This window comes from Bacillus sp. FSL R5-0593 (assembly GCF_038603755.1).
Classification (GTDB): domain Bacteria; phylum Bacillota; class Bacilli; order Bacillales; family Bacillaceae; genus Bacillus; species Bacillus velezensis.
In genome coordinates this window covers 3,082,696-3,140,366 of sequence record NZ_CP152011.1, presented here as the reverse complement: position 1 = coordinate 3,140,366, position 57,671 = coordinate 3,082,696, and the positions used below count along the sequence as shown (strand labels likewise).

General features: G+C 46.1%; 59 protein-coding genes and 1 other annotated feature (2 of these 60 only partly in view). Of the genes, 40 read left to right on the top strand and 19 right to left on the bottom strand.

Annotation, left to right across the window (positions count from 1 at the left end):
* Window positions 1-485 carry the 5' portion of a gamma carbonic anhydrase family protein gene (locus NYE36_RS15490; protein WP_025285156.1) on the bottom strand. It extends 31 nt beyond the left edge of the window, so only the first 485 of its 516 coding nucleotides appear in the window; the start codon lies at window positions 483-485; its stop codon lies beyond the left edge, outside the window.
* A gap of 46 nt (window positions 486-531) precedes the next feature.
* On the opposite strand from NYE36_RS15490, the gene NYE36_RS15485 reads away from it, so the two are divergent.
* From NYE36_RS15485 to NYE36_RS15475, 3 genes are all read left to right on the top strand, one after another.
* On the top strand, window positions 532-1,311 hold the full coding sequence (locus tag NYE36_RS15485; protein WP_052827754.1) for an alpha/beta hydrolase: 780 nt from the start codon (window positions 532-534) through the stop codon (window positions 1,309-1,311).
* Between the two features lie 20 nt (window positions 1,312-1,331).
* Window positions 1,332-2,411, top strand: a complete 1,080-nt coding sequence (locus tag NYE36_RS15480) for a tetraprenyl-beta-curcumene synthase family protein (RefSeq protein WP_025285155.1) — start codon at window positions 1,332-1,334, stop codon at window positions 2,409-2,411.
* A gap of 108 nt (window positions 2,412-2,519) precedes the next feature.
* On the top strand, window positions 2,520-3,329 hold the full coding sequence (locus NYE36_RS15475) for a glycerophosphodiester phosphodiesterase family protein (protein ID WP_007408824.1): 810 nt from the start codon (window positions 2,520-2,522) through the stop codon (window positions 3,327-3,329).
* A 17-nt stretch (window positions 3,330-3,346) separates the two neighbouring features.
* On the opposite strand, the gene NYE36_RS15470 is transcribed toward NYE36_RS15475, so the two are convergent.
* The 4 genes from NYE36_RS15470 to NYE36_RS15455 form a co-directional block, all read right to left on the bottom strand.
* Window positions 3,347-3,541, bottom strand: coding sequence for a hypothetical protein (locus NYE36_RS15470; protein ID WP_003152265.1), 195 nt, complete (start codon window positions 3,539-3,541; stop codon window positions 3,347-3,349).
* A 122-nt stretch (window positions 3,542-3,663) separates the two neighbouring features.
* A complete protein-coding gene (locus tag NYE36_RS15465) occupies window positions 3,664-4,245 on the bottom strand; it encodes a class I SAM-dependent methyltransferase (protein ID WP_031378719.1) in 582 nt (193 codons plus the stop codon).
* Window positions 4,242-5,210, bottom strand: coding sequence for a TIGR01212 family radical SAM protein (locus tag NYE36_RS15460; protein ID WP_007408822.1), 969 nt, complete (start codon window positions 5,208-5,210; stop codon window positions 4,242-4,244). Before NYE36_RS15460 ends, NYE36_RS15465 begins: the two co-directional genes overlap by 4 nt.
* An 86-nt stretch (window positions 5,211-5,296) precedes the next feature.
* On the bottom strand, window positions 5,297-6,964 hold the full coding sequence (locus NYE36_RS15455; protein ID WP_094032149.1) for an MFS transporter: 1,668 nt from the start codon (window positions 6,962-6,964) through the stop codon (window positions 5,297-5,299).
* A 440-nt stretch (window positions 6,965-7,404) separates the two neighbouring features.
* Here NYE36_RS15455 and NYE36_RS15450 point away from each other — a divergent pair, with 440 nt between their 5' ends.
* The 17 genes from NYE36_RS15450 to NYE36_RS15370 all read left to right on the top strand — a co-directional run bounded on the left by NYE36_RS15450 (window position 7,405) and on the right by NYE36_RS15370 (window position 23,833).
* Complete coding sequence (locus tag NYE36_RS15450) at window positions 7,405-8,517, top strand: metalloregulator ArsR/SmtB family transcription factor (protein ID WP_094032150.1); 1,113 nt, start codon at window positions 7,405-7,407, stop codon at window positions 8,515-8,517.
* A 394-nt stretch (window positions 8,518-8,911) separates the two neighbouring features.
* Window positions 8,912-9,184 carry a YtzC family protein gene (locus NYE36_RS15445; protein WP_003152272.1) on the top strand — a complete coding sequence of 91 codons (273 nt, stop codon included), beginning with the start codon at window positions 8,912-8,914 and terminating at the stop codon, window positions 9,182-9,184.
* Window positions 9,185-9,377: 193 nt separating this feature from the next.
* A complete protein-coding gene (locus NYE36_RS15440) occupies window positions 9,378-9,494 on the top strand; it encodes a hypothetical protein (protein ID WP_003152273.1) in 117 nt (38 codons plus the stop codon).
* Window positions 9,495-9,532: 38 nt separating this feature from the next.
* Window positions 9,533-9,925 carry a GntR family transcriptional regulator YtrA gene (gene ytrA, locus NYE36_RS15435; RefSeq protein WP_003152275.1) on the top strand — a complete coding sequence of 131 codons (393 nt, stop codon included), beginning with the start codon at window positions 9,533-9,535 and terminating at the stop codon, window positions 9,923-9,925.
* Window positions 9,918-10,796, top strand: coding sequence for an ABC transporter ATP-binding protein (locus tag NYE36_RS15430; RefSeq protein ID WP_020956239.1), 879 nt, complete (start codon window positions 9,918-9,920; stop codon window positions 10,794-10,796). The genes ytrA and NYE36_RS15430 overlap by 8 nt, the downstream gene beginning before the upstream one ends.
* Window positions 10,790-11,776 carry an ABC transporter permease subunit gene (locus tag NYE36_RS15425; RefSeq protein ID WP_020956238.1) on the top strand — a complete coding sequence of 329 codons (987 nt, stop codon included), beginning with the start codon at window positions 10,790-10,792 and terminating at the stop codon, window positions 11,774-11,776. Before NYE36_RS15430 ends, NYE36_RS15425 begins: the two co-directional genes overlap by 7 nt.
* A 15-nt stretch (window positions 11,777-11,791) precedes the next feature.
* Complete coding sequence (locus NYE36_RS15420; protein WP_265451423.1) at window positions 11,792-12,778, top strand: ABC transporter permease; 987 nt, start codon at window positions 11,792-11,794, stop codon at window positions 12,776-12,778.
* Between the two features lie 36 nt (window positions 12,779-12,814).
* A complete protein-coding gene (locus NYE36_RS15415; protein ID WP_265451424.1) occupies window positions 12,815-13,795 on the top strand; it encodes an ABC transporter permease in 981 nt (326 codons plus the stop codon).
* 15 nt (window positions 13,796-13,810) lie between these two features.
* Window positions 13,811-14,506, top strand: coding sequence for an ABC transporter ATP-binding protein (locus tag NYE36_RS15410; protein WP_007408816.1), 696 nt, complete (start codon window positions 13,811-13,813; stop codon window positions 14,504-14,506).
* Window positions 14,496-15,806, top strand: coding sequence for an FtsX-like permease family protein (locus NYE36_RS15405; RefSeq protein WP_265451425.1), 1,311 nt, complete (start codon window positions 14,496-14,498; stop codon window positions 15,804-15,806). The genes NYE36_RS15410 and NYE36_RS15405 overlap by 11 nt, the downstream gene beginning before the upstream one ends.
* Window positions 15,807-15,869: 63 nt before the next feature.
* Complete coding sequence (locus NYE36_RS15400) at window positions 15,870-16,565, top strand: response regulator transcription factor (RefSeq protein WP_014418686.1); 696 nt, start codon at window positions 15,870-15,872, stop codon at window positions 16,563-16,565.
* Window positions 16,558-17,562, top strand: coding sequence for a sensor histidine kinase (locus NYE36_RS15395; RefSeq protein WP_094032153.1), 1,005 nt, complete (start codon window positions 16,558-16,560; stop codon window positions 17,560-17,562). Before NYE36_RS15400 ends, NYE36_RS15395 begins: the two co-directional genes overlap by 8 nt.
* Window positions 17,563-17,664: 102 nt before the next feature.
* On the top strand, window positions 17,665-18,420 hold the full coding sequence (locus tag NYE36_RS15390; protein WP_015240420.1) for an ABC transporter ATP-binding protein: 756 nt from the start codon (window positions 17,665-17,667) through the stop codon (window positions 18,418-18,420).
* On the top strand, window positions 18,417-20,357 hold the full coding sequence (locus tag NYE36_RS15385; protein ID WP_043021696.1) for an ABC transporter permease: 1,941 nt from the start codon (window positions 18,417-18,419) through the stop codon (window positions 20,355-20,357). Before NYE36_RS15390 ends, NYE36_RS15385 begins: the two co-directional genes overlap by 4 nt.
* A 107-nt stretch (window positions 20,358-20,464) precedes the next feature.
* Window positions 20,465-21,184 (top strand): TIGR02206 family membrane protein, encoded by a 720-nt coding sequence (locus tag NYE36_RS15380; RefSeq protein WP_094032154.1) that lies wholly within the window; start codon window positions 20,465-20,467, stop codon window positions 21,182-21,184.
* A gap of 195 nt (window positions 21,185-21,379) precedes the next feature.
* Complete coding sequence (locus tag NYE36_RS15375) at window positions 21,380-22,564, top strand: MFS transporter (RefSeq protein WP_265451427.1); 1,185 nt, start codon at window positions 21,380-21,382, stop codon at window positions 22,562-22,564.
* Window positions 22,565-22,682: 118 nt separating this feature from the next.
* Window positions 22,683-23,833 (top strand): IS3 family transposase gene (locus NYE36_RS15370; RefSeq protein ID WP_222835235.1). Its coding sequence is split into 2 segments (ribosomal slippage): window positions 22,683-22,956 and window positions 22,956-23,833, totalling 1,152 coding nucleotides; the frame shifts between segments, so codons are not numbered across the junction.
* Window positions 23,834-23,894: 61 nt separating this feature from the next.
* On the opposite strand, the gene NYE36_RS15365 is transcribed toward NYE36_RS15370, so the two are convergent.
* Window positions 23,895-24,680, bottom strand: a complete 786-nt coding sequence (locus tag NYE36_RS15365; protein ID WP_022553638.1) for an STAS domain-containing protein — start codon at window positions 24,678-24,680, stop codon at window positions 23,895-23,897.
* A 388-nt stretch (window positions 24,681-25,068) separates the two neighbouring features.
* Here NYE36_RS15365 and NYE36_RS15360 point away from each other — a divergent pair, with 388 nt between their 5' ends.
* The 4 genes from NYE36_RS15360 to NYE36_RS15345 all read left to right on the top strand — a co-directional run bounded on the left by NYE36_RS15360 (window position 25,069) and on the right by NYE36_RS15345 (window position 29,231).
* Window positions 25,069-25,404, top strand: a complete 336-nt coding sequence (locus NYE36_RS15360) for a DUF4257 domain-containing protein (RefSeq protein WP_015418038.1) — start codon at window positions 25,069-25,071, stop codon at window positions 25,402-25,404.
* A gap of 102 nt (window positions 25,405-25,506) precedes the next feature.
* Window positions 25,507-25,720 (top strand) — a binding site (T-box leader).
* 108 nt (window positions 25,721-25,828) lie between these two features.
* Window positions 25,829-28,243, top strand: a complete 2,415-nt coding sequence (gene leuS / locus NYE36_RS15355) for a leucine--tRNA ligase (RefSeq protein ID WP_015240416.1) — start codon at window positions 25,829-25,831, stop codon at window positions 28,241-28,243.
* A 115-nt stretch (window positions 28,244-28,358) separates the two neighbouring features.
* A complete protein-coding gene (locus tag NYE36_RS15350) occupies window positions 28,359-28,670 on the top strand; it encodes a rhodanese-like domain-containing protein (protein ID WP_003152299.1) in 312 nt (103 codons plus the stop codon).
* An 84-nt stretch (window positions 28,671-28,754) separates the two neighbouring features.
* A complete protein-coding gene (locus NYE36_RS15345) occupies window positions 28,755-29,231 on the top strand; it encodes a GNAT family N-acetyltransferase (RefSeq protein WP_079891821.1) in 477 nt (158 codons plus the stop codon).
* A 36-nt stretch (window positions 29,232-29,267) separates the two neighbouring features.
* Here the strand turns inward: NYE36_RS15345 and melA are convergent, their stop codons facing one another.
* The 5 genes from melA to NYE36_RS15320 are packed head-to-tail and all read right to left on the bottom strand — an operon-like array spanning window position 29,268 to window position 34,662.
* The gene (gene melA / locus NYE36_RS15340; RefSeq protein ID WP_060674854.1) at window positions 29,268-30,566 is read right to left on the bottom strand and encodes an alpha-galactosidase MelA; all 1,299 of its coding nucleotides are present in this window, start codon (window positions 30,564-30,566) and stop codon (window positions 29,268-29,270) included.
* Between the two features lie 22 nt (window positions 30,567-30,588).
* The gene (locus tag NYE36_RS15335; protein ID WP_031378734.1) at window positions 30,589-31,410 is read right to left on the bottom strand and encodes a carbohydrate ABC transporter permease; all 822 of its coding nucleotides are present in this window, start codon (window positions 31,408-31,410) and stop codon (window positions 30,589-30,591) included.
* A complete protein-coding gene (locus NYE36_RS15330) occupies window positions 31,407-32,321 on the bottom strand; it encodes a sugar ABC transporter permease (protein WP_265451108.1) in 915 nt (304 codons plus the stop codon). The genes NYE36_RS15335 and NYE36_RS15330 overlap by 4 nt, the downstream gene beginning before the upstream one ends.
* Entirely contained in the window at window positions 32,318-33,595 is a 1,278-nt protein-coding gene (locus tag NYE36_RS15325; protein ID WP_094032170.1) for an extracellular solute-binding protein, read from the bottom strand. The genes NYE36_RS15330 and NYE36_RS15325 overlap by 4 nt, the downstream gene beginning before the upstream one ends.
* 41 nt (window positions 33,596-33,636) lie before the next feature.
* Window positions 33,637-34,662 (bottom strand): LacI family DNA-binding transcriptional regulator, encoded by a 1,026-nt coding sequence (locus NYE36_RS15320; RefSeq protein ID WP_007408800.1) that lies wholly within the window; start codon window positions 34,660-34,662, stop codon window positions 33,637-33,639.
* A gap of 200 nt (window positions 34,663-34,862) precedes the next feature.
* Here NYE36_RS15320 and NYE36_RS15315 point away from each other — a divergent pair, with 200 nt between their 5' ends.
* Window positions 34,863-35,045, top strand: a complete 183-nt coding sequence (locus NYE36_RS15315; RefSeq protein ID WP_003152309.1) for a sporulation protein Cse60 — start codon at window positions 34,863-34,865, stop codon at window positions 35,043-35,045.
* 35 nt (window positions 35,046-35,080) lie between these two features.
* On the opposite strand, the gene NYE36_RS15310 is transcribed toward NYE36_RS15315, so the two are convergent.
* Together NYE36_RS15310 and NYE36_RS15305 are read right to left on the bottom strand one after the other, a co-directional pair.
* Window positions 35,081-36,616, bottom strand: a complete 1,536-nt coding sequence (locus NYE36_RS15310; protein ID WP_033574229.1) for a BCCT family transporter — start codon at window positions 36,614-36,616, stop codon at window positions 35,081-35,083.
* A gap of 179 nt (window positions 36,617-36,795) precedes the next feature.
* On the bottom strand, window positions 36,796-38,061 hold the full coding sequence (locus NYE36_RS15305) for an NAD(P)/FAD-dependent oxidoreductase (RefSeq protein WP_007408798.1): 1,266 nt from the start codon (window positions 38,059-38,061) through the stop codon (window positions 36,796-36,798).
* Window positions 38,062-38,268: 207 nt separating this feature from the next.
* On the opposite strand from NYE36_RS15305, the gene NYE36_RS15300 reads away from it, so the two are divergent.
* Window positions 38,269-39,906: a polysaccharide biosynthesis protein gene (locus tag NYE36_RS15300; RefSeq protein ID WP_003152313.1), complete on the top strand. Its 1,638-nt coding sequence runs from the start codon at window positions 38,269-38,271 to the stop codon at window positions 39,904-39,906.
* 56 nt (window positions 39,907-39,962) lie between these two features.
* Window positions 39,963-40,682 carry a pseudouridine synthase gene (locus NYE36_RS15295; RefSeq protein ID WP_007408795.1) on the top strand — a complete coding sequence of 240 codons (720 nt, stop codon included), beginning with the start codon at window positions 39,963-39,965 and terminating at the stop codon, window positions 40,680-40,682.
* A 127-nt stretch (window positions 40,683-40,809) separates the two neighbouring features.
* Here the strand turns inward: NYE36_RS15295 and NYE36_RS15290 are convergent, their stop codons facing one another.
* Window positions 40,810-41,031: a DeoR family transcriptional regulator gene (locus NYE36_RS15290; protein ID WP_003152337.1), complete on the bottom strand. Its 222-nt coding sequence runs from the start codon at window positions 41,029-41,031 to the stop codon at window positions 40,810-40,812.
* A gap of 280 nt (window positions 41,032-41,311) precedes the next feature.
* Between NYE36_RS15290 and NYE36_RS15285 the strand changes: the two genes are divergently transcribed.
* Complete coding sequence (locus NYE36_RS15285) at window positions 41,312-42,016, top strand: ABC transporter ATP-binding protein (protein ID WP_007408794.1); 705 nt, start codon at window positions 41,312-41,314, stop codon at window positions 42,014-42,016.
* Window positions 42,013-43,173, top strand: coding sequence for an ABC transporter permease (locus NYE36_RS15280; RefSeq protein WP_265451109.1), 1,161 nt, complete (start codon window positions 42,013-42,015; stop codon window positions 43,171-43,173). Before NYE36_RS15285 ends, NYE36_RS15280 begins: the two co-directional genes overlap by 4 nt.
* A gap of 33 nt (window positions 43,174-43,206) precedes the next feature.
* Here the strand turns inward: NYE36_RS15280 and NYE36_RS15275 are convergent, their stop codons facing one another.
* Window positions 43,207-44,511, bottom strand: a complete 1,305-nt coding sequence (locus NYE36_RS15275; RefSeq protein ID WP_043021703.1) for an NCS2 family permease — start codon at window positions 44,509-44,511, stop codon at window positions 43,207-43,209.
* A 95-nt stretch (window positions 44,512-44,606) separates the two neighbouring features.
* Between NYE36_RS15275 and pepV the strand changes: the two genes are divergently transcribed.
* Window positions 44,607-45,998: a dipeptidase PepV gene (gene pepV / locus NYE36_RS15270; protein ID WP_039063470.1), complete on the top strand. Its 1,392-nt coding sequence runs from the start codon at window positions 44,607-44,609 to the stop codon at window positions 45,996-45,998.
* Window positions 45,999-46,035: 37 nt separating this feature from the next.
* Here pepV and cysK read toward each other — a convergent pair whose 3' ends face one another.
* Window positions 46,036-47,007 carry a cysteine synthase A gene (cysK, locus tag NYE36_RS15265; protein WP_094032173.1) on the bottom strand — a complete coding sequence of 324 codons (972 nt, stop codon included), beginning with the start codon at window positions 47,005-47,007 and terminating at the stop codon, window positions 46,036-46,038.
* 89 nt (window positions 47,008-47,096) lie between these two features.
* Here cysK and thpR point away from each other — a divergent pair, with 89 nt between their 5' ends.
* The 4 genes from thpR to NYE36_RS15245 all read left to right on the top strand — a co-directional run bounded on the left by thpR (window position 47,097) and on the right by NYE36_RS15245 (window position 50,657).
* Entirely contained in the window at window positions 47,097-47,648 is a 552-nt protein-coding gene (gene thpR / locus NYE36_RS15260) for an RNA 2',3'-cyclic phosphodiesterase (protein ID WP_020956227.1), read from the top strand.
* Between the two features lie 26 nt (window positions 47,649-47,674).
* Window positions 47,675-48,607, top strand: coding sequence for a hypothetical protein (locus NYE36_RS15255; protein ID WP_265451111.1), 933 nt, complete (start codon window positions 47,675-47,677; stop codon window positions 48,605-48,607).
* 52 nt (window positions 48,608-48,659) lie between these two features.
* Window positions 48,660-49,589: a YegS/Rv2252/BmrU family lipid kinase gene (locus NYE36_RS15250; RefSeq protein WP_094032175.1), complete on the top strand. Its 930-nt coding sequence runs from the start codon at window positions 48,660-48,662 to the stop codon at window positions 49,587-49,589.
* A 270-nt stretch (window positions 49,590-49,859) separates the two neighbouring features.
* The gene (locus NYE36_RS15245; RefSeq protein ID WP_003152355.1) at window positions 49,860-50,657 is read left to right on the top strand and encodes a phosphotransferase family protein; all 798 of its coding nucleotides are present in this window, start codon (window positions 49,860-49,862) and stop codon (window positions 50,655-50,657) included.
* Here the strand turns inward: NYE36_RS15245 and NYE36_RS15240 are convergent, their stop codons facing one another.
* Complete coding sequence (locus NYE36_RS15240; protein ID WP_003152357.1) at window positions 50,658-50,936, bottom strand: YtzH-like family protein; 279 nt, start codon at window positions 50,934-50,936, stop codon at window positions 50,658-50,660.
* Between the two features lie 185 nt (window positions 50,937-51,121).
* Here NYE36_RS15240 and trmB point away from each other — a divergent pair, with 185 nt between their 5' ends.
* The 3 genes from trmB to NYE36_RS15225 all read left to right on the top strand — a co-directional run bounded on the left by trmB (window position 51,122) and on the right by NYE36_RS15225 (window position 54,455).
* The gene (trmB, locus tag NYE36_RS15235) at window positions 51,122-51,775 is read left to right on the top strand and encodes a tRNA (guanosine(46)-N7)-methyltransferase TrmB (RefSeq protein WP_003152359.1); all 654 of its coding nucleotides are present in this window, start codon (window positions 51,122-51,124) and stop codon (window positions 51,773-51,775) included.
* A 58-nt stretch (window positions 51,776-51,833) separates the two neighbouring features.
* Window positions 51,834-52,679 (top strand): MBL fold metallo-hydrolase, encoded by an 846-nt coding sequence (locus NYE36_RS15230; RefSeq protein ID WP_033574222.1) that lies wholly within the window; start codon window positions 51,834-51,836, stop codon window positions 52,677-52,679.
* 78 nt (window positions 52,680-52,757) lie between these two features.
* The gene (locus tag NYE36_RS15225) at window positions 52,758-54,455 is read left to right on the top strand and encodes an NAD-dependent malic enzyme (protein WP_031379297.1); all 1,698 of its coding nucleotides are present in this window, start codon (window positions 52,758-52,760) and stop codon (window positions 54,453-54,455) included.
* A 55-nt stretch (window positions 54,456-54,510) separates the two neighbouring features.
* Here NYE36_RS15225 and NYE36_RS15220 read toward each other — a convergent pair whose 3' ends face one another.
* Window positions 54,511-54,828 carry a PepSY domain-containing protein gene (locus tag NYE36_RS15220; RefSeq protein ID WP_003152366.1) on the bottom strand — a complete coding sequence of 106 codons (318 nt, stop codon included), beginning with the start codon at window positions 54,826-54,828 and terminating at the stop codon, window positions 54,511-54,513.
* 158 nt (window positions 54,829-54,986) lie between these two features.
* On the opposite strand from NYE36_RS15220, the gene NYE36_RS15215 reads away from it, so the two are divergent.
* Window positions 54,987-56,060: a M42 family metallopeptidase gene (locus NYE36_RS15215; RefSeq protein ID WP_003152370.1), complete on the top strand. Its 1,074-nt coding sequence runs from the start codon at window positions 54,987-54,989 to the stop codon at window positions 56,058-56,060.
* A 33-nt stretch (window positions 56,061-56,093) separates the two neighbouring features.
* Here the strand turns inward: NYE36_RS15215 and NYE36_RS15210 are convergent, their stop codons facing one another.
* Complete coding sequence (locus tag NYE36_RS15210; protein WP_265451112.1) at window positions 56,094-56,540, bottom strand: YtoQ family protein; 447 nt, start codon at window positions 56,538-56,540, stop codon at window positions 56,094-56,096.
* Between the two features lie 197 nt (window positions 56,541-56,737).
* Between NYE36_RS15210 and NYE36_RS15205 the strand changes: the two genes are divergently transcribed.
* Together NYE36_RS15205 and NYE36_RS15200 are read left to right on the top strand one after the other, a co-directional pair.
* Entirely contained in the window at window positions 56,738-57,061 is a 324-nt protein-coding gene (locus NYE36_RS15205) for a thioredoxin family protein (RefSeq protein WP_003152373.1), read from the top strand.
* Window positions 57,062-57,076: 15 nt separating this feature from the next.
* On the top strand, window positions 57,077-57,671 hold the 5' portion of the coding sequence (locus NYE36_RS15200; RefSeq protein ID WP_012118213.1) for a DUF1444 domain-containing protein. The gene runs 215 nt beyond the window's last position; 595 of the gene's 810 nt are visible here — the first part of the coding sequence; its start codon is at window positions 57,077-57,079; its stop codon lies beyond the right edge, outside the window.

Sequence of the window (57,671 nt, the reverse complement as noted above, 5' to 3'; positions counted from 1 at the left end):
CCTTTTTCAACATATTCCGTTCTGATTCTTTCCATGTCCCGTATGTCTTCTTCTGTCAGCCGGCGGATAACCTTTGCGGGCCGGCCGAACGCAAGACAGCCGGGAGGAATGGTTTTGCCCGGAGGAACGAGACTTCCGGCGCCGATAAACGCGCCTTCTCCGATTTCCGCCCCGTCAAGAATGACGGAGCCCATACCGATTAAAGCATTCTTTTTGATGATTGCGCTGTGCAGTGTAACCTGATGGCCGATCGTGACGTCATCTTCAATAAGAAGCGGGCGGTTCGGACTTTGATGCAGACAGCTCAAGTCTTGTATGCTGACTCTTTTTCCGATCCTTGTCGGCGCAACATCCCCCCGGATGACGGCTGAGAACCAAATGCTTGATTGTTCTCCGATCACGACGTCGCCCGTAATGACGGCGTTATCCGCAATGAACGCTTCAGGATGTATGTCAGGCGTAAATTGTTTATAAGGGTAGATTATCATGTCTCATCCTTCTTTCTCTAAATTTATGTAAGAGGTGAACTGCATGTGGACTTGGAAAGCAGACAGGCCCGTCGGTACCATTGTCATTATCCACGGGGCAAGCGAATACCACGGACGTTATAAATGGCTCGTTGAAATGTGGAGATCTTCCGGATATAACGTGGTGATGGGCGATTTGCCCGGTCAGGGAACGTCGACCCGCGCCAGAGGGCATATTCGCTCTTTCCAAGAATACATTGATGAAGTAGATATATGGATTGATAAAGCGAGAACGCTTGAAGCGCCCGTTTTCCTTTTGGGCCACAGCATGGGCGGACTGATTTCGATAGAATGGTTTAAGCAGCAGAGAAATCCCCGCATTACGGCACTCATTTTATCATCACCTTGTCTGGGTCTGCAAATAAAAGTCAATAAAGTCCTTGATTTTGCGTCTAAAGGACTGAACGTCCTCGCTCCGTCCCTCAGAGTGGATTCCGGCTTATCACCTGATATGGCAACGAGGAATGCGGATATGATTGAAGCGGATCAAAACGATTCTTTATATGTCACGAAGGTATCCGTAAGATGGTACAGAGAGCTTTTAAAAACCATTGATGCCGCTATGGTGCCGACTGATGCGTTTTTAAAGGTGCCGCTTTTGCTTATGCAGGGCGGTGATGACAAAATCGTCGATAAAATGAAGGTCCGCAAATGGTTTTCCGGTGTGGCTTCCCATAATAAATCGTACCGGGAATGGGAAGGGCTTTATCATGAAATTTTTAATGAACCGGAAAGAGAAACTGTGTTTAAGGCGGCAAAAGCCTTTACAGATCAGTATATTTGAATTCGCTGGGGGTGCATATGTTGACAGTACCGGAACATCCTTTTAACCTTATGGCAAAAGTGTATCGGGAAATTTTTCCGCTCGTTCATCAGGAATTGAACATGTGGCGGGAAAAATCAGATTCCATTAAAAATACCGAACTGCGGCAGCAGGCGGCCGCAAGTATCCGCGATAAATCGTTTCATTGTGAAGGCGGCGGCATTTTAGCCCTGCTTTCGGGAGAGCAGAAACAGAAATGCGTGCAATTTATCATCGCGTATCAGACAATCAGTGATTATCTGGACAATCTGTGCGACCGCAGCACCTCGCTTGATCCCGAGGACTTCCGCATGCTTCATCTCTCCATGCGTGACGCGCTGACGGTCGGTGCCGAGGTGCGGCCGTACTATCAGTACAGAGACGAGCGGGATGACGGCGGTTATCTTCATGAGCTGGTCAGAACATGCCAGCGGGTGCTCGGGTCAATAGAACATTACGGTATCATTAAACCTTATTTGCTTGAGCTGTGTGATTATTATTGCGATCTTCAGGTTCATAAGCATGTCGTTGAGCATGAACGCGTTCCGAGGCTTAAAGGCTGGTTTGAGCAGTACCGGTCACAGCTTCCGGAAATGGAGTGGTTTGAGTTCTCGGCCTGCGCCGGATCGACGTTAGGTATTTTCTGTCTCGTTGCTTACTCATTCCAGCCTGATTTTAACGAACATACCGCTGAGAAAATCCGCAGCAGTTATTTTCCGTACATACAAGGGCTGCATATACTGCTTGATTATTTAATTGACCAGGAAGAGGATCTGCTTGAAGGCGATCTGAATTTCTGTACGTATTATCAGTCTCATGAAGAAATGATGCAGAGACTGCAGCATTTTATTGAAAAAGCGGATGAACATTTGCAAGGCATTCCGCATGAAAATTTTCATCGGCTGATCAACAGGGGGCTGCTCGGCGTCTATTTATCCGATGACAAAGTCGCCGGCCAAAAAGAAATGGGCCGCCTTGCGCGAAAGCTGATCAGGGCAAGCGGGAAAACGTCATTTTTCTTTTATATCAACGGAAGAGCCTACCGCAAATTTCAGAAGATGGCTTGGACGAAAAGTTCGTAATGGGTGAACTGCGCCTCTCGTGTAAATCATGACGGCGCAGTTTTATTTATGACGTGAAGTATGAAATGAAACATTGTTTGCGCCTGCAGAATATGATACTTTAATTTTATGAAAAAATTAAAGTATTTAGCGGTCATAGCATTACTTTCCATTTCCGGAGGCTGCTCCGTCATCCATGCTTCCGCCGGCTATCATCCTGTCTTGATAGCGCACAGGGGCTCTTCTGCGATTGAGCCGGAACATACAGCTTTGTCTTATGCGCGTGCCATTAAAGACAAAGCAGATTATATTGAGATAGACTTACGGGAGACGAAGGACGGCCATCTGATTGCAATTCACGATAAAACGGTAGATCGGACAACAGATGGTAAAGGGATGACAGATGATCTGTCTTTGGCTCAGATTAAGAAACTGAATGCGGGAAAAGGAGAAAAGATTTTAACATTAGAAGAAATCATACAGAAATTCGGACAAACTGCCAATTACTATATTGAGACGAGAGAAAGCAACGGCAGCCTGGTGATGGAAAAGAAACTGATTGACATATTACAAAAACATAAGCTGATTTCCAGCCATAAAGCAGTCATTGAGTCTTTTAGCGGGAAGAGCTTAAAGAAAGTTCGATCTATGGATAAAAAAGTTCCTCTTGTTCGATTATTAAAAGATAACGAGGCTGAGGAGATAAATGATAAGCAGCTGCAAACCATCAGAACGTATGCTGATACAGTCGGGCTCAACGCCAAATTGGCAAATGAAGCAGTCGTGAAGCGCATTCATCACAATAAGATGAAAGTGCACGTGTTTTTTGATAAGGAAGACGAGCATACGCTGACGCCTATTATGCTGAAACAAAAAGCAGATGGTGTCTTTACGAACAATCCCGCTTATACACGCGGCGTGCTGCAAAACAGTAAATAAAAAGAGACATGCGCATTTTACGCTGTCTCTTTTTTTAACGGTTTCTTTTTTGCCGCAAGGTGCATTGCGAATTTGCCGATCAGCCCGATGACAAAAAATGCAGCAAACCACCAGTAATAGGTTTTTGCGAACTCAAATCCTAAATGTCTTGATAATATGATGACGAACATCACATAGGGAACACTTGAAAATATGATGCGAAGAATATTCAAACTGCCGCTCCTCCCAGATGTTACACTTAAAAGATGAACTTTTTTCCATTACTTCATAGTAATTGATTTTTCAGAAATAGTAAACACAAAAAGAATCGGCCCGCTTATGACAGGCCGATTCTTTATTTGCCGGCAGATTTCTTTTCAATCGCTATAATAAACGGCGGGTCGTTTCGCTGGTTGAGAAAGCCGTAGCTCAGCACGCGCGCTTTTTCCTGATCAAGATTGCTGCAGTAGTCCAGTAATGCACTTTTTTCCGTCTTGCCTTCAGGATGCCCGTGGTACACAACGAGAACGATCAGCCCGTTCTCCTTCAGCAGTTCAAGGAGCTGTTCGATCGCGGAAATGGTTGAGTGGCCGTTTGTCGTAATGCTTTTATCGCCGCCGGGCAGATAGCCGAGATTAAACACGGCGCAAGCCACACGACCGTGCGCATCCTCAGGCAGCGATGCCTTTATTTGATCATGGCTCTTATGGTGAAGCGTGACGCGCGGACTGAAGTCGGCACCGAGCCGCTCCTTCGTTTTAGCGAGTGCGTCCGCTTGAATATCAAAGGCATGGACATGTCCTGTCTCACCGACAAGGCCGGCCAGGAAATATGTATCATGTCCGTTGCCCATCGTCGCGTCAACCGTGATATCACCTTCCTGTGCGGCGGACTTCAGCAATTCTTTACTGAAAGGGAGGATGTGCATCAAGGTCATAGGGCGGTCTCCTCCCCGATTTTTCTGAAGAGCTTTCCTTGATAGCTTCCCCGTGTTTCCAGCTCTTTTTGAATGGCGCCCAGTACTTCCCACTTATTGACGCTCCACATCGGTCCGACCATTAATTCGATCGGCCCGTCTCCCGTAATGCGGTGAACGATCATTTCCGGGGGAATGATTTCGAGCTGATCACATACAAGACTTACATATTCTTCTTGAGAAAGGAACTCCAGCTTTCCTTTTTCATATTGCTTCACCATCGGTGTGCCTTTTAATAAGTGAAGCAGGTGAATTTTAATGCCTTGCACATCCAAATCAGCGACGGCTTTGGCCGTCTCCATCATCATGTCCCTGTTTTCAAGCGGAAGCCCGTTAATGATATGGGAACAAACGCGGATGCCGTGTTTTCTCAGTTTATTGACACCCTCAACATAGCAGTCAAAATCATGGGCGCGGTTGATCAGAAGGGCAGTCCGCTCATGCACGGTCTGCAGCCCGAGTTCAACCCACAAATAGGTCCGCTCATTCAGTTCGGCCAAATATTCCACGACATCGTCCGGTAGGCAGTCCGGACGGGTCGCGATCGACATGCCGACAACGCCGTCAAGCTTGAGGACGGATTCGAATTTTTCACGCAGCTCCTCTACCGGAGCATGCGTATTCGTGAACGCTTGGAAATATGCGATATATTTGCCGTCTTTCCACTTTTCGTGCATGCGGTTTTTGATATCGTGAAATTGCGTGAGTAAGTCATCGGCCCGATTGCCGGCAAAATCGCCGGAGCCCGCCGCGCTGCAGAATGTACAGCCTCCGTGTGCAACCGTGCCGTCCCGATTCGGGCAGTCAAAACCGCCGTCAAGCGCGACTTTAAACACTTTATGCCCGAAATGCTCCCGCAGATGATAATTTAATGTATGGTACCGTTTTTCCGTATTTGAATAAGGAAAAGGGTTATTCTCGTTCAATGTTCAAAAAGCCTCCCTCACATCAGATGCATCCTAAAATTGTAGCATGAATGATGGAGCGGAACAATGAAACAATTATGGAACGGTCAGGACGTAATATCTACCTGGTTTTTCTGTTGTTGTTTTAAACGTTTTGGAGAAATATCACTGAACAATGCAAAAATAATTCCTAAAATAAGAATTACACTGCCTACTTTGAATGTATTATTAAAACTGTCACTTATTTTTTCATTATATAAATTTGAAATTTTTTTCTGGATAGCCATAACTTCCTTCTTTTGAATATTGAAGCTTTTTTGTACTTTTTCTTTATACGGATCCGGGGTTATAGAGAGAATTTCTTCCTCTTTTTTGTTTAATTCAGCAATACTTTTGCTTCGATCGAAACCTTTACTGTCTGAATGCTTTAAGTGAGTTATTATCTCGTTCTTTGCATTTTTATCAAAAACCTGATTGCTTTCCACAATTTTAATGGCTTCTTTTTTCGCAGTAGCTGTGTGATCATTTATATTCATTGTAAGCACAGATGTAAGTATGGCAATTCCTAGCGCTTGTCCAACTGTCCGCATCATATTAAGAATACCTGAGGCAATTCCTACTTTCTCAGGAGGAATAAGCCGTATCCCTGAACTCATTGCTGGTCCTATTACAAGCCCTAAAGCTAAGCCGGTCAAACATAACAGAATAATTACTGACGTTATAGAACTGTCGTATCGTATGTATCCATATAAATATGTTGTGATTGTTAAACCGAGCATACCTAGACCCGAAAGCCAAATGCCCCCGAGTTTATCAGATAGCTTTCCAGAAAGTACAGAGGTAAACATAGATGATAGAGCTAATGTAGAAACAATTAACCCCGCTTCTAATTCAGTTTTTCCCATTAAATTCGTGAGGAGTAAAGTAATAATAAGGGTACCGCTTGTTAATCCAAGGCCCTGCATAAAGAGGGTGAAAGAACTGAAACTAAATGTACGTATCTTCAGCATGGATAAGGGAATCATCGGGTTTTTAATTTTAGATTCAATAAAGAAAAACAAACAGAATAATAATACAGAGATTACAAAAAGAGAGATAATTAATTGTGATGACCAGCCTAAGTCAGATACTTTTGCAAAACCAAAGGTTAAACAGAAGAGAGCTCCGGATAAAATAAGAATCCCCATGTAATCAATTTTTTTACTCACTGTTTCATCATAACTCTCAGTAATAAAAAATGCTGCTAAAAAAAGAGAAATCAGACCTAAAGGAATATTTATGAAGAAGATAGCTTGCCAATTAAAATTTTCAGTTAATAATCCTCCAAGTACAGGTCCTAATGTAGCTGCTAATCCTGAGAAAGCACCCCAGATTCCAATGATCATTCCTTTTTTATTTTGAGGTACGATAGCTAAAGCTATAGGTATTGTAACAGGTACAATGAAAGCAGCAGATAATCCCTGAATCACTCTAATTGTGACAAGCATTTCAATTGAAATGCTCAAACATGCAATAACTGATGTCAAAATAAAAAGTGCTAATCCAAACATAAAAGCTTTTTTTCTTCCAAAATGGTCTGCCAGCTTTGATGCACCTACTAATAAAACCGCAAAAGCTAAAGTATAACCTGTAGCCACCCATGCTACTTGAGAAAGGTTACTCGAAAAATAATCCAGCATCTTAGGTAAGGCGATATTTACTATAGTGGTGTCCATTACTGAAATGAATGTACCTAATAATAATGCAGATAGCATAATTAATTTTTGAAAATTCAAACCTATAACCTCCATTAGATATTAATCTAAATTTAAATTCGATATATATCTCAAAACATGATAAATGTAATCTTAAGAGGTGTCAATATTATTCATAAATTGTTTTTTCATCCACTTTTCTCGAAATCATATTTTTATAATTCAACAATTTTGTAACTTGAAATAACTCAATAAGAGCTAAAATTGACCTGTAAACTAGCTGAGATGATGAAGGATTTCTGAAGAGTGTGACATGAGGAAAACACTCAGCAAGAGGTGAGGCAAGTCTAATAAATCTAGGACTGCTCATGATAATGCTCAGTCAGGTATGTGCTTAAAGGAAAATTCTTTAAAATTAGAAATGAATATTCTTTGAAAGTTCCCTTTTGATTGATAATATTAAAAATGTAAAATGTCTGACATGAAGATAGTACAACGTTTTCCTTGTGGAAAAAGACTTTATGGGGTGTGAAAAAGTGCGGTTAATAATTAATGACAGTGTTTCAGAATTCTTTGACAAGATATCCTCTATTCTATTCTTGAAACACGAGGAATTCTTCAAAGATTATACAACCAAATTGGGTATAAAATTAGATAATGAATATTTTGTATTACTAGATGATCTTAAAAGAATAAAAGAGTTAGATAGTGAGTTTTTAAATTTTTATTTTGGCAGCTTTTGCGACTACAAAGATGTTAGGAATGCAAATATTTTTTGTTTAGCCACAACCTTTTTTAAAATCCCACAAATTTATACGAAAGATTTTTTTGAAATTATTGATTATTTATCTGCAGTTACAGAAGAAGAGATAAGAAAAAATATTTTAGAGTCTCTAATTTATTTACAAGGAGATCTTAAAACTGAAACATCTACCGAACAGTATTTAAATGATAGGGAAAGTTTATTTGAGCTACTTAATAATCTAAATATAAAGCCCGAATACAAGTGGATCATATTTAAGGTAATGAAATCTCCTAAAACTTATGTAGATCAATTTTGCAATAAATTAATGTTGGTGAATGGTTATCTTAACGAGGCGATTTATAATTTAATTAAATTTAGAGATGAGTGGATGAATCAATTAAAAAACATAAATATGGATTTTCCAAAAAAGATAATCAGTACGTTAAAAGGTAAGGAATACTTATCTTGTAATTATATTAATATATATCCAACACTTTTACCTTACACTGCAACTATTACGAAAAGTGAAGATAACATTTATGTTGGACTTGGTTATAAAGTTGATAAAATTTTCGAAAATACATTAGGGAAAGCTGAGATTAATCATATTATTGATTTTTTGAAGCTTTTATCGGATAAAAGTAAGTTCAAGATATTAATCTTACTTAGTCATAAAAAAATGTATGCTAATGAGATTGCTGAACAGCTAAATTTAACCAATGCAACGATTTCACACCATATGAGAATTTTGACATTGCAAGGTTTAGTTGAGAGTACGAGAAATCAAAATAAAACATACTATTATCTTAATTCTTCAAAATTCGATTCTCTTTTGAACGGTTTGTTGAAAAAATTTAAAGCTGTTCCAGGCTTAGATGGGGATGAGTAAAAAAGGTTTTGGTTTTATAGTTGGTGTTAGTTTCGGGATGATAATTAAAGCTAATAAAAACAGATCGTCTAATGAATTGGATACCCAAAAAATATGATGAATCCTGGGTGTTTTACACAAAAAAGATAATTTGATGGTGAACAATTTAAAGCGAACCGAAGATCTTGTGAGTGATGTGGGAAAATTTTAATGTTTTTAATAAAAGAAGAATTAAGTTATCGTTCTAAAATGGCGGATTTTTATAAAGATTTCATTCTGTCTTGATTAAATTATACATGTAATCGTATTTTATACCGTTTCTGTCTTGTGAATGAATTACCTGATATTTCTTGTGAGAATTTATTTGGAATAAGAAATACTATTGATATGACATTATCAATAGGAGGACTGTTTAATGGCAACAAGACAATCAGTAGATGAACATCTCCAAAGAAGCGAACAGGCGTATGAATTTGCGAATGAGCAATTTATGACCGCTTCAAAACAAGAGCATTATAATGATAATGAGTACAGTGAAGCGCAAATGATGCTTGAAAACGCGGTGAATGAATTAAACAAGCTGTCATTATCTGCGAATGATCAGCAAAGAGAGCAGCTTTACCGAATGAGATTGCAGCTGCAGACCTTGCAAAACAATATGATTTTGCAGCGTAATTTTGATTACTGACCGCGCCGTTTCAAATGGTTCAGCAAACCTGCCGGAATCCCGGCGGGTTTTTTTGTATTTCTTTTAAAAAAAGAATTGACAATAGGGCGGAGTGTGTTTATTGTATTACGTGTACTACTTGATGTAATACACATAAAACACTCAAAAAATGAAATCGACATATAAATGTTAAGCATAGGGAAGGGGAACTTTCATGAAAAACAAAAGATCCGTAAAACAAGATGTGCCTCTTATTATCGCCGCCTCGGTTTTGGCAAGCAGTCTGTTTGTCGTTCTTGTCGTCATCGGTTTTCAATGGCAGAACATTTAAAGAAAGAGAGCAGCTCGTAAAAGAAAGAAGGGAAGTAAATGATTCAAATCGATCCGAGAAGCTCAACTCCGATTTATGAGCAGATCATACAGCAACTGAAAGAGCTTTGTTTAAAAGGGATCATGAAGCCGGGGGATAAACTTCCTTCTGTCAGGGAATTGGCAACGATCATTATCGCCAATCCGAACACAGTCAGCAAAGCGTACAAGGAGCTCGAACGCGATGGTGTCATTGAAACGCTGAGGGGAAGAGGAACGTATATATCGGAGAATGCAAAAACGACATTGGTTGAAGGGAAGATGACGATGATAAAAGAGCAATTGAAACAGCTCATCATCGATGCCCATTACGCGGGAGTTGAGCTGGAGAAGCTGCAGGAATGGATAAAGGAAATCAGCGCTGATGTGAAAGGAGGCAAGGATCATGATTGAATTGCGGAATCTCTCAAAAACGATAGACGGTAAAGAAGTGCTCAAGGATATTTCGCTCACCATCGGAAAAGGGGAAATTTTCGGGCTGCTCGGGCGAAACGGATCAGGGAAAACAACACTGCTCCGGCTCATTCAGCAGATTCTGCTGCCGGATCAAGGGACGGTTTTATTTAATCAGGTGGAAATAAAGCGGCATCCGAAAGTAAAACAGAACATCATTTATATGCCTGTTGAAAATCCTTTTTATGACAAGTATACATATAAACAGCTTGTTGCAATTGTAAGCAGAATCTATCCGAATTTTGATGTGACTTACGCCAATGAGCTGATGAACAGGTACGGCATTCCGGAAACGAAGAAATACCGTGAATTATCGACAGGCCTGAAAAAACAGCTTGCGCTCGTCCTTGCCTTTGCTTCACGCCCGGCTCTTATCCTTTTGGATGAACCGACGGACGGAATTGACGCCGTAACGCGTCATGACGTGCTGCAGCTTATGGTGGATGAAGTGGCTGAACGGGAAACGAGCATTCTGATTACCTCACACCGTTTAGAAGATATTGAGCGAATGTGCAACCGGATCGGGTTTTTGGAAGGAAATCAGCTGACGAATGTGATGGACTTGGATGATATGAAGGAAGAGTACATGAAAATCCAAATGGCATTTGAAGAGGACGTCGCCTTGAAGATCAGAGAACAAAACATACCGATTCTCGACCATGCCGGTGTGTTTTATACGGTGCTGATTCAAAAGAACGATGAGAAGAAAAAGAACTTTCTGCAAGAGCTGCGGCCGAAAGTATGGAATGAACTTCCTGTGAACTTAGAAGAGGTCTTCATCGCGAAGTTTGGAGGGAACCGGAGATGGTAGACAGGGGATTGCTGTACAGGGAATGGGTGCAGAATCGAACTGTTCTTGTGATGGTCGGCATTTTTTTAGCGGCGGTCAATCCATTTGAAGTGTTAAATACCTATCTGGTTTATCAAGGCTGTCTGGACACCCACGGAGCATATTGTAAGTTTTATGTGAATTCTTTGGATAGCGGAATGCTGAACTTGAACTGGGCGCCCGCTGTCATCTTAGCGGTTTGCTTATTCGGACTGGAACGTACGAAAGGAACGATTGATGCGCTTTTCAGTCTGCCTTATTCCCGCGCTCAGGTGTTTCACACTAAATTTTGGCTCGGGGCGGCGGTCATTACCGGCGCTCAGGTGATCGGCTACGGGCTGGCTGAGCTGCTCATTCTTCTGTTAAAGCCTGAGCGCGTATATTTCTTCCACCATTACAGCGTCGGAGAGATTATTGTGAGTATTTTGGCTTTTGCATTGGTCGCGAGTGCAGGCTGCTTAACGGGCAATACGTTCGCCCAGCTGTTAACGGCGTTTACTGTGTCGATAGCGCCTTACCTGATTATTACGCTGCCGCTGTCCAATGTAGAAGTCATCTTCGGAGTCAGCATGTATGAGCTGATGCCGTCAGTCGAGGCTTATCTCAAAGTAAACAATCTTTTTCAATACTTGATTCCGATCATGTACATAGATACAGATTGGGTATCTGCCAGCAAGTATATATTAATCATCCCGGCAGTGATGAGCATTGTATTTTATGCCATCGGGTACTTTTGCTATGTCAGACAGCCGGCGGAACGGAACGGCCGTTTTTTTCTCTGGAGACAGCTTGACCGGCCCATTCAGATTGTGGTGATTATAATCGCCGTTCTCGGTTTTGGCCTGGCGGGGTACTCGACGGGACAGACGATGACAGGGTATGTGGCCGGGATGCTGGTCGGAGGAGCGATCGGATTTTTGGTCAGTTATTTTGCCATATATAAAAAAACGAAGCATGTGTAAGAGAGGAGGACCGGAATGATACCGCGGGGATTGTTGTACACAGAATGGAAGAAAAATCAGTGGTTGTTTTTATGCAGCGGCATTCTTTTAATGGCGGCAAACCCTTTTTTGGTTTATAACAACTACTCAACATATCAAGAATGTATGAATAACCAAGCTCTTCAAGATTGTGAATTCGTTGTCAATTATACGAATGGGTCGCCTCTTTCCTTCAGCTGGATTGTAAGTGTCATCATTGCCGTCTTCTTATTAGGCTTGGAACGGACAAAGGGAACGATGGATGCTTTGTTAAGCATGCCTTACAGCAGAGGCCAAATCTTTCAGACGAAATTCTGGCTTGGCGCAGCAGTCATTGTTGTTCCCCAGGTGATAGGCTATGGAGCGGCGTCATTGCTGATATCTTTGCTGAAACCGAGCCATACGTACGATTTTGATCATTTTTCAATCGGAATGATTGTCATCAGTTTTATGGCTTACGCCTTGTTAATGGCATCCGGCGCATTAACGGGACAGATATTCGCCCAGCTGTTAACGGCGTTTACCGTCACGGTACTGCCCTTTTTACTCATCGGTCTGCCGGCCGCGAATTTGGAGGTTGTTTTCGATTTTAGTGTGGGAGATCAATTTTCTTTTATCAGCAGTTATATCGAATCCCGTCTTTTTATATTTGTAACCCCTATTGGATATGTGTTTAACGACTGGATCAGAGAAAGGGATTTGGTTTTAATCATTCCGATTGTGATGAGCCTTGTCTTTTATCTGATCGGTTATGTCAGCTTTCTGAAACACCCGAATGAACGGAACGGCAGATTCTTTCTTTGGAGAAAATTGGACCGTCCGGTGCAAATCTTGGTGATTGCCTTTGCTGTTATGGGTTTCGGCGTTTTCGGATATGGGGTCACAGACACGATGTTCGGCTATTTAGCCGGCATTATCTTCGGTGCGGTTATCGGGTTTTTCATCAGTTATTTTACGGTTTACAGGAAGTCAAAGCATATGTAGATCTGTTTGAAAATGAACAGTTTGGAGGAAGGCAAGGTGCCGATTAGCGGTTTGCTTTATAAAGAATGGAAGCAGCGGCAGACGCTGCTGCTCCTTACAGCGGGGTTCTTAGCTATTTTAGGCCCTTTGGCAATTATAAATGAGTATTTTCACTATAAGGATTGTTTGAGTGCGCTTCATCAATATTCAGGTTCAGTTTGTACGTTCAGCATTGATTACAGCAATCGGAATTTGATTGGGCTTCATTTCATTCCTCCGGTTATGATGGGGCTTTTTCTGATAAGAGGAGGCCGGGCTGAAAGGATGTTTACACTGAGTCTTCCGTATTCAAGAAGCCGGATATTTCATACGAAGTTTTTCTTGGGAGCAGCCGTGTTAGCCGGCTCGCAATTTGTTTCTTACGGAGTATCTGACATATTGTTTCTAGCGCTTAAACCTGACGCTGTCCATCATTTTCAATCATTCAGCGCAGGGATGCTGGTCATCAGCTTGATGATTTATGCATTAGTGACAGCTGCCGGCACGATAACGGGCAATTTAGCGGCCCAACTGATCACGGCGTTCACGGTTTCCGTCTTTCCGATCGTGGTTATGACGATTTACCTGTTAAACGCTGAGTTCCTTTTTGGCAGGCAGGCTGTGCCGGATATTGATTTCCCTTGGAGCGGATTTCTGATCTATTTCATGCCTGCCGCTTACATCCATACATCATGGATGTATTATTTGAAACACGCATTGTTAATCTCCGCATTAATGGGATTTTGTTTCTATCTATTCGGCTATGTGAATTTCCTGAAAATGCCGAGTGAACGAAGCGGACATTTTATCCTAAGCAAACACATTGAACGCACCATTCAAGTGCTCGTCATGGTGCTCAGTATGCTGGGAAGTGCGGGGGTGTGCGGATATGCTTATAACGGTTCGTATACCGGTTACATATTCGGCATGCTTATCGGCGCGGTTATCGGGTTTTTCATCAGTTATTACTTCATCTATAAAAAAACGAAACAGATATAAGGGGGAGTGGTGTACGTGATAGAAGTACAGCATATTGATCATTCATTTAAAATCGGCAGGAAAGGCAGAGAGAGTGAGGTTCCGGTGCTGAAGGATGTCTCTTTGACCGTTGAAAAAGGGGAAATTGCCTGTATCGTCGGTCGGAGCGGTTCCGGAAAATCAACGCTTCTGAATTTAATATCCGGATACATAGCGCCGACGAAGGGCCGTATCGTCATTAACGGCACTGATGTGACGGGCTTCAGTGAAAAAGAGTGGGCGCAGTTCCGCCTCGGGCACTTCGGTTTTATTTTTCAAAGTTTTCAGCTCATTCCGAGTCTGACAACCTATGAAAATGTTGAAATGCCGCTTGCCTTAAAAGGCGTCAAACCGTCTGAACGCAAGCAGAAAGTCGCGGACATGCTGAAACGGGTCGGACTTGAGAATCATGCGAATCATTATCCGAATGAGCTGTCAGGCGGCCAGCAGCAGCGTGTCAGTATCGCAAGAGCCCTGATTTTAAATCCGTCGATTATTTTAGCTGATGAGCCGACGGGAAGCCTTGATTCAGAAACGGAACTTGAGGTGCTTGCATTAATTCAGCAGCTGAACCGGGAGCGCGGGATTACATTTGTCATCATTACGCATGACGATGAAGTCGCTTCGATCGCGCATTCAAAATTCCAGCTGCATGACGGTGTATTAAAAGGGGGCGTTACTGTTGAGATTTAAGGATCAGATTCACTTTATCAGAAGAAATATGAAGAAAAACCGGCTGCGTGTTTTCATGACGGTGCTGGCGACGACAATGGCGTGCGCGTTTTTAGTGGTGCTGGCTTCCGTCGGATTCGGCATCCAAAAAACGATTACAGACATAACCATGAGCCAGCAGATTGTTACGGAAATCAATGTGCTCGGCCAAGAGAACGGAAAAGCCGTGAAGAAGTCAGACTTGGAAAAGTATAAAAATGTCAAGTCTGTCGTTGAAAGAACACAAGTGTATGAACCGAACAAAGCGTCATTGGGAAACCGAACAAATGAAGATTCAGCCATTGTGCTGACAAACATGAACGATGAAGTCAAAGCCAATATGGAGCTTGATCAGGGAAGAGTCGCCCGCACAGAGAATGAAATCGTGGTCGGCTATGATTTTGCGAAGAACCTATTGACGAAAAAAGAGGCTGACGCTTACGACAAAGAGTTAAATGATCACCAAGGCGACATGTCGGAGGTGAAAAAACCAAAAGGCTATACGAAAGACCTGCTTAATAAAACGATACAGCTGAGCATCTCCAAAACTAACAAAGACGGAGACGTTGAGAAAACGAAAACGTACGACTTTAAAGTAGTCGGAATTACAAAAAAACCGTCCCAAGATTGGATGGAGGATACAAATATTTTTGTGAGTGATCAATTCAAGAAGGACTTCTCAACATTCTTGGATCTGAAGAATGGAAATGCGGAAAAAAGCATCAATGTGTATGCAGACAAATTCGATCATGTCGATCAGCTTACCCATGACCTCACCGATGACGGCTTTTATGTCAGATCTGTCACAACCGAGCTGAAGGGCGGCAACACCTTTTTCCTCGTCTTTAAAATCGGCCTGATCTTTGTCGGCTTTATCGCCGTCGTGATTTCTGCCATCGGTATTTTCAATACGATGACGATGGCGGTGACGGAACGAACGCAGGAAATCGGGATTATGAAAGCGATCGGCGCAAGTCCGTCCATCATCCGCAGAATGTTCCTGATGGAAAGCGCCTATATCGGGATATTAGGTTCTGTCATCGGGATTATCATTTCTTACGGAGTGAGTTTTGCCGTCAATCTGGCTGTGCCGGTTATCTTGAAAGCGGTAGGGGGAAATACCGGAGCCGAAGATCTTCATTATACCTTCTCCTATATCCCGCTCAGCCTCGTTGTGATTGCAGTTGTCATTTGTGCGGGGGTCGCGGTGATTTCCGGTATGAATCCGGCCCGCAAAGCGACAAAAACCAACGTTCTGACTGCATTAAGAAGAGAACTGTAAAGGAAAAAAGCCGGCTGGACATCAGCCGGTTTTTCCTCTATCTATCAGAAAAGGGCGGATACCATGTTTCACATTTTGTTAATAGAAGATGATAACACTTTGTTTCATGAGATGAAAGAGAGATTAACGGGCTGGTCATTTGCGGTGCACGGAATAAAAGATTTCAGCCGGGTCATCCGGGAGTTTTCCGAAATTAAGCCTGATTTGGTGATCATTGATGTACAGCTGCCGAAATTTGACGGCTTTCATTGGTGCAGAATGATACGCTCCCAATCAAACGTGCCGATTCTCTTTTTGTCCTCGCGCGATCATCCCGCGGATATGGTCATGTCGATGCAGCTCGGGGCAGATGATTTTATTCAGAAGCCTTTTCACTTTGATGTGTTAATCGCGAAAATACAGGCGGTGTTCCGCCGTGTGCATCAATACGGCACAGAACCGGCGCTGATGAAAAGATGGTGCGGGGCGGTCATTGACACAGAAACCAACACGGTCAGCCGTAAAAACGGTTCGGTCGAGCTGACCAAAAACGAAATGCTGATCTTAAAACTGCTGGCTGAGCAGAAAAATAAAATCGTCAGCAGGGAAGAACTCATCAGAAGCCTATGGAATGATGAGCGTTTCGTCAGTGATAATACGCTGACGGTGAATGTCAACCGGCTGCGGAAAAAACTCGATCAATTAGGCATCGGGAAAATGATTGAAACCAAGGTGGGGCAGGGATACATCGCAAAGGAAGAAGACGGTCTTTATGATTAAATCATTTCTGCTCGAAAGAAAGAGCTGGATCGCGATGTTTCTTTTGCAGCAGGCTGTGCTCCTTTTTGCGGCATATATTGATCCGTCTATTCCGTTTCTTTCAGTGCTGTATTTTGTTTACCTGTCGCTTCTTGTGTTTCTTGTATTTCTCTTGTTCCGCTATCGTAAAGAGACCGCCTATTATAAAAGCTTAAGAGAGTGGGACGCCAATTTAGACATGTCTTATCTTAAAGCGCCTGAAAGTCCGTTTGAGTCTATCGTTGAAGAAAGCATTGAAGGGCAGACAGAGCAGTTAAGAAAAAGCTCACTTCACCTTCAGGCGGCGTCAGAGCATGAAAAGGACGATCTGATGTCTTGGATTCACGAGGTCAAAACACCGCTGACAGCGATGCATCTCATGATTGAGCGCCTTGATGAACAGCCGCTGAAAGCCCCTTTGCTGTATGAATGGCTGCGGATTCACCATCTTCTGGACCAGCAGCTTCATCAGAAACGATTGTCCTTTATTGAAAATGATTTATCATTCCAGCGAATTCAGCTCAGGCCGCTCGTTTTCAAAGAAATTAAAAATCTGCAATCATGGTGTATACAAAAAGGGATCGGGTTTGACATTCAGCTTGATTCACCAGACGTTCACAGTGACGGAAAATGGCTTTCCTTCATCATCAGGCAGCTGTTAAGCAATGCCGTCAAATACAGTGAGGCGGATGACATTACCGTAAAAAGCTATGAACAAAACGGCCGGGTGCATGTGGATATCGAAGACCGCGGCATCGGCATCGAGCCCAAAGATCTTCCGCGCATTTTTGAAAAGGGATTTACCTCGACGCGAATGAGACGTGATCACGCATCAACGGGGATGGGCCTGTATTTGGCTCGAAAAGCCGCGGCTCCGCTTCTTATCCAGATCAGCGTGCGCTCTGAGCCGGAAAGCGGCACGGTTTTTACCTTGGTGTTTCCGAAACAGAACGATGCCGTCAGCATGTTCAGCGTGTGACAAAAGTGTCACATGCTTTTCTCTTTTGTTCGCTTAATCAAACGAAAAAAACGGCTTCTGTTTTTAAAATAAAGATAACCAATGTAAAAGGAGAATCAGAACGTGATGATTTTAGAAGCAGGCAATATCCAAAAAAGCTACGGAAACAAGCTGAATAAACAAGAGGTGCTGAAAGGAATTGATCTTCAGATTCACAAAGGGGAATTCGTCAGCATTATGGGCCCGTCGGGATCAGGGAAAACGACCCTTTTGAATGTGCTTTCCTCCATTGATAAAGTGAGCGCGGGCACCATTAAACTGAATGAGACGGAGATTACATCCATGAAAGAAAAACAGCTTGCCGAATTCAGAAAACGGCATCTCGGCTTTATTTTTCAGGATTATAATTTATTGGACACCCTGACCGTGAAGGAAAACATACTCCTGCCGTTATCCATTACGAAAATGTCTAAGAAAGAGGCGGACCTGCGATTTGCCGAGACGGCAGAGGAGCTTGGGATCTATGATTTGCGACATAAGTATCCGAGTGAAATTTCCGGCGGGCAAAAACAGCGGACGTCTGCCGCAAGAGCTGTTATTCACGAGCCGGGCATTATTTTTGCTGATGAGCCGACCGGAGCGCTCGATTCAAAGGCTGCCATGGATTTACTGAATAAACTCAGCCGTCTGAATCAAAAACGCCGCGCCACCATTGTGATGGTGACGCATGATCCGGTTGCCGCCAGCTATTCCGGACGTGTGGTTTTCATTAAAGACGGCCGTGTGTATACACAGCTGAATAAGGGCGGCCAGGACAGACCCGACTTTTTTCAGGATATTATGAAAACGCAAAGTGTATTGGGCGGGATTCAGGCATGAGTATTCATCATTTGATCTTCCAGAACCTGAAAAAGAATATGAAAAACTATTACCTTTACGTTTTTGCGCTGGTGTTCAGCGCCGCCCTTTATTTCGCGTTTGTCACGATGCAATACGATCCGGCGCTTGATGAAATGAAAAGCTCCATAAAAGGAGCGGCGGCAATCCGGGCCGCCTCTGTACTGCTTGTGGCGATCGTGTCGGTATTTCTTTTATACGCCAACACCATTTTTATTAAACGGCGCGGCCGGGAAATCGGCTTATTCCGATTAATCGGCATGACGAAAATGCACATTTTCCGCATACTCAGCACAGAAAATTTCATTTTGTATTTCGGATCGATTTGGATCGGTATTTTTGCCGGCTTTTCTCTCTCGAAATTATGTATGATGATGCTGTTTCATACAGTCGGTGTGAAAGCCTCTGTCTCACTGTTTTTTTCAAGCAAGGCGCTCGTTCAGACGTTAATTGTGTTCGGGGCGATTTACGTGCTGATTATGATGATGAATTACTTATTTATTAAACGGCAAAGCATTTTGTCTTTATTTAAAACCGCGTCATCGTCAGAAAGCGGCATAAGACGGCTTTCTTGGGTGCAGATGTCGATCGGCGTTGTCGGTATTGCGGCCATTATCGCCGGCTATGCCGTGTCCGCGGATTTATTCGGAGGCAGTTTTACGAGCATGAATGAACTGTTTTCGGCCATGGTGTTTATTCTCGGCTCGGTCATTATCGGAACCTATCTGTTTTATAAAGGTTCGGTCAGCTTTCTGGCAAATCTCATCCGGAAATCAAAAGGCGGGTATCTGAATGTCAGTGAAGTGCTGTCTTTGTCATCCATCATGTTCCGGATGAAGTCAAACGCCGTCCTGCTGACGATTATTACGACTCTTTCGGCGCTGGCAATCGGTTTGCTGTCTTTAAGCTATATCTCGTACTATTCCGCGGAAAAATCGGCTGAGCAAAATACAGCCGCGGACTTTGCGTTTGATAACCAAAAGGAGACTGACTCATTTATCGCTTTATTGAAGAAAAACGGAATTGAACACAAAGTGAAAACAATCAAGACCATTCAAGCCGGTGTCAATATGAAGAACATCATAAACGGCGACATGAAAAGCTTTCAACAAGACCCGTCCAGCTTGGCGCTGCCGATTATAAGCGAGAAAGACGCAGAAGGGACGGAGCTTTCTGACGGAGAAGCCGTGTTTACCGGATATAATGATATGATGAAAAGATTTCTCGACCTGAAAACGTCAGGATCCATTGATATAAACGGCAAAACGGATAAAATACCGCTGGCGTATAAGGGCTTGAAGAACGACTTCCTTCTGTCATATACATTTACAAGCGGAGGGCTGCCGACCGTTATCGTCACGCAGCAGGTATTTGACCGGATCGAGAAAGATATCGACCCGTCCATCCAGGGAAAATCAAATCGGTTTTTCGGCATTACACTCAAACGTGAAGAGGACATCCAAAAAGCTGATGGTCTGTTTCAAGCGCAGCACTATTCTGACGGCGCGCTTTCACAATTTGAAACGGCTGACACCCAAAAGAAAAATATGGGGCTGATCATGTTTATTGTCGGCTTTTTGGGGTTAACCTTTCTGATCACCTCAGGCTGTATCCTTTATTTTAAACAAATGGGCGAGTGTGAGGATGAGAAGGCTGATTACACGATATTGCGGAAGCTCGGCTTTACAACGGGAGATCTGCTGAAAGGCATCCGCCGGAAGCAGGCGTATCATTTCGGGATTCCGCTCGTTCTCGGGCTGTTCCACAGCTATTTTGCCGTTCAGTCAGGATGGTTTTTATTCGGAACGGAAGTGTGGACGCCGATGATCATCGTCATGGCGCTGTATACGCTGCTGTACTCCATCTTCGGCATGCTGTCGGTGCTATACTATAAAAAGGTCATTCAATCCGCCTTGTAAAACAAGTTGAGGAGCCTCCGCATAAGCGGAGGCTTTTTTTGTATGAATAGAAGAAAGCGATTTTTAAAAGAATAGACATACGTCATTTTTTCGCGCGGGGGAGCCTTATGCAGAGATATTTTCAATTGAAATCTGAAACAGGGGCCTTTCATCTATTTTCCAAGGAACACATTTTCACGCTGTTGATCATCGGATTGCTGGGGGCGGGCGTGATCGTATTCCGGAAACAGCTCAACTACGGCCGGCCGAATCGCGTTTTCCGCTATGTACTGTTCATTCTTCTTGCCGTGTCGCAGATCAGCTATCATATATGGCTGCTTTGTCATCATGCCTGGTCGCTGAAAACAGCTCTGCCGCTGCAGCTGAGCGACCTTTCCGTCTATTTGGCAATGCTGATGGTCATGACAAAAAGCAAAAAACTGTTCGCCTTCCTCTATTTTGCCGGTTTGGGCAGCGCCGTACAGGCGATGGCAACACCTGATTTAGGGGCGTATTCTTTCCCGCATTTTCGGTACATCGTGTTTTTCATCTCCCACGGCTGTGTTTTTCTTACCTGTCTATTCATGGCCGCTGCAGAAAGGTACAGGCCGTCGGCGCGCGGACTGTGGGTGTCTGTGCTGATCGTAAATCTGTACGGGGCGTGTGTCTTTTTTATTGATCGTGTGCTGAATGCGAATTACTTATATTTAATGAAAAAACCGAAGACCGCTTCGCTTCTGAATGTTTTCGGACCTTGGCCGTGGTATCTTCTATCAATGGAAGCGGCGGTGATATTGAGCTTTTTCATTCTGTATATTCCGTTTTGGCTGCTGAGGAAAAGAGCATGAGGCCGGCCTGTTTTTGTGAATCCAATCATTTGTAATTTTTTCAACATTCCGGCATTATTTTTTTCAGATTCTGATGTTGAAAAAAGACGTCCGCGGCGATAGAATGAATGTGCTATGATAACGTGTTCGATACGGAGCCGCGGCTTGCGGTTTCCGTTTTTTCATGGGGTTTTTTATAGAGAGAGGGGGATCGGTATGCCGCGCGCTTTGAAGATATTAATCATCGGAATGTTTATCAATGTGACGGGCGCATCTTTTTTTTGGCCGCTGAATACGATCTATATTCATAATCATTTAGGGAAATCGCTGACTGTTGCGGGGGTTGTTCTGATGCTGAATTCCGGGGCCAGTGTGGCGGGGAATTTATGCGGCGGATTTTTGTTTGATAAAATCGGCGGATTCAAATCCATTATGCTGGGCATTATGATCACATTGGCAAGTCTTCTCGGACTCGTTCTGTTTCATCAATGGCCCGTTTATATTTGGCTGCTCATCATTGTCGGCTTCGGTTCCGGTATCGTGTTTCCGGCCAGTTACGCCATGGCGGGAGCGGTATGGAAAGAAGGCGGGCGGAGAGCTTTTAATGCGATTTATGTAGCTCAGAACGCAGGTGTCGCCGTGGGCTCGGCACTCGGCGGGATGGTTGCGGCGTACTCGTTTACGTACGTGTTTTTAGCCAATGCTATGCTGTATGTGCTGTTTTTCCTTATCGTATTTTTCGGGTTTCGAAATATCAAAACTCAGCATGCGAGCCAGGTTTCTGTTCTGGACTACGAGCCTGTCAGCAGCAGAACGAAATTTACGGCGCTTCTCATATTGAGCGGCGGGTATGTTCTCGGGTGGATCGCCTATTCGCAGTGGTCCACAACCGTTGCGTCACATACTCAAAGCATCGGTATGCCGCTTTCATTATACAGTGTGCTCTGGACCGTAAACGGAATATTAATTGTCGCCGGACAGCCTCTCATGGGAGCTGTTCTGAAAAAATGGTCCGGTGCGTTAAAAACGCAGATGGTCATCGGCTTTTGTATTTTTATCGTCTCGTTCGGCGTGCTTCTCAGCGCCAAGCAATTTCCGATGTACCTCACCGCAATGGTGATTTTAACCGTCGGAGAAATGCTTGTCTGGCCTGCCGTGCCTACCATTGCCAATCAGCTTGCGCCTAAGGGGAAAGAAGGATTTTACCAAGGATTCGTCAACAGTGCGGCGACGGGCGGCAGAATGATCGGGCCGCTCCTTGGCGGCGTGCTGGTTGATCAGTACGGAATGAGCGTGCTGCTGTGGATCCTGATGGTGCTTCTTGTTGTCAGCATCGCAGCGACGGTGCTGTACGACAAACGCCTGAAAACCGTTAATAAACAAAACGTCCAAGTACGATGACGACATAAAAAAATCCCGCTGTTTGGAACTGACCCCATAATATGAGACAAACAAAAAACACCTTCAAGTTTGAAAACGGACCGTTGTTATCCGAAATAAAACTTGGAGGTGTTTTTCTATGGGGACAAGAGTGAGTTATCCGGTTGAAGTCAAACAGAAGGCTGTAGGAATGAGATTGGCGGGCGTGCCTATGAAAGAGATCATGCAGGAATTGAATATCAAAAATAAGACTCAGGTTCAGACATGGGTTAGATGGCATAAGGCTGGGGATACCCACCGATTCGAACAGCCTGTTGGAAAGCAATATACTTATGGAAAGGGTCCGGAGTATTCTTCTGAATTAGAGAAACTCCAGGCAGAGAATCGTTATCTGAGACAACAGAATGAAGTGTTAAAAAAGTACAACGAATTGGAAAGGAAGCTGATAGGGAAACGACAATCAAACTGGTAGAAGAATTGCGCAAGACGATGACGGTACAGGACATCTGTGTCCATTTAGATATTTCACGCACTTCATATTATAGATGGAGAAAGAATCTGACTAAGAGTAATCCTAAAATACGACTGGAGAAACAAATCGGCACGTTGTGCCGAGAACACAAGTATCGATATGGATATCGAAAAATCACAGCCATACTAAAAAAGAGAATAAGTATTAATCATAAATCTGTTCAACGTATTATGCAGAAAAATCAATGGCAGTGTCGGGTTAAGATGAAAAAGCGTAAAAAAAGTGGGCAGCCATATTCTGTGGTCGATAATATATTGGATCGGAACTTTCAGTCTGATCGCCCTCTTGAAAAACTGGTAACGGACATCACATATTTGCCTTATGGACAGAAACAATTGTACCTTTCCAGTATATTGGATTTATACAATGGAGAAGTGATTGCTTTTACGATTGGAGATAAGCAGGACACAGACTTTGTCTTAGACACACTTGATCAGCTGCCAACACTTCCTGAAAACTGCGTGTTACATAGTGACCAAGGTTCTGTTTATACATCTTATGAGTATCAGAAAGCTGTTAAAACAAAAGGCATTACCATGAGCATGTCCCGCAAAGGGACGCCCGCTGATAATGCCTCCATCGAATCGTTTCATTCCTCACTAAAGTCTGAAACGTTCTATCTTAACAGCATTGATCGAACTACGACCGCCATCGTAGAACGCACTGCCATAGAATACATTCATTATTATAACAATATTCGTATTCAAACGAAACTAAACAGCCAATCGCCGATACAATATCGGCAATTGGCTGTATGAAGGTGTTTTGATCCCTGTCTCAAAAACGGGGGTCAGTCCCGTTTCGGCGGGATTTTTTTGTTTATACGACCGGAAGCACGTTGACCGCGTCCTTAACGTTTAAATACGTCTTTAATGAAGAAAAGCTGGCATCAAGCTGATTCATTCTCATGGCGAGGGAAGGCTTGATCCCGGTGATAATCAATTCCGTGCCGATTAATTTAAGCAGGTGGTGCAATTTGAAAATCCGGTCAGCGGTCTGTTCGTTTACCTCGGCCAGACCTGATAAGTCTATAATTAAGTAATCATCTTTAGATGCGGTTAATATGTCCGTCAAAGTTGTCACGATTGAATCAAATCGTTCTTCCGTTAAGTTTCCCACTAACGGCAAAGCGGAGATGCCGTTTCGGATCGGAACAATCGGCGTTGACAGCGTCGTGATTTCTGCGAGGGAATCCTCAAGGAGCTTTTCGTATTCTTTCTGCTCTGTGATGTCTTTTTGAAAACCGACAAAATAGAGCTTGTCTTCAACATACAGAGGATCAATGTTGAGTTCATTCCAAAATGGGGTGCCGTCTTTTTTGACATTTTTCAGCCGTACCGTGATCTTTTCTTTCTGGTTTAAGCTCTTTCTTATTTTCGCGACTTGTTGACGGTCGGTTTCTTTGCTTTGCAGAAATCTGCAGTTCTTACCTAATATCTCTTCGGAAGAGTAGCCTGTCATATCCATAAATCCCTGATTTGTATATATGATGGGATTGTCCTCAAGAGAGGGGTCTGTAATCACCACGCCGATGCGTGCGTGATCAAGCGCCTTTTTGATAAGCTCCAGCTGCTCCAGTTTTCCGAATACATTTGAGTCAGCCATGTAAAACCCCCTTTTGGCCGTAAAGCTGTGCGCTTTTTCAGCCATTGTTTCTCCCCTTTTTAAATGAATCTACAGTAACCGTAGCATAACATATGTTCTGATTCAAGCAGCCGGAGTTTGCAATTTGTCATTCGGGCTTGTCCTCATATACACTGAATATATAAGGGGAAGGCACATCATCGCTAAGTAAGTGACTAGGTCATTGTCACTGGATGAAAAATGAATCTAATGCATCAAGCTTACCGATCATGTGTTCACATATAATGGAAGAAACAAGCTTTTTACTTTCCTGCTCAATCGCCGGTATGTAGATATCGAAAATCATCGTATTCGTAAGGGGGCTGGATGGCCTGAAGTCGCTTTACTAAATAAGGGCTTTAGGAAGGTGATGAAGATGCTGCATCAGGTAATAATTGCTTGTGTAATTGGAGGAATCATGGGGGTTCTCGGTCATGTGAAAAAGAGAGGCAGGCTGGAGAAACCCAGAATGACAAAGCGGTTTATCTATCTCGGTTTTTTGGAAGATGGTTTTATCGGAATGGCTGCTTCCATCTTACTTGTCTTATCCGCTGACCCCGATTCAGGAATTCAACTCGTCATCTTATCCATAATCGCAGGCTACGGCGGAGAAGCTGTTCTCAGGAGCTTTGATTTTGTCAGAGAACAAAACAGTGATTCGGCCGAAGCAAAACCACACCAGCAAAAAAATCCTCCATCAAAATAATATCCCCGCTCATGACCCGTTCCGGGTACATTCCCATTGTATACAAACCTGCTTGCACTTATGAACAGAATTCTATAAAATACAGGTAAGATTACGGTAGCGATAAGAACAGTGAAGAGGAGCAGTAAGAAGCAGATTTTGCAATCAGAGAGTTGACGGCCGGTGCAAGTCAATCAAGTCTGTTTCCGAACTCGCCTCAGAGTTGCAGCGGCAAAACCGCTGACGCATAACTGCGTTAAAAGTATCAAGTGAGTGCGGCTCAAAACCGCGCTAACGAGGGTGGTACCGCGGGAAATAAAAATCTCTCGTCCCTTTTTGGGATGAGGGAGTTTTTTTAGTTTTAGAATAATCTGAATATAATCTTTCTCATCCCGTCAATACTTGGACTACATACGCCGTATTCAATCAGAAGGAGGTTTTTACGTTGAGTTTTCAGCATGAAAAAATAGAAAAGAAATGGCAGAATTACTGGTTGGATCATAAAACGTTCGCCGTCAGTGAAGAGAATGACAAGCCGAAGTTTTACGCGCTTGACATGTTCCCGTATCCTTCAGGAGCCGGCCTTCATGTCGGACATCCGGAAGGCTATACGGCAACCGATATCCTTTCGCGCATGAGACGCATGCAAGGATACAATGTGCTTCATCCGATGGGATGGGACGCGTTCGGGCTTCCTGCCGAGCAATACGCGCTTGACACGGGGAATGATCCGGCTGAGTTCACAAAACAAAATATAGATAATTTCCGCCGCCAGATCCAATCGCTCGGATTTTCATATGATTGGGATCGTGAAATCAATACGACTGATCCGGACTATTACAAATGGACGCAGTGGATCTTCACCAAGCTGTACGAAAAAGGGCTCGCTTACGTAGACGAAGTGCCGGTCAACTGGTGCCCGGCGCTCGGAACGGTGCTTGCGAACGAAGAAGTCATTGACGGCAAAAGCGAGCGGGGCGGCCATCCGGTTGAACGCCGCCCGATGAGACAATGGATGCTGAAAATCACCGCTTATGCGGACAGGCTTCTTGAAGATTTAGAAGACCTTGACTGGCCGGAAAGCATTAAAGACATGCAGCGCAACTGGATCGGACGCTCAGAAGGCGCAAACGTGCATTTCGCGATCGACGGCACTGATGACACGTTTACCGTGTTTACGACAAGACCGGACACGCTGTTCGGCGCGGCTTATGCCGTACTGGCTCCTGAGCATGAGCTTGTGGAGGCCATCACGACGCCTGAACAAAAAGAAGCGGTAGACGCTTATGTTAAAGAAGTTCAGGCGAAAAGTGACCTGGAACGGACGGATCTTGCGAAAACAAAAACGGGCGTCTTCACGGGCGCATATGCCGTAAACCCTGCAAACGGAGAAAAGCTGCCGATCTGGATAGCGGATTATGTCCTCGCCTCTTACGGAACGGGCGCTGTAATGGCCGTGCCGGCGCATGACGAACGTGATTTTGAATTCGCCAAAGTGTTCAGCCTGCCTGTCAAAGAAGTCGTAAAAGGCGGAAACACGGAAGAAGAAGCGTATACGGGAGACGGAGAGCATGTCAATTCCGGCTTTCTGAACGGACTGAATAAAGCGGAAGCGATTGAAAAAATGATCGCCTGGCTTGAAGAAACGAAAAACGGTGAGAAAAAAGTGACATATCGTCTGCGTGATTGGCTGTTCAGCCGCCAGCGCTATTGGGGCGAGCCGATTCCGGTTATTCATTGGGAAGACGGCACGTCAACAGCCGTTCCGGCGGAAGAGCTGCCGCTGATTCTGCCGAAAACCGATGAAATCAAACCGAGCGGAACAGGTGAATCACCGCTTGCCAACATTAAAGAGTGGGTGGAAGTCACTGATCCTGAAACGGGCAAAAAAGGCAGAAGAGAAACGAACACGATGCCGCAATGGGCGGGAAGCTGCTGGTATTTCCTCCGCTTTATCGACCCGAAAAATCCGGATCAGCTCGCTTCACCTGAGAAACTGGATAAATGGCTGCCCGTTGATATTTACATCGGAGGAGCGGAGCATGCCGTGCTTCACCTTCTGTACGCGCGTTTCTGGCATAAATTCCTCTATGATATCGGTGTCGTGCCGACGAAAGAACCGTTCCAAAAGCTGTATAACCAAGGAATGATTCTCGGGGAAAATAATGAAAAAATGAGTAAATCCCGCGGAAACGTCGTCAATCCGGATGAAATTGTGGCGTCTCACGGAGCAGATACGCTCCGCCTGTACGAAATGTTTATGGGGCCGCTTGATGCATCTATCGCCTGGTCTGAATCAGGTCTTGACGGAGCGCGCCGCTTCCTTGACCGCGTATGGCGTTTGTTTATCGAGGAAAACGGAGAGCTTACGGGCAAAGTGACAGAAGGCGCAGGCGAAACTCTTGAGCGCGTCTATCATGAAACGGTCATGAAAGTGACAGAAAACTTCGAAGCCCTTCGTTTTAACACGGGCATTTCTCAGCTGATGGTCTTCATTAATGAAGCTTACAAAGCGAATGAACTGCCGAGAGAATATATCGAAGGTTTTGTGAAGCTGCTTTCTCCTATTGCGCCGCATTTGGCGGAAGAACTGTGGGAAAAACTCGGCCACGAAGGTTCAATTGCATATGAGGCTTGGCCTGCCTATGACGAATCAAAACTGGTGGACGATGAAGTGGAAATCGTCGTCCAGCTGAACGGAAAAGTAAAAGCGAAATTAATGGTTCCGGCTGATGCTGATAAAGCAGCGTTAGAACAGCTCGCACAAGCTGACGAAAAAGTAAAAGAGCAGCTTGAAGGAAAAACGATCCGAAAAATCATTGCCGTACCGGGCAAGCTTGTCAATATCGTGGCAAACTGACCGGGCGAAGCCCCTCTCCTACAGAGAGGGGCTTTTTTATCAGCCTCTATCATAGAAATTGCACCGCGGGCTTTGGTATACTTAATACCATAAAGATGAATGGGAGTGTCACACATTGAAAATAAATGAAATCAGCACAGCCGCACTGGAAGAAAAATTAAAAGCGGGAGAAGAGCTGTATCTGATTGATGTCAGAGAAGACGAAGAAGTTGCCGAAGGAATGATTCCGGAGGCCGTTCACATCCGCATGGGGGACATCCCTGAGAAGATGGATGCGTTAGACAAGGACAAGGAATATGTATTTATCTGCCGTTCCGGAAAAAGAAGCATGAACGTTTGTATGTATTTACATGAGCAGGGCTTCCGTACGGTTAATGTTGAAGGCGGCATGCTGGAGTGGGAAGGCGAAACAAAGCCGAAGAAATAACGCTTTGAAGTGAAAGAAGAAAAGGGATGTGCGTCTTTTTCTTCTTTTTTTATAAAAAAACGGGAGGCGAATCAGGTGAAACCGATGATCCGCGCGATGAAAACAAACGATATCAAACAGGTCCGGCAAGTCGCAGAACGCAGCTGGCATCATACGTATGAAGGGATTATTCCCAGACACATTCAAGATCAGTTTCTCGAATCCGCCTATCAGGATGAGATGATGGAACGCCGGCTCTTGCATTCTCTGTTCTTTGTGGCAGAAGAAGAGGGGCGAGTGCTCGGTTTTGCAAATGCCACCCCGGTTCAAAAAGACGGAAATGCGGAGCTGACCGCCATCTATATTGACCCGGATTGCCAGGGAAACGGGATAGGCACGGCACTCCTTAAAGAATGCATCAGGCAGTCCGGCGGGGTAAAAAAGCTTTATGTCCATGCAGAAAAAGAGAACCGCATTGCCTTATCCTTTTATCAAGCGAAAGGGTTTCAATGGGTATGTGAATTTGAAGAAGACTTTAAAGGACACACTTTACAGACGGTCAAACTGGTACTGAACATATAAAAGCGTCCGGCCCGCCCAGGACCGGAACGCGAATGATCAGTGATAAGCCGGAAGCCGGTCTTTGTGCGCTTCAAATAAGTCATCGCACAAAGAGATGATGTCATTCATGGAAAGCTCGGCGCTCGTATGCGGATCAAGCATGGCCGCCTGATATACAGCTTCCTTTTTTAATGTAACGGCCGCTTCGATGGTTAAAAGCTGTGTGTTAATGTTTGTTCTGTTGAGCGCCGCGAGCTGCTCGGGAAGTTCGCCGGAATAGCACGGCATAATGTGGTTTTTGACGGCTGTGCAAGGCACTTCAACGACCGCTTTCGCCGGCAGATTCGGTATCAGCCCGGTATTCAGCACATTGCCGCCGAATGTGAACGGTTTGCCCGTCTCCATCGCTTCAATAATTCTCGAACCGTATTCTTTTGAGCGTTCATGCGTCAGGTTTTGGTTGTTGATGATGCTGTCTCTCATCGTTTCCCAATTGTTGATTTGTTCCGCGCATCTCCTCGGATATTCATCAAGCGGAATTTGGAGTTCATCTATCAGCCCAGGATACCGGCTTTTTATAAAATACGGGTGATATTCGGCATTATGCTCAGATGATTCCGTTACGTAGCAGCCGAATTTATCCATCAGCTCAAACCGCACCATGTCCTTATGTTTCGTCTTTTGTTTTTCGCGTGCCCGTCTTTTAATTTCAGGATATAAATCAATTCCGTCTTTTTTAATCTCCAAAAGCCAAGCCATATGGTTGATGCCGGCAATGCGTTCTTCCGTCCCTTCGTGATCCATGCCGAGTGAGTCAAACAGATCTTTGGTACATACCTGGACGCTGTGGCACAGGCCGACCGTTTTGACATTTGTATGTCTGAGCATCGCTCCGGTCAGAGAGGCCATCGGATTTGTATAATTTAACAGCCACGCATCCGGGCAGACCTCTTCCATGTCTTTTGCGATGTCAAATAAAACGGGTATGGTGCGAAGGGAACGGAAAATACCGCCTATTCCGACGGTATCGGCAATCGTCTGGCGGAGACCGTACCGCTTCGGGATGTCAAAGTCAATGACCGTCGCGGGTTTATAACCGCCGACCTGAATGGCATTTATCACATAGCCGGCGTGTGTAAGCGCCTGTTTTCGGTCATCGTAGGAGATGATGGATATACTCGTATTGTAGCGGTCTCTCATGTTTTCCAGCATGAGCTGGGATTCTTTCAGCCGTACAGCGTCAATATCATAAAGCGCGAATTCAAACCCGTTTAATGCTTCAGTCAGTAAGCAGTCCCCCAGTACATTTTTGGCGAAAATCGTGCTCCCCGCTCCGATAAACGTAATTTTCTTCAACAGAAATTCCTCCCTTTTCTTCTCAGCCTTTGACCGCCCCGGAGGACAGCCCTGAGATAAAATATTTTTGAAGCGCCAAAAACAATACGACCATCGGCAGCATCGCCATGATCGCGGCTGCGGCGACTAAGTGAAGATTGTTCGCGTTTTCGCCGAAAAATCCCGCCATGGCCACGGTCAATGTCTGCACCTTTTGATCTTGTAAAAAGAAAATAGCAAATTGGTAATCGTTCCAGATAAACACGCAGGAAATAATGCAGACCGTTGCGGTAATCGGTTTCAACAAAGGAAACACGATTGTATAAAAAGTCCTGATCAATCCCGCGCCGTCGATCCTGGCGGCTTCCTCAAGCTCTTTCGGAATGGAGGAGCGGATAAACCCTGAATATAAGAAAACGGTCAGCGGCATATATGCAGCCGTATTAATGAGAATGGCTGCGGCATGCGTATTGATCAGCCCCGCATCAGCGACCATCTTGTATAAAGGAACCATGGAAGTCAAAGGCGGGATGATCATGATTGAAATCAAAAGGCCGAAGACGATTTTGTTCAGCTTTGTATTTCTTCTAGCGAGCGGGTATGCGGCAAGCGAACCCATGAAAATTAACAAAGCGGCGGAAACGGCTGTAATGATGATCGTGTTCAGAAAGGATTGCCCGAGAGAGGCACGTTCCCATGCTTCACGAAAATTCTGAAATGAAAAGGCGGATGGCAGCGACCATTTTGAACTGTAGTCACCTTTTGCTTTTAATGACGTGGTCAGCAAAATATAAAAGGGGACAATATGAACGCACGAGATAACGGCTGCCAACAGCGTAAAAATCCGCATTCGGGCTGTTTTCATGACATTTCCGTCTCCTTTCGCTTGAAATACACGAGAGCCGAAAAGCTGATGACAAGAATCATGACGGACATAAACACGCCTTGGGCGGCGGCATATCCCGCATCCTGCCGTTTAAAATATAAATCATACATAAACGTTGACATCGATTGAGAGGAATTGCCCGGCCCGCCTGCGGTCAGCGCGAAAATGACATCAAACAGCTTCAGCCCGCCGATGATATTGATGACCATGTTGATGGTGACAGCCGGCATCAATAAAGGCAGGGTGATGGTGAAAAACGGCTGAAGACCTCCCGCGCCATCCATTTTTGCGGCTTCGTAATAATCTTTCGGAATGCTTTGCAGCCCCGCCAAATATACAATCATCGCAATGCCTGCGTATTGATACGTGTTAATCATGACGATAATCCACGGGTTTGCCGCAGGGCTTGCCAAGGCGTTGACAGGACCGATTCCCAGTGCGCCAAGCACATCATTCAGCGCACCCCCGTCATATGAGAAAATAAAATACCAAATGTATCCCATAATCAGCGGACTGATAATGACGGGCAAGTAGACGATCGTTCTTGTGAGCGCCTTCATTTTTAAGCTCTGATTCAAAAGCAGCGCATATAAAAGTCCAAGCATATTCTGAAAAAAAGTGCTTCCGATCCCGTAAAGCAAAGTGTTTTTCACAACAAGCCACGTGTCCGGATCTGTAAAAAGCCTTTTATATTGAGTAACCCCCACCCATTGATACGTCTGTGAGAAGCCGTTCCAGTTTGTAAATGTAATAAAAGCGCCTTTGACAAACGGAAAAATCATGAAAATAAAAACCGTGGCAAGAGCGGGGACGTACATCCACCATAGTGACGCCGGTTTTACCGGCTTTTGATGTTGAAATCCGTGGGTTTCTTTTGCAAGATCACTCATTCTTTTTCAGCTCCCCGTGAATCAGATTGAAGCCGGAGCCGCTTATATTCCCTGCCGAGTTTCGCTGAAATTTCAGCGGGGGTTAAGATATCGGCCATCAGCTCCTGCCCGGCTGTTCCCATCACATCCCACATTCCGTTCGGCAAATAAAGGCGGTCAAAATAAGGCTGCACCTTAATATGCTGATAGCGCTTATAGTCATTTGCGTAGAAAATGTCCGTTTGCACATTCACTAATCCGGCCGGAAGCGAGGTCGCTTCGGCAATTGATTTTGCATGCTCGGGTCGGGCCATAAATGCGATAAACTGTTTCGCTTCTTCAAGCCGCGGGGAATCCTTGAATGCCGCCAGCGTGTAACGTTCGCCTCCGATCCAAACCGGCGCGTCTCCCTTGTGGACGGCCGGGGTCGGTATGATGCCGACTTTTACCTTCGGATTGATTTGAGCGACGTCTTGGCCGAGAGTGCCGCCCTGCAGCGTAAAGGCGATTTTGTTTTGCGCCATCAGTTCAATGAGCTGGGACCGTTTTGCCGTCACGGCATCTATATTGAGCAGGTTTTCCTTTTGCATCTCTTTCAGTTTGTCAGATAAATAGGTGAAGTGTGTCCAGCGGAAGGTTCCGTTTAACAGTTGTTTTTTGTAACGGTGTGCGGGATCTGTGATGAGAAGCGGTGCGGCGAGTTGATCGTAATATTGGGCAAATGAGCTTTTCTCATAGCCGGCAAACCAGAAGGGGGTGACTGTTCCGCCGCTTTTTTCTTTAATCTGTCTCAATGCCTTCATAAAATCATCCATTGTTTCCGGCGGTTTTATTCCGTATTTTTCCAACAACGTACGATTGTAGGCCAGTCCGTCCTTTGCCTGATTCAGAGGGAAGGCGTATATTCTGCCTTTGGCGTCTTTGAGCATGCTGTTTAAATTCGGATCGAGCCGCTTCGTCCAAGACATGCCGCTGAGGTCGGCGGTATATTCTCCGTAGCGGATTTTGGCCCAGCCGTGTGTGTCGAAAAGATCGGGCATATCACCGGCCGCCATTCTGACCCTCATCATATTTTCGTAGTCATTGCCTGGGAAATGAACGTTTACTTGAATGTCCGGATGTTCTTTTTGGAATGAATCAGCCAACTTTCTGAATACGGAGCGTTCGCTGTCTGAGGATATGGTGGAATAGACTGTCAATGTTTTCTGCTTTTCTCCGGCGCCGCTCTGTTCTGCCGAGCAGCCGGGAAGTATCATGCAAGTAAAAGAAAGAAACAAAGCCAGTAAGCGTTTCATCTTTTCCTCCTTTAAATATGATATAAACGCTGCGGGACACGTCACCTCCTTTCTTGTGAGCCGCAGCTTTGTCTGACAATCAATGAAGTGGGGAGCGTCACGGCCAGCGGGACGGTTCTGCCGTTTAAACGGTCGAGAAGCAATTTGACACCCGTCCGGCCCATCTCTTCCGTGTATACTTTTACCGTTGATAACGGCGTGCTGGCGTATTCTGCCTCATCAATTCCGTTGAAGCTGACAACCGCCGTATCGCGCGGGACTTGAAGGCCGGCTTCCTGCAAGGCTTTTAAAGCGCCGACAGCCATCGAATCACTTGCGATAAAAAAGGCATCGGGGAGACTTCCGCCTTTGATGGCTTCATTCATCAGCCGGAACCCTTCGTGCATGCTGTATTCGCCGATCAGTACATGCTCCGGCTCGGCGCCGGCCATTTGTAAGAAAGCGGTCAGACGCTTATCCTCAATCGTTTTATTGCTGTTTACACCGTCTATGACGGTATGCTCCCGCTCCCGGCCGCCGATATAACCGAGCCGTTGGTAACCGAGCGACAGAAGATGTTCTATCGCCTTTTGCGCTGCGGCATAAAAATCCACGCTGACGGAATCGTAGCGGGCGGGATCGGGGGTGCCGTTAACAAATACCGCGTGCCTGAAAGCGGCGCTGATATTCGTAAGCGCCTCGTCTTGCAGGCTGCCGATGACGATGACGCCGTCCAGTTCGTGAAACATATGCTCTTGAAAAGAACCGAGATGGATAGAAGATGTGATAAAAATTTTTTGCCGAAAGCATTCTTCCTCAATGCCTTTTCGGATCGCCGAAAAATAAGGATCCTGCCGTTCTTCTTCCGGTGACAGGCAGCTGACAACGCCGATCAGGGGCGCTGAATCGCTGCGGCTGCGGTTCTTCCGTCTTTTTGCCGACGGCTGATAGCCCAGCTCATCGGCGATCCTCAGAACTTTTTCTCTTGTTTCATCAGTCACAGCCAAAGAGTCATCCTTATTCAAAATTCTCGATACTGTCGCGCTGGATACAGATGCCTGTAAGGCAATATCTTTGAGACGGACCATTTCGCATCTCCTTTTTACTAAATATTTACTAAACAGAAATGAACTGGTTATTGTTAAAATGATATTATCATACGATAGTAAGCGTTTTCAACAACTATTTTCGGTTACTTTTAGTAAAAATCAGTAAAAAAGAAAATCTGTTTTTCTCTATCATATTTCAATTGAACCGGAATAAATTGATAGAGAAAGGAGAGGGTGATGTGCTGAAGATAGCTGTTTTTGATGAGGAGCATGAAAAGGATCTGCAGACTGAAGTCAATACATTTTTAAAGGGGATTTCTGATGAACAGCTCGTTGATATTAAATATACGGTAGCGGCGGCCTGTGATCCTGAAGGTGAGCAGCTTTATTGTTTTTCCGCTCTCATTTTATACCGAAAATAAAGAAGCCCGGACGAAATGCCGGGCTTCGTTGTTCATTATGCTTTTTTGACGCGGGGACTTCTTGGTTTTTGGTATTTCTCCGCTTGTTTGATTCCTTTTCTCTCGCTCGCTAATGACTTGTACAGAGACACGATCATCAGAAGGATCACGACTGAAAACGGAACCGCGGCGAGAATGGCCGTGTTTTGCAGTGCGGCCAGACCGCCGGAATATAACAAAACCGCTGCCACGGCGGACTGGATGATGCCCCAGATGATTTTCACCCGGTTTGACGGGTCTAAAGAGCCGTAAGACGTTTGCATTCCAAGCACAAATGTCGCTGAATCCGCTGATGTGATAAAGAATACAGCGATCAGAACAAGCGTTAATACGGATGTCACCATTGTCAGCGGATAGTGGCTGAGTGCGCCGAACAGCATCGTATCCGTTGACATTCCCGCGACATTGAATACGCCTTTCTGCTGAAGATCCATCGCGGATACACCGAAGATCGCAAACCATAAGAAAGCCAATATACAAGGTGTCACCAATACCCCGATTAAAAATTCCCGGATTGTCCGGCCCCTTGATACACGGGCGATAAAAATGCCGACAAACGGCGACCAGGATATCCACCAGGCCCAATAGAAAATGGTCCAGCTGTTAATCCATTCGCGTTTTTGGGGATCATTCGGAGACAAGCGAAAGCTCATCTGCACGATATTTTGGATGTATTGGCCGATAGAATCGGTAAATGAGTTCATAATCAGCACCGTCGGGCCTGCAATGAGCATAAAGATCATTAAAATAGCCGCGAGCGCCATGTTGGTATTGCTTAAGTATTTAATCCCTTTGCCGATTCCGCTCCACGCAGAAATCAAAAATAACACGGTCACGACAGCGATCAGGATCAGCTGAACGGAAAATGTTTTCGGAATGCCGAATAAATAATGCAGACCGCCGTTGATCTGAGTCGCTCCGAGCCCTAAGCTTGTCGCCACACCGACAACGGTCGCAAACACGGCGATACAGTCAATCGCTTTGCCGATCGGCCCGTTTACTTTATCGCCCAAAAGCGGTGTCAGTGTGCTGCTGATCAAACCGGGCGCGTCTTTTCTGAATTGAAAATATGCGATACATAAAGCGACAACCGCATAGATGGCCCAAGCGTGCAGCCCCCAGTGGAAAAATGTGTACCGGAGCGCATCACGAAATGCTTGGGGCGTTTCTGTTTCACCTGAGGGAGAGCTGATGGCGTAATGGCTGATCGGTTCCGCAGCCCCGTAAAATACCAAACCGATTCCCATGCCTGCGCTGAAAAGCATGGCAAACCATGATAATAAGCCGAATTCCGGTTTTTCCCCGGGTTTTCCGAGTTTTATTGTGCCGATCGGACTTACAATGAGAAAGAGACAGAAACCGACAAATATAGAAACGACCAGCAGATAATACCAGCCGAAAGAATCCGTAATAAATTTTTGTGCCGTATCAGTGACTTGCTGCAGGCTGTCAGGAGAAATGGCCCCCCATAAAACCGCAGCGGCTGTGATGACAATCACAATCCAAAAAACACTGGAGATGTTCTTCTTCAAACGTTCTCACCCTCTGACTATTTTTTTCAATACGCCATTTTGTTTTAGTATGGTCGTACGATTGCAGATCAATCCTTTCTTCCTATTCCCTCAATCAGGTGAAACAAAACGCAGAAAACTCTATCATGTTTTTGGTCAATTATCAACGGGGACGCTCAGGTAAGTGCGCTTTAAACCATTTAGAGCGAGCGTGAGAAACGTCCTGCATTCAAACCGGCGAGACGCCCCGTAACAAAGGCTGAAGTGATATTGTAGCCCCCGGTATAGCCGTGAATATCGAGTATTTCTCCGCAAAAATATAAGCCTTCCATTTTTTTTGACGCCATCTGTTTCGGCTCAATTTCTTTTACGGAAACACCTCCGCCTGTGACAAACGCTTTGTCCAAAGAAAGCGTTCCGTCAGCGGCAACCGTAAATTGTTTGCAGTCTTTGACAAAAGCCCTGAATTGATCCTTCGGCAATTCCGTAAAGCTTGTCTGCGGATCAAGACCGTTCCGTTCCAGAAGAAAAAGCAGGTACCGTTCCTGCATCCACGGCTTCAGCGCATTTTTGAGCGCTTTTTTCGGTGCGTCTTTCAGTTCCTTGTGCATCTTTTGAAATAACTCTTCCTCGTTGATGCCTGGAAACAGATCGATGCGGAGTTTGACCTCTGGCTGCTTTTTCAGTTCTTTGACGACAAACTGGCTGCAGCGGAGAATGGCGGGGCCTGACAAGCCGAAATGGGTAAACAGCATGTCCATCACGTGTGTGACGATTGGTTTGCCTTTTTTATTCAGAACGCTGACGGCCGCGTTTCTAAGAGACAGCCCCTGAAGTGTTTTTTGTTTAATAAACGGTTCTGACGACGTAACCGGCACTTCCGTCGGAAAGAGTTCGGTCACGGTATGACCGGCCGCTTCCGCCCATGCATAGCCGTCTCCGGTGCTGCCGGTATGCGGGACTGATTTTCCGCCGACCGCGATAATGACGGCGTCTGCGTTAATGTGTTCGTCATTGTTTGTCGTAATGCCTGCTGTCCTGCCGTTCTCGTACCGCACTTCTTTGATTTTTTCATTTGTACGGATGGTGACATTCAGTTGTTTTAATCGGTTCAAAAGCGCATCGACAACGCTTTGTGCTTTGTCCGTCACCGGGAACATGCGCCCGTGGTCTTCTTCTTTCAGCTGAATGCCGAGTTTTTCAAAAAAGGCGATGATATCTTCATTATTAAATTCGGAAAACGCGCTGTATAAAAAGCGGCCGTTGCCGGGGATGTGTTTGATGATTTCTTCAACGGGGAGGCGGTTGGTCACGTTGCAGCGCCCGCCGCCGGAAATCGCCAGCTTCCGTCCCAGCTTGTTTCCTTTATCGATTAATAATACGTCCGCGCCTTCTTCGCCTGCCGCAATCGCAGCCATTAAACCGGACGGGCCGCCGCCGATCACAATCACGTCATAATGTTTCATCTTTCATCAACAACTTTCTTTTTCACGTATAATAGGCGGAAATGTCCGCTTTCTGCTATTATAGCGAAAGAAAGGGAATCCTTAAACGTATTTTGTTTTTTAAAGAGTTTTCCCAAAAAGTTTCCCGCTGTAATTATTACCGTCTAATTGCCCAGTTGTGTTAAAATAGAAAAGTTGAATCTTCGTAGAAAATGGTGATGAGGAAACATGTCAAGCAAATTGTTAAGGGGCACGTTCGTGCTGACGCTCGGCACCTATATATCGCGGATTTTAGGGATGATTTATCTGATCCCGTTCGGAGCGATGGTCGGAGCGACGGGCGGAGCTTTGTTTCAATACGGATATAATCAATATACACTGTTTTTAAACATTGCCACGATGGGATTTCCCGCCGCGGTTTCAAAATTTGTCTCGAAATATAATTCCAAGGGAGACTATGAGACAAGCAGGCGGATGCTGAGAGCGGGAATGTCGGTTATGCTCGTAACCGGGATGATCGCTTTTTCAATTCTTTATATTTCGGCGCCGTTTTTTGCGGAAACATCTCTCGGCGGCACGAGTAACAACGGACTTACGATTGACCACGTCGTTTATGTCATCCGGATGGTGAGTCTGGCACTTTTGGTCGTGCCGATTATGAGTCTTGTGCGCGGTTTTTTCCAAGGTCATCAGATGATGGGGCCGACAGCCGTTTCACAGGTTGTGGAGCAGCTTGCCCGGATCATCTTTTTATTGGGCGCCACGTATTTGATTTTAAGAGTGATCAACGGCGGCCTTGTCATCGCAGTCGGATACGCGACTTTCGCGGCGCTGATCGGATCATTCGGAGGGCTTGTCGTCCTTTATATTTACTGGAATAAGCGGAAGGGCGATCTTCTGGCGATGAAGCCGAATCTCGTCCCGTCTGCGAACTTAAGTTATAAAAAAATGTTCATTGAGCTTTTCAGTTATGCCGCTCCTTACGTATTTGTCGGACTGGCGATTCCTTTGTATTCTTATATCGATACGAATACGTTTAATAAAGCGATGATTGCGGCAGGCCATAAGGATATCAGCCAGGACATGCTTGCGATTGTCACTCTTTATGTGCCGAAGCTTGTCATGATCCCGGTTTCTCTGGCGACCGCTTTCGGTCTGACGCTGATTCCGACGATTACTGAATCGTTTACGAGCAGGAATTATAAGCTTTTGAACCAGCAGATTAACCAGACGATGCAAATCATTCTGTTTTTGGTTATTCCCGCAGTTGTCGGGATGTCCGTGTTATCGGGTCCGGCCTATACGTTCTTCTACGGCTCTGAAAGTCTTCGCCCGGATATCGGACAGGATATATTGTTCTGGTACGCGCCTGTCGCGATTCTGTTTTCTCTGTTTACCGTAAACGCCGCGATCCTGCAAGGGATTAATAAGCAGAAATTTGCTGTCGTGAGCCTTTTCATCGGCGTTATTATAAAAGTGGTGCTGAACGTGCCGCTGATCAAGCTGTTTCAGGGAGACGGAGCCATCTTGGCAACGGCGCTCGGTTATATCGCTTCTCTTCTGTACGGTTTTATTATGATTAAGCGCCATGCGGGCTATTCGTATACGGTACTTATAAAACGGGTCATTTTAATCGCAGTCCTGTCCGTCGTGATGGGAGTCGCGGTCAAGCTGACTCAATGGCTGCTCAGTTTCTTTGTAACATACCAAAGCGGCCAGGTGCATGCGGCGATTGTCGTCTTTGTCTGCGCCGCTGTCGGCGGTGCGGTGTACATGTTTGCCGCGTACCGAATCGGATTTTTACAGAAAATGTTTGGAAACCGTCTGCCCCGTGTTTTGAGGAGAGGCAGGCATTCCGCCCATTGAGAAATAATGAATAGTCCGCTTATCGCGGGCTTTTCTTTTTAAAGGAGAGGATCAGGATGAGACTTGATAAACTGCTTGCCAACAGCGGATTCGGCTCAAGAAAAGATGTGAAAAAAATCGTCAAGGCCGGGGCTGTCATGATTGACGGAGAGCCGGCGAAAGATGTGAAAACCCATGTCGATCCGGAAAAACAGGACATCACGGTATACGGAGAGCCGGCAGACTATCGTGAATTTATTTATGTCATGATGAATAAGCCGCAAGGAGTCCTGTCCGCTACCGAAGACAGCCGCCAGCAAACGGTGGTTGATCTGCTGACGCCTGAAGAACAGCGATTTGAACCGTTTCCGGCGGGACGTCTTGATAAGGATACGGAAGGCTTTTTGCTTCTGACCAATGACGGGCAGCTCGCTCATCGCCTGCTTTCTCCGAAAAAGCATGTGCCTAAAACATATGAGGTCCGGTTAACTTCACCTCTGTCACCGGAAGACATCGTTCATCTGGAAAGAGGCGTCGTCATTGAAGGAGGCTATAAAACGAAGCCGGCAGCCGTTGAAATCATTACAGAAAGCCCAGATGAAACGGTGATTCATTTGACCATTACAGAAGGCAAATATCATCAGGTGAAGCTGATGGCAAAGGCTGTCGGAAATGAAGTGGCTTATTTGAAGCGGCTTTCGATGGGGGCTGTTTCTCTTGACCCGGATCTTAAACCGGGAGAATTCCGCGAGCTGACTGAAGAAGAGCTCGAAACGCTGAGAGGCGCTGAAGTGTAATCGATATCAGAAAAGCCCAAAACAGATTTGTTTTGGGCTTTTTATATAGAGGAACAAAAAACAAGGCAAAGACGCTGCTTTGCCTTGCAGCATGTCAGGCCGAAAAGGGCCTTATGTAATTGTTCGCTTAAGATGTAATTTTCACTTTTTTTCGTGTTGTCTCCCACTTGCCTCGGCTAGGACTATGAACAAGATCATTGTATGCTAACACATTTAAGTCTCGCTGAATGGTTCTAGGTGTAATGCCGAATTCATCAACCAGTTCCTGTGTTGTCACAAGGCCTTTTTCCTGGATGAACATGTAAACTGATTTAATCCGAGTCAGCATACGATTTGTTGAAGGTTTCAAAAAACCACTCCCTATCATAAGATCGGATGGACTTGATATACCACAACTTTCGACTCTAAAACTTCGTACGAATAAGCAACAAAGGATGACATTCTGTTTTTTCTCTTTTAACTGCCTCCATTATACACGATATGGACAACATGAATCTAGGAATAAGCGCAGATAATTTTTTCCAAATGGGTGCCGCCTTGGTGCATTACTATGCCCGGTCCGCTTTTAATATTATGGAAACTGAAACTTTTTTTATACATGTCCGTATGAAAACGGGGGAGTGAGAAGTTTGGGAGAATTATTGAATGCAAACATTGTCTGCGCCGGTTATGCTGACAGGCCGAAGGTGATTTCTGATGTATCTCTGTCAGTCAATGCGGGTGAAATTGCCGGTTTAATCGGAGCGAACGGCGCGGGGAAAAGCACAGTGATAAAGGCGGTTCTCGGGCTGTCCCGGGATATAGAAGGCGGTATTGAGTGGAATGATTCATCTTATGCTTACATACCGGAGCGTCCGAGTTTTTATGATGAACTGACGCTTTGGGAGCATCTCGAGCTGACCGGGTCATTGCGGGGCATGGAAGGGGAAGAGTGCCGTGAGCGGGCAGGGCGGCTGCTTGAAGAGTTTTCGCTGACGTCTGTAAAACATGATTTGCCTTCCGGTTTTTCAAAAGGGATGCAGCAAAAATTGATGCTCATACAGGCATTTTTGGCGAAGCCGGATATTTACATCATTGATGAGCCTTTTATCGGACTTGATCCGATCTCAACGAAGCTGTTTACCGACATGCTGATTGCTGAGAAAGAAAGGGGCGCGGGGATTTTGATGTGCACTCATGTTCTGGATACGGCGGAAAAAATCTGCGACCGGTTTTATTTGCTGGATCAGGGCGCTCTGCTTCTTCAAGGCACGTTAGAGGAGCTTCAGGAAAAAACGGGGAGCCGTTCACTGCTGGATTGCTTTTATTCAGCGGTTCGGAGCAGTCAGCGATGACCGGGCGGGCTTTGTTTTTTCAAAGGCTGTTTCATTATTGGCGGTATCAATGGAAGGTGTTTCAGACGGTCATTGATTGGACGGTCGCGCTGTATATCGTTCTTCCCGCTGCCGCATTTGCCGTTTATCAATATGCTGAATGGCTGAACGGCAGGGGGCTTCTTAATGGAGCGGCAGGAGTATTAGGATGGGGCTGGCTGTATGTATTCAGTGCCCTGCTGTTGTGCACGGGTTTTATTCATACCTTTTTGCTGGAAGCGGATCACGTATTTTTGGTGCATGCAAAACATCTGATGCAAAAGCTGAAACGGTACGCGCTTTTGTATTCGATGTTCCTTTCCCTTATCAAATGGGGTGCGCTTGCCGTATTGTTATTTCCCTTATGGCGCCAATACGGTGACTGCACCTTACCGGCATATTCAGGTATGTTTTGCTGTCTGTTCGGCTTCCATACCGCAATATTAGCGGTGCACCGGCACAGAAAAAACAGCAGGCGGACATTCGGGAATCAGGCGGCAGGCTGGCTGAAAGTGATGGTTCTGATGGCGGGTGCGTTTTTTATGATCGTCTTTGCCGCCGAATGGTATTGGCTTTGGCCGGCGGGATGTATATTGTTCATCTGTTCCGCTCTTTTGACTTGGAAAGAGACGGAGACATTATCAGCCTTTGAGGAAGAAGTGCTTGAGGAGAACAGGCGCAAGCTTTCATTCGCGGCCTCTGTTTTGATGCTCAGCCATGATGTGCAGCTCCCGAATGGTAAACATAAAGGGCGGAGCAAGCCGTTTTTATATCCCGGCTCAAAGCACATCTTTACAAAACGGTCGGCGTATACGGCGTGGAAAGAATTGTTCTTTAAAGTGCTGATCCGAAACGGCGGGTATCTCCGGCAGCTTTACCTTTTAACCGCGGCTTTTACGGCTCTTATTCTCGTTCTTCCGCTCTTAGTGAAGCCGGCAGTCCTCATTTTGTTTGCGATCGTCAGCCGCTATGCCGCGTCACTTTTATTTGACCGGATCACGGATAAACCGGTTTTAAGCGGTATCAAGAGAGACAGTGATGACTATTTCAGGGCGCGAAACAGCGCATTAACCGTCATCCAAGTCATCTGTTCCGCCTGGTGTCTCATTGCCGCGATTCTTTCCGTTCTTTATATGTGAAAATCCCTTTCCGAAAAAGGAAAGGGATTTTTCTTAATGTCCGTTCAAAATAAAAAGCTGAATAAAAAACAGCACGGCGAAGATGATGACTAAAGGATGGATTTCGCGCCATTTTTTCTTAGCTGCTTTAACAAGCGGATATGAAATGAAGCCGAGTGCGATTCCGGTTGAAATACTGGACGTTAAAGGCATCGCCAAAATGACGAGAAAGGCCGGGAACGCTTCATCAAGCTCATTCCAGCGGATATTCGACACAGCACCCATCATCAGGCTGCCGACAATAATCAGAGCCGGTGACGTAATCGCTGACACTTCCGATAAGACGCTGACAAGCGGGCTGAAAAACATGGAAACGGCAAACATAACCGCAATCGTCAGCGCCGTCAGACCCGTTCTTCCGCCGGCCGCCACACCTGCTGAAGATTCAACGAACGCGGTCGTCGGGCTGGTGCCGAAGATGCTTCCCACCGTCGTAGCGGTCGAATCAGCCAAAAGCGCTCTTCTGGCATTCGGCAGCTGATTGTTTTTGATCAGTCCCGCTTGTTCGGCGACACCGATCATGGTGCCGGTCGTGTCAAAAATCGTAACGAGAAGAAAAGAAAACACAACGGCGTACAGACCGTGATGCACGACATCCCCGAGGGCTCCGAACGGATTTGTGATCAAAAGCCCCTCCGGCAGGCGCGGGAAGGACATGAATCCTTTCGCGAAATGGATCTGTCCGGTCAAAAAGGCAATGATAGCGGTCAGCGCCATTCCGATGAACAGAGCCCCGTTAACATTCAGCACCATCAGTACAATACTGATGATAAGTCCGATAAGCGTTAAAATGACGGCGGGCGAATGAAGATCGCCGAGTGCGACCAGATTAGATTTATCAGCCGTGATGATTCCGGATTGGCGTAAGCCGATAAAAGCGATAAATAAGCCGATGCCGGTCGTAATTCCGTATTTTAAATTGTCCGGAATCGCTTCTATAAGTTGTTTTCTTAAAGGCGTTAACGATAAAATAATAAAGATGACTCCCGCAATAAAAACGGCGCTGAAAGCCGTCTGATACGTAATGCCGCTGCCTGTGCCGACAACGTGAAAGGCGAGATACGCGTTTAAGCCCATGCCGGGGGCAATGGCGATCGGAAAATTCGCAGCGAGAGCCATCCATAAAGTTCCGACAATGGAAGCGATAATCGTCGCGGTGAACACCTGGTCAAACGGAATTCCCGCATTGGAAAGGATCACCGGATTGACGACAATGATATACACCATTGTGAAAAAGGTGGTCAATCCCGCGGTAATTTCTCTTTTTATTGTCGTTTGATGCTTGTCGAGATGAAACATAAGTACCTCCAATGACGAACATTTTTTCAAAACATCATCTATATTATTCGTTTTATCGACATTTTGCAAGTCTTTATCAAGAAAGGGGATTTGTGATGAACTGGGAAGTTGAAGTCATCAGAAACAAAGAAGATCTGATCCGTGACACGCAGAAGTTTTTGCAGATCAACAGCGTAATGGACGAATCAACAGCCGGTCCCGGCCGGCCGTTTGGAGAAGGCGTCAATGCCAGCCTGACGTCACTGCTGGAATTCGGTGAAAAAGAAGGCTTCACCGTAAAGAATCTTGATGGCTATGCGGGCCATATTGAATGGGGAACGGGTGACGAAATCGTCGGCGTTTTGTGCCACGTCGATGTCGTTCCGCCCGGAGACGGCTGGACGAGCGATCCGTTTTCAGCCGATATCAGGGACGGCCGGATATATGCCAGAGGCGCCATAGATGATAAAGGGCCGACAATGGCGGCGTTTTATGCGCTGAAAATCGTCAAAGACATGCAGCTCCCTTTATCCAAACGCGTGAGAATCATCATCGGAACGGATGAAGAAAGTGATTGGAGATGCGTGGATCACTACTTCAAACACGAAAAAATGCCTGACATCGGCTTTGCTCCTGACGCGGATTTTCCGATCATTAACGCGGAAAAAGGAATTATAGATGCATCACTGCGCATTGTAAAAAGCGCTTCTGACAAAGACGCAAAAAATGGGCTTCTGTCATTCCGTTCAGGACTGCGCTTGAACATGGTGCCGGATGCGGCTGAAGCGGTTATTGAAGGGGACGGTCTTGATGCCGTGCACGCATATTTCAGCAAATGGCTTGAGCAGTCAAAAACACAGGGTGAAGCAGTTTCGGAAAATGGAAAACTGACGCTTCGGGTATACGGAAAATCATGCCACGCGATGGAACCGGATAATGGTGTCAATGCCGGCTTAAAGCTTGCTGAATGCCTTAACGGAACAGAGCTGGATGAAGCCGGAAAGCACTTTGTCAAAACCGTCAGTGACTATTTTTTAAATGATACACGAGGCAAAAAACTGAAAATTGATTGCAGGGATGACATCAGCGGAGAGCTTACATTGAATGTCGGCACCTTTACATACAGAAAGGGTGAGGAAGGAGAACTCGGCATCAACATCCGTTATCCCGTCACTTCAGACAGCAAAGTCATCCGTGATGCTTTTACGTCTGCTGAAGAATTCCGGCTTGAAGAATTTAAAGACAGCAAACCGCACCACGTTTCTGCCGATCATCCGCTCGTAAAGACGCTTCAAAAGGTTTACGAAGGACAGACGGGAAAGAAAGCGGATCTGATTTCAATCGGCGGAGGAACATATGCGAGATCCCTTTCGGCGGGCGTCGCGTTCGGGCCGCTGTTCCCCGGCCGGCCTGACAGCGCGCATCAAAAAGATGAGTACATCGAAATCGATGACCTTCTCAGGTCAACGGCTTTATATGCCGAAGCCATTTATGAGCTTGCCAAGTGATAATAAAAAGGGACGCCGAAAGCGGCATCCCTTTTTATCATTCAAATGACCATAAATCCGTTGATAAATAACGTTCTCCCGTATCGGCCGTCATACAGATGACGATCTGTTCGGAAGGGAGGCGTTTTGCGGTTTCAATGGCGGCGAAGCAGGCGGCGCCTGAAGACGGGCCGACGAGTATACCTTCTTCCCGGGCCAGACGACGTGTTGTCGTATACGCATCTTCATCAGATATTTTCATGATTTCATCGTAAATGTCCTGATTCAGTATGCCGGGAATAAATCCGGGGCTTGTCCCGACAAGCTTATGAGCGCCGGGTTTTCCGCCAGACAGGACGGGAGATCCCGCGGGCTCGGCGACATGAACAATCATATCCGGGAAAAGCTCCTTCAGCGTTTCTCCGGTTCCGGTAATGGTCCCGCCCGTTCCCGCCGTTGCCACAAAAGCACCGAGCGGTCTGTTGAGCTGCTGAACGGCCTGATAGATTTCAATGGCGGTTGTTTTTCGGTGGGCATCTGGATTTGCGCCGTTATCGAATTGCATCGGGATAAAACTTCCCGGAATCTGTTCGGCGAGTTCTTTCGCTTTTTTGATGCTGCCGGGCATTCTTTCCGCCCCCGGTGTTAACACAACCTCCGCGCCGTACGCTTTCAGGAGGTTGATGCGTTCTTTCGTCATCGTGTCAGGCATGACGAGGATTGCCTTGTAGCCGCGCGCCGCCGCGTTCATCGCCAGGCCGATGCCTGTGTTGCCGCTTGTCGGTTCGATGATGACAGAGCCGGGTTTTAAATGCCCGCTGTTTTCCGCCTCAATGATCATATTGTAAGCCGCTCTGTCTTTGACACTGCCGCTCGGGTTAAACGATTCTAATTTTAAATAGACCTGTGCTGCATGTTCTGGCTGAAGACGATTGAGCTTTACGATCGGTGTGCCGCCGATCAGCTCCGCCGTGCTGTTTACGATTTTCAAGGCCGGCTCATTCCTTTCTGTATAAAACGTTCGGTACATAATATCCTATCATAATGAGCGGACAGGGTTCTCCTCTCCGCTTATCCGTTTTATAATAACACTATAACCAAAGAGGGGGAGATCCTCGTATGAAAGCTTCATTGCCGCATTATTTTATCGGCATTCCGATTCCGGCTGACATTGCTGAACCGATTTGGGAAGCAGCCAAAAAGGAGCCGGTGTTAACATTTAAAAAATGGGTGCACCCGCATGACTATCATATTACACTCATTTTTCTCGGAGCCGCGGATGAAGAACGGCTTGCGAAATTATCGTCTCTGCTCGCAGATGCTGCGTCGGCAGCGCAGCCGTTTACCGTACAGTTTCAGCATCTGGATATTTTCGGCGACCGCAGACAGCCGAGAGTGCTTCACCTTGAGCCCGAACGGAATGAACTGCTCTTTGATTTGCGGGAAAAAACAAAACAGGCTGTTTTGAAAGCCGGTTTTCAAGTGGAAAAACGGCCTTATCACCCTCATATGACGATGGCGCGGAAGTGGGCGGGAGACCGGCCGTTTCCTGACGATGTGCCGTTTGAAAGCGGCAGGGTGCAAAGTGCCGTCAGCCGGTTTTCCCTGTTTCAGACCCATCTTGACCGGTCGCCTAAATACGAAGAAATCGCACAGTTTCAATTGACATAAACAAATATTCGGAGTGGAGAAATCACATGGCACAGATCATCAAAATTCACGACTGCATATCCAGATATGAACTTGATCCATATCATTATATGAACCAGTTTATCCGGCTGAAGAAAGAACGCTGGGAGGCGCTTCTTGAAGCGTTTGACCGGATGACGGAAGAAAAAGAAACGGAAACGGCTGCAGGCGGGGAAACCGATCAAGCGCCGGGCAGGAAAAAATTTTCCTTAAAAAAGAGAAAAGAAGAAAATACGGCCGATATAAATGAAAAGAGGCACCAATGGTTTGATGAGCCGGAGGGAGAAGAGGCGCTGTTCGGGAATCTTCCGTCTCAAAAGTCTGAGCTCGCGCCTTTTTTCAAAGATCAGCTGTATGACTTTCAATTAAAATGGGCGAGCTCCACGCTTTCTCAAAAGTCTGAGCTTTCGCAGGCGGTCAAAGGGGACAGGATGTTAAAAATGCTGGCTCAAAAGCTGCCCGATTCCTATTTTGTGATGTATCATCCGGTTCTGCAAATTCAGCAGGCGTCCGTCGAACTGAGCATGATCATCATCTCGCCGCTGGAGATTTTCTGCGCTGCTTTTATGGAAGCGGAAGAGGACAGCGTATATATCGGATCAAAACACCGTTTTTGGGAAGAAAGAGGCTCCGGCAGCACGCGCCAAGTATTGAATCCGGCTCTCAGCCTGCAGCGGACGGGCTCGGTCGTTTCGCAAATCGTAAAAGAAAAGCAGGCCGACATTCCCGTGCGGAAGCTTTTACTCAGCAGAACGTCTTATATTGATTACCCGGAGCCGCCGTACGGGCTGGAAATAGCTGATAAACGGACTGCCGCAGGGTGGCTGGAAAAGCAGCAGAAAAATACGGCGCCGATCAAGAACCACCAGCTGAAGGCGGCGAAGGCTCTTTTGTCTTACGGCTTGAGCGATTCAAGCCGGAGACAGGAATGGCTTGATTAAAGCGGACGTTTGCCGGCTGTCTCTTCATCTATGAAGCAGGTGAAAACAAACGATGAGTCAATGGTTTTTTATTATTAATCCGGTCTCAGGAGGCGGGCGGGGCCGGCGTGTCTGGAAATCAGTTCAAAAAGAGCTGACCAGGCGCGGGGTCAGCCACCGCTCTTTTTTGACCGGGCATCCCGGACATGCGGAGGTGCTGGCGAGGCAGATTTCAATGATGCAGGATCATAAGCTTAAGCGGCTGTTCGTCATCGGCGGTGACGGGACGATGCATGAAGTCATTAACGGACTGAAAGGAACGGATCAGATTGAGCTGACCTTTGTGCCCGCCGGTTCGTACAATGACTTTTCCAAAGGGCTCGGTATTAAGAAGTCGGCGCTCCTCCAAGAAATCAAAAGTCTGCACCGCCCGCTCACACGGAAATTTTTTGCGGGAAACATCAACTTTTTTCATGACAAAGCGCAATCACTTTATTTTATTAACCACCTGTCTGTCGGCTTCGATGCCTCAGTTTTGAAGGCAGCCGCGAATTTTCCGTTATCGCGCGTTCTTCGGTTTTTGCGTCTCGGTTTTGTGATTTACCCGCTCGCGCATTTACATACGGCCTCGGGGTTTCAGCCGTTCAGATTTGTTTGCACGGCAGACGGCCAGAAGCGTGAATTCCGCAATGTCTGGTTTGTCATTGCGGCTAATCACCCTTATTACGGAGGCGGCATGAAAGCGGCGCCTTCAGCAAATCCCCGTCAAAACCATTTTGATATTGTCATTGCAGAAAACCTGTCCTTTTTCTCGCTGTATCGTTTTTTATGGGCGATGAGCTTCGGCCGGCATATCAAAATGGACGGAGTGACGATGATAAAGGGGAAGGAATTCGTTTTTGAAACAGATGGGAAAATTCCGTTTCACGCTGACGGCGAGCTGATCGGAACGACGCCGTTTCGGCTTATGCCGGCCGGTACGCCGTTGAAAATAAAAACATAATAAACAAATGAAACCCGTCAAATGTTTCACGGCAAAGAGCGGTTCGCGGCATAAATCTTCAGAATTCACAGGTGTTCTTGCTAGTTTTGCTTGACGAAGTTTGTGCTGTAGCGCTAAAATTTATAGGACGGCTATTGATTAGCATATGAGACTCTCAATAGCTGTCTTTTTTATTCTCATGAAATTGTTTATGACAGGCCGCTCCGCCAATAGAGAAAGGTTGGAGGCCTATTCTAAAATATTTTAAGAAATGATGGGTTGAACATTGATATGAACTGGTTGGGACAATTACTAGGTAGCGATTGGGAGATCTTCCCCGCCGGAGGAGCTACAGGAGATGCATATTATGCGAAACATAACGGCCAACAGCTTTTTTTAAAACGTAATAGCTCGCCCTTTTTAGCCGTGTTATCCGCCGAAGGCATTGTTCCGAAGCTGGTTTGGACGAAACGGATGGAAAACGGAGACGTCATTACGGCTCAGCATTGGATGGCGGGCAGGGAGCTGAAGGCAAAGGATATGAGCGGACGCCCGGTGGCTGAGCTGCTCCGCAAAATCCACACATCAAAAGCTTTGCTCGACATGCTGAAAAGATTGGGAAAAGAACCGCTTGATCCGGGCGCCCTTTTGTCGCAGCTGAAGCAGGCCGTCTTTGCCGTGCGGCAATTTTCGCCGCTTATTCAGGAAGGCCTTGCTTATTTGGAAGCTCATGTGGATCAGGTGCAATTCGGTGAAAAAGTCGTTTGCCATTGTGATGTGAATCATAATAACTGGCTTCTGTCTGAAGACAACCAGCTGTATTTAATAGATTGGGACGGCGCCATGATAGCTGATCCGGCCATGGATCTCGGCCCTTTATTGTATCATTACGTCGAAGAGCCAGCGTGGGACAGCTGGCTTGGGATGTACGGCATGAAGCTCACGGAAGGGCTTCGGCTGAGGATGGCATGGTACATGTTATCGGAGACCATCACCTTCATCGCCTGGCACAAATCAAAAGGAAACGACAAAGCGTATCATGATGCCATGGAAGAGCTTCATGCCCTGATGAAGCGGATTGTCAAGTAGTCAGGAGTACGAATCCATCTGCTCCACCCATTGGGACAAATGGTTTTGGTGCTCCTGAATATGCGTGTCGATGGAATCGGCCGTGATGCCGGACTGGCTGTAGCGGTAGACATCCTCGAGCACGTTTTTTATATTTGAATCAAGCCCGGTGTTGGCCATCAGTGATTTGATGACGCGCTCCAGCTGTTCATACTCGGCAACCGTACCGCAGCAATCCAATTGATGGTCGGCCAATATGTCCTTTAATAACCGGACCTGATGTTCGCTTGTTAAGCCCATGATTCATATACACATCCTTTCTGTGTCATACATTGTGCAAAGCGGTGCGGTTTTATGCATCACATGAGTGTTCCGGACCGGGGAGCCTCTTTTTTTATGCAGCCGGCGCCTTTAAAAGGCGCTTGCGGCTCTTTATGTTTCATGGTATGTTGTTACTCGAAATTATAGATAGAGGTGTCAATCATATGAGAATGCGCCATAAACCTTGGGCGAATGATTTTCTGGCAGAAAACGCTGACATCGCCATCAGTGATCCGGCCCAGTATAAAGGGCGGTGGAACACGGTCTTTGGCAATGACAACCCGATCCACATTGAAGTCGGTACGGGAAAAGGGCAGTTCATTTCAGGAATGGCCAAGCAGAATCCGGATATCAACTATATCGGGATTGAGCTGTTTAAAAGCGTCATCGTCACTGCCGTCCAAAAAGTTAAGGACAGCGGGGCTCACAATGTCCGTTTGTTAAATATAGACGCGGAAACACTGAATGACGTATTTGAACGGGGAGAAATCAAGCGCGTATATCTAAACTTTTCTGACCCGTGGCCGAAAAACCGTCACGAAAAGCGCCGTTTAACATTTAAAACGTTCTTGAAAAAATACGAAGAAGTGATGGGCGAAACAGGTGAGATTCATTTTAAAACCGATAACCGCGGTTTATTCGAATACTCTCTGAAAAGCTTTTCCGAATACGGCCTGCTTCTGACGGAAGTCAGCCTTGATCTGCACAACAGCGATCCGAAGGGCAATATTATGACAGAATACGAAGAAAAATTCTCCGCGCTCGGCCAGCCGATTTATCGGGCCGAAGTTGAATGGAGAACAAAAGACAGACTCTGATGCGGGAGTCTGTTTTTTTATGCCGCCATTTGCTACCATTACATCAGGAGGGATCAAGATGGAGACATTGAATATTGGGAATATTTCATTAACATGGCTGGACGGCGGTGTAACACATATGGACGGCGGAGCGATGTTCGGCGTTGTCCCGAAACCTTTATGGTCGAGAAAATACCCCGTAAATGACAAAAACCAGATTGAATTAAGAACAGACCCGATTCTGATCAGAAAAAACGGCCTCAATATATTGGTTGACGCGGGTATCGGCCGAGGGAAATTCTCTGATAAACAAAAAAGGAATTACGGCGTAACACAGGAATCCAATCTGAAACAATCTCTTCGTGACCTCGGGCTTTCCTGTGAGGACATTCATATTGCCGCGATGACCCATCTTCATTTTGACCATGCATGCGGCCTGACGGAGTACAGCGGAGAGGAGCTTGTCTCTGTTTTCCCGAATGCCCGCATTATCACTTCTGCAACAGAGTGGCGCGAAATGAGAAATCCTAATATCAGATCGAAAAATACATATTGGAGAGAAAATTGGGAGGCGGTGCAAGATCAGGTCGAAACCTTTGAAAACGAGTATCAGCTGACAGAAGGCATTACGATGCACCACACCGGCGGCCACAGCGACGGCCACAGCGTCATCGTCTTAGAAGACGGAGGGGAGACGGCTGTGCATTTTGCCGACCTGATGCCGACGAATGCGCATAAAAATCCGTTATGGGTGCTGGCCTATGATGATTATCCGATGACCTCTATTCCAGAAAAGCAGAAATGGCAGACGTTCGCGGCAGAAAAAGACGCCTGGCTGATTTTCTATCACGACGCGATTTACAGAGCGGTAAAATGGGGAGAAGACGGCGAAGTGGCTGCATCTGTCAAACGGGAGAAAAAATAAGCGAATCGATGATTTGCCTGTATGAATTTCGGGAATAAAAGCAAACCTAAGACAAATTGCTTTGAAAGGAAGAGACAGGTGAATCAATTTCAAGTGACGAAAGATGGAGAAATCAAAACAACACTGCGCGGATTAGAAGTGCTTTCTACGCCTTTTTTAAATAAAGGGGTGGCCTTTACACAGGAGGAAAGAAAGGAACTCGGGCTCGAGGGGTTTCTGCCGCCGAAAGTATTGACAATCGAAGAGCAGGCGAGGCGGGCCTACGAACAATTCAGTTCGCAGCCTGATGAGCTGAGCAAAAATGTCTACTTGACCGCTCTCCATGACCGGAATGAAACGTTATTTTACAGGCTGTTAAATGATCATTTAGGCGAAATGCTGCCGATCGTATATACGCCGACCGTCGGCACTGCGATCCAGCGTTACAGCCATGAGTACAGAAAACCCCGCGGTCTGTATTTGTCAATAGATGACCCTGAAGGAATGCGCGCCGCATTTCAGCAGTTCGGAAAAAATGAAAACATTGACTTAATCGTTGCGACAGATGCCGAGGGCATTCTGGGAATCGGTGACTGGGGCGTCGGCGGCATCGCCATTTCTGTCGGAAAACTTGCGGTGTATACGGCGGCGGCAGGAATTGATCCGTCACGAGTGCTTGCGGTCGTATTGGACGCGGGGACAAATCAGGAAAGCCTCTTAAATGACCCGCTGTATGTCGGAAACCAGCATTCAAGAGTGCGCGGCGAGAAATATGACCGCTTTATTGATGAGTATGTCTCGCTTGCCCGGGAAACATTCCCGAATGCGCTGCTTCATTGGGAGGATTTCGGTACGGCTAACGCCCGCGGCATATTAAAACGGTATAAAGATAAAGTCTGTACGTTTAACGATGACATTCAAGGAACGGGCGCGGTATCGCTTGCAGCTGTTTTAGCGTGTGCAAAAGCATCAAAAGTGCCTTTAAAAGAGCATAAAGTCGTCGTCTTCGGCGCGGGAACGGCCGGTATCGGAATTGCTGAGCAGCTGCGCGAAGCCATGGTGCATGACGGATTAAGCGAAGAAGAATCCTACAGCCATTTTTGGTGTATCGACAGAAACGGATTGTTAACGGATGATATGAAGGACTTGCGTGATTTTCAGGTTCCGTACGCGCGCCCTGCTGATGAAGTGAAAGAGTACGGCCGCAGCGGTGAAGGCGGATCAATTGATCTGGCGGAGACGGTGCGTCAGGCCAAGCCGACGATTCTGATCGGCACATCCACCGTATCAGGCGCATTTACGGAAGAAATCGTCAAAGAAATGGCCTCGCATGTCAAACGGCCCGCTATTTTGCCGATGTCAAACCCAACGACATTATCAGAAGCAAAACCTGAAGATTTGATTAAATGGACGGAAGGCCGCGCGCTTGTCACTACGGGTAGTCCGTTTCCGCCTGTTGCGTATAACGGCGTTACCTACCATATCGGACAGGCGAACAACGCGCTCGTATTCCCGGGACTCGGACTCGGCACGATTGTGACGAAAGCAAGGATCATTACGGACAATATGTTCGTTGCCTGCGCGAATGCCATCGCCGGTATGGTGGATGTCGGCAAGCCGGGGGCGCCGATGCTTCCGAAAGTGGAGGATCTTAGGACGGTATCGGCAACTGTGGCGGTAGCTGTAGCTAAAGCTGCGATTCAGGACGGTGTAGCGGAAACGGAACCCGAGGATCTGATCCAAGCGGTGCAGGACGCGATGTGGCACCCAGTATATAAACGAATTCGGCCGATGTAACCGAATAAAGCCCAAAACGCTGATGGTTTTGGGCTTTATTTTTTGCTTGTCCGAATTATGAGGCGACAGAATCAATGACATCGACAATCTGGCCTGTTTTTGCATTGACCATAACTTCATATTGCTCCAGTTCGCCGAATGCCGAACGTGTCACGCCGGTCTTGTATACCTGGATGGTTTCTCCGTTTACCTGGTAGGGCTCGGGCTCTGTGTAAATCCATGATCCGTCTATCGGCCCGCGCTGTTTAAAAGCCGCTTTCACGATACGGAGCGCTTTTTCTGAAGAGATATAAGGTTTCATCGCATACTTTTTCACTGCGATGGCAGCGCATAATCCGACTCCTGCACCTAAGAGAAAATGACGTAATTTCAATATGAAGCACCTCCAATTATGTCGTAATTTTTATTATACAGAAGATGCCAGACGGTGTTAAGTAAAGCGGCGGTTTTCCAGCCCATTCAATCTGAGCGCTTGGAAAACGGTTGTTTTTCTAATAAAATAAAAGCATTACATAGAAATGAGGGGAAAATATGAATGAGGAAACGAAAACGCTTTTCCGGACGCTGACGCAGCTTCCCGGCGCACCGGGAAATGAACATCAGGTCCGCTCCTTTATGAAACGGGAGCTTGCGAAATATGCGGATGACATCGTGCAGGACAGACTCGGAAGTGTTTTCGGAGTAAGGCGCGGCGCTGAAGATGCGCCGACCGTTATGGTAGCCGGCCATATGGACGAAGTCGGGTTTATGGTAACGCAGATTACGGATAACGGCATGCTGAGATTTCAGACGCTCGGCGGCTGGTGGAGCCAGGTGCTGCTTGCCCAGCGCGTCGAGGTGCAGACGGATAACGGACCGATTATCGGCGTCATCTCAAGCATCCCGCCCCACATTTTAACGGATGCCCAGCGCGCAAAGCCGATGGAGATCAAAAATATGATGATTGATATCGGTGCCGATGACAGAGAGGACGCGGTCAAAATGGGGATCAGACCGGGACAGCAGGTCGTGCCTGTCTGCCCGTTCACCCCGATGGCCAACGAGAAGAAAATATTGTCCAAAGCGTGGGATAACCGCTACGGCTGCGGGTTAAGCATTGAACTATTAAAAGAGCTGCACGGAAAAGACCTGCCGAACAATCTGTACGCCGGGGCCACCGTTCAGGAGGAAGTCGGCTTGAGAGGGGCGCAGACAGCGGCCAACATGATTCAGCCTGATCTCTTTTTCGCGCTTGATGCCAGCCCGGCAAATGATATGAGCGGCGATAAGGAGCTGTTCGGCCGTCTCGGCGAGGGGGTGCTGCTCCGCATTCTCGACAGAACGACGGTCATGCACCGCGGGATGAGAGAGTTCGTCCTTGATATGGCGGAAACGCACAATATCCCTTATCAATATTTCGCTTCAGGCGGGGGAACGGATGCCGGACGGGTCCACATATCAAACAGCGGGGTTCCGTCTGCCGTCATCGGCATTTGTTCAAGATACATTCATACAAATGCCGCTATCATCCATGTCGATGATTATGCCGCGGCGAAAGAAATGCTCATTAAGCTGGTCATGGCGAGTGACAAACAGACGGTCGAAACGATCAGAGAAAATGTGTGAAAAAATAAGCAGGACCGCATAAAGGCGGCCTGCTTATTCTGTTTCAAATAAATAAGAGAGTGCTTTCATCGCTTGATTGACGGTTTCGACCGTGATATTCGCTTTTCCGGAAAGCTCTTTCAGCGGATGATGAAGTTCTTTCGGACGGATGAGAATGAGCGGCTTTCCTTTTGCGATGGCATAAGAAGCATCCATCGCGGTATTCCACTGCTTATATTTCTCGCCAAACAGGGCGATCACAATATCGGCTTTTTCCATCAGCACCTCTGTACGGAAATTGTTGATATCAGAAGCTCTGGCGTCTTTTAAAACAGAATCGGGCTGCACGCCCATAATCTCTTCTCCGATATTGTCTGAGCGTTCATGGTTTTCCATCGGGCCGACAAACGTAATCGGCAGGTCCAGCGCCGTTGCTTTTTGCTTAATCTCATCCCGCCAATTACTGTGGATTTCACCCGCTAAATACACGACAAACTGCATCCTTTGCCCCTCCTTATGTACATATTCAGATTTTCGTACGGCTACAAGCAAAATGGTAAACGAAACTTGCTTGATAATGCAAATGAAATATGATAATGATATTGCATATAGTTGGTCTTGCTGTAAACAGTCTGGTATGATCCAATTGGACAAACATCAGCATATAAAAAACTCATAATCCAGATGGAGGAATGACAATGAAAAAGATTGAAAGCACGGAAGAATTGCAAAAAGCGGTACAAGACGATTGGGCGGTATTTATGTTTTCAGCGGATTGGTGCCCGGACTGCCGCTTTGTGGAGCCGTTTCTCCCTGAGCTGGAAGCGGACTTTCCTGAATTCACTTATTACTACGTAGACCGCGATCAATTTATTGATACATGCGCGGAATGGGAAATTTACGGCATTCCGAGCTTTGTTGTGTTTAACGGAGGAAAAGAAGTGAACCGCTTCGTCAGCAAAGACCGTAAAACAAAAGAAGAAATTGAGCAATTTTTAACCGATTCCCTTGCTAAAGCATAAAGGAGGCCACGGGCTTTGAAAATGACGTCAAGGAAGCTGGCGGATTTATTAAAACAGCGCCTGCAGCACGAGAACCGATCCTTCTTTTTTGACAGAGAAAAAGACACCCTCCGTGTGGAGGATCAAACGACCAAAAAAGGCATCACATTGGAGCTCCCGCCGATCATTGCGAAGTGGGAGACGAAAAAAGAAGAAGCGATCGACGAAATCGTCTACTATGTGTCAGAAGCAATGGAGGCGATGGAAGGCAGCGGACAGGAGATGTCCGGAAAGGAAGCCGGAATCTATCCGGTCATCCGCTCCACATCATTTCCCGATCAAACGAGCGACGGCATTCCCCTCGTGTATGATGACCATACGGCCGAAACGAGAATCTACTACGCGCTTGACCTCGGCAAGACGTACCGCTTAATTGACAGCCGTATGCTCGAGAAAGAAAACTGGACAAAAGAACGGATCAGGGAGACGGCGTCATTCAATCTCCGCTCTCTTCCTTCAGTTGTGAAACAGGATACGGTTGCGGACAATTATTTTTATTTTTTCAGGGCGAATGACGGCTATGACGCCAGCCGGATTCTCAATGATTCGATTCTTCATGAATACAAGCAGG

Bases quoted from the DNA above. Each gene is read 5' to 3' on its own strand.
- pepV (WP_039063470.1), top strand. From the start codon at position 44,607: ATGAACTGGGAAGTTGAAGTCATCAGAAACAAAGAAGATCTGATCCGT.
- NYE36_RS15380 (WP_094032154.1), top strand. From the start codon at position 20,465: ATGCAGAGATATTTTCAATTGAAATCTGAAACAGGGGCCTTTCATCTA.
- NYE36_RS15205 (WP_003152373.1), top strand. From the start codon at position 56,738: ATGAAAAAGATTGAAAGCACGGAAGAATTGCAAAAAGCGGTACAAGAC.
- NYE36_RS15385 (WP_043021696.1), top strand. From the start codon at position 18,417: ATGAGTATTCATCATTTGATCTTCCAGAACCTGAAAAAGAATATGAAA.
- NYE36_RS15295 (WP_007408795.1), top strand. From the start codon at position 39,963: ATGAGACTTGATAAACTGCTTGCCAACAGCGGATTCGGCTCAAGAAAA.
- NYE36_RS15300 (WP_003152313.1), top strand. From the start codon at position 38,269: ATGTCAAGCAAATTGTTAAGGGGCACGTTCGTGCTGACGCTCGGCACC.
- NYE36_RS15320 (WP_007408800.1), bottom strand. From the start codon at position 34,662: ATGGTCCGTCTCAAAGATATTGCCTTACAGGCATCTGTATCCAGCGCG.
- NYE36_RS15395 (WP_094032153.1), top strand. From the start codon at position 16,558: ATGATTAAATCATTTCTGCTCGAAAGAAAGAGCTGGATCGCGATGTTT.
- cysK (WP_094032173.1), bottom strand. From the start codon at position 47,007: ATGTACCGAACGTTTTATACAGAAAGGAATGAGCCGGCCTTGAAAATC.
- trmB (WP_003152359.1), top strand. From the start codon at position 51,122: ATGAGAATGCGCCATAAACCTTGGGCGAATGATTTTCTGGCAGAAAAC.
- NYE36_RS15240 (WP_003152357.1), bottom strand. From the start codon at position 50,936: ATGGGCTTAACAAGCGAACATCAGGTCCGGTTATTAAAGGACATATTG.
- NYE36_RS15325 (WP_094032170.1), bottom strand. From the start codon at position 33,595: ATGAAACGCTTACTGGCTTTGTTTCTTTCTTTTACTTGCATGATACTT.
- NYE36_RS15345 (WP_079891821.1), top strand. From the start codon at position 28,755: ATGATCCGCGCGATGAAAACAAACGATATCAAACAGGTCCGGCAAGTC.
- NYE36_RS15420 (WP_265451423.1), top strand. From the start codon at position 11,792: ATGATACCGCGGGGATTGTTGTACACAGAATGGAAGAAAAATCAGTGG.
- NYE36_RS15365 (WP_022553638.1), bottom strand. From the start codon at position 24,680: ATGGCTGACTCAAATGTATTCGGAAAACTGGAGCAGCTGGAGCTTATC.
- NYE36_RS15230 (WP_033574222.1), top strand. From the start codon at position 51,834: ATGGAGACATTGAATATTGGGAATATTTCATTAACATGGCTGGACGGC.
- NYE36_RS15210 (WP_265451112.1), bottom strand. From the start codon at position 56,540: ATGCAGTTTGTCGTGTATTTAGCGGGTGAAATCCACAGTAATTGGCGG.
- NYE36_RS15450 (WP_094032150.1), top strand. From the start codon at position 7,405: ATGGGGTGTGAAAAAGTGCGGTTAATAATTAATGACAGTGTTTCAGAA.
- NYE36_RS15245 (WP_003152355.1), top strand. From the start codon at position 49,860: ATGAACTGGTTGGGACAATTACTAGGTAGCGATTGGGAGATCTTCCCC.
- NYE36_RS15430 (WP_020956239.1), top strand. From the start codon at position 9,918: ATGATTGAATTGCGGAATCTCTCAAAAACGATAGACGGTAAAGAAGTG.
- NYE36_RS15360 (WP_015418038.1), top strand. From the start codon at position 25,069: ATGAAGATGCTGCATCAGGTAATAATTGCTTGTGTAATTGGAGGAATC.
- NYE36_RS15215 (WP_003152370.1), top strand. From the start codon at position 54,987: ATGAATGAGGAAACGAAAACGCTTTTCCGGACGCTGACGCAGCTTCCC.
- NYE36_RS15475 (WP_007408824.1), top strand. From the start codon at position 2,520: ATGAAAAAATTAAAGTATTTAGCGGTCATAGCATTACTTTCCATTTCC.
- NYE36_RS15250 (WP_094032175.1), top strand. From the start codon at position 48,660: ATGAGTCAATGGTTTTTTATTATTAATCCGGTCTCAGGAGGCGGGCGG.
- NYE36_RS15425 (WP_020956238.1), top strand. From the start codon at position 10,790: ATGGTAGACAGGGGATTGCTGTACAGGGAATGGGTGCAGAATCGAACT.
- NYE36_RS15375 (WP_265451427.1), top strand. From the start codon at position 21,380: ATGCCGCGCGCTTTGAAGATATTAATCATCGGAATGTTTATCAATGTG.
- NYE36_RS15335 (WP_031378734.1), bottom strand. From the start codon at position 31,410: ATGAAAACAGCCCGAATGCGGATTTTTACGCTGTTGGCAGCCGTTATC.
- NYE36_RS15280 (WP_265451109.1), top strand. From the start codon at position 42,013: ATGACCGGGCGGGCTTTGTTTTTTCAAAGGCTGTTTCATTATTGGCGG.
- NYE36_RS15465 (WP_031378719.1), bottom strand. From the start codon at position 4,245: ATGACCTTGATGCACATCCTCCCTTTCAGTAAAGAATTGCTGAAGTCC.
- NYE36_RS15445 (WP_003152272.1), top strand. From the start codon at position 8,912: ATGGCAACAAGACAATCAGTAGATGAACATCTCCAAAGAAGCGAACAG.
- NYE36_RS15330 (WP_265451108.1), bottom strand. From the start codon at position 32,321: ATGAGTGATCTTGCAAAAGAAACCCACGGATTTCAACATCAAAAGCCG.
- ytrA (WP_003152275.1), top strand. From the start codon at position 9,533: ATGATTCAAATCGATCCGAGAAGCTCAACTCCGATTTATGAGCAGATC.
- NYE36_RS15305 (WP_007408798.1), bottom strand. From the start codon at position 38,061: ATGAAACATTATGACGTGATTGTGATCGGCGGCGGCCCGTCCGGTTTA.
- NYE36_RS15400 (WP_014418686.1), top strand. From the start codon at position 15,870: ATGTTTCACATTTTGTTAATAGAAGATGATAACACTTTGTTTCATGAG.
- thpR (WP_020956227.1), top strand. From the start codon at position 47,097: ATGAAAGCTTCATTGCCGCATTATTTTATCGGCATTCCGATTCCGGCT.
- NYE36_RS15275 (WP_043021703.1), bottom strand. From the start codon at position 44,511: ATGTTTCATCTCGACAAGCATCAAACGACAATAAAAAGAGAAATTACC.
- NYE36_RS15485 (WP_052827754.1), top strand. From the start codon at position 532: ATGTGGACTTGGAAAGCAGACAGGCCCGTCGGTACCATTGTCATTATC.
- NYE36_RS15440 (WP_003152273.1), top strand. From the start codon at position 9,378: ATGAAAAACAAAAGATCCGTAAAACAAGATGTGCCTCTTATTATCGCC.
- NYE36_RS15255 (WP_265451111.1), top strand. From the start codon at position 47,675: ATGGCACAGATCATCAAAATTCACGACTGCATATCCAGATATGAACTT.